At 58.3% G+C, this 55,084-nt stretch carries 53 protein-coding genes; 28 read left to right on the top strand and 25 right to left on the bottom strand.

Annotated elements, in window-relative coordinates; translation table 11 throughout:
- Positions 1 to 419: 419 nt before the first annotated feature.
- From MHK05_RS10140 to MHK05_RS10125, 5 genes are read right to left on the bottom strand one after another with little or no spacing between them, the layout of a single operon-like run.
- Complete coding sequence (locus MHK05_RS10140) at positions 420 to 947, bottom strand: hypothetical protein (RefSeq protein WP_239206506.1); 528 nt, start codon at positions 945 to 947, stop codon at positions 420 to 422.
- Positions 910 to 1,392, bottom strand: coding sequence for a hypothetical protein (locus MHK05_RS10135; protein WP_239206504.1), 483 nt, complete (start codon positions 1,390 to 1,392; stop codon positions 910 to 912). Before MHK05_RS10135 ends, MHK05_RS10140 begins: the two co-directional genes overlap by 38 nt.
- Positions 1,389 to 1,511, bottom strand: coding sequence for a hypothetical protein (locus MHK05_RS11885; RefSeq protein WP_275436632.1), 123 nt, complete (start codon positions 1,509 to 1,511; stop codon positions 1,389 to 1,391). Before MHK05_RS11885 ends, MHK05_RS10135 begins: the two co-directional genes overlap by 4 nt.
- A gap of 34 nt (positions 1,512 to 1,545) precedes the next feature.
- The gene (locus tag MHK05_RS10130; protein ID WP_239206502.1) at positions 1,546 to 2,202 is read right to left on the bottom strand and encodes an ATP-binding cassette domain-containing protein; all 657 of its coding nucleotides are present in this window, start codon (positions 2,200 to 2,202) and stop codon (positions 1,546 to 1,548) included.
- Positions 2,199 to 2,573: a GntR family transcriptional regulator gene (locus tag MHK05_RS10125; protein WP_023020124.1), complete on the bottom strand. Its 375-nt coding sequence runs from the start codon at positions 2,571 to 2,573 to the stop codon at positions 2,199 to 2,201. The genes MHK05_RS10130 and MHK05_RS10125 overlap by 4 nt, the downstream gene beginning before the upstream one ends.
- Positions 2,574 to 2,776: 203 nt before the next feature.
- On the opposite strand from MHK05_RS10125, the gene MHK05_RS10120 reads away from it, so the two are divergent.
- Positions 2,777 to 3,874 (top strand): NYN domain-containing protein, encoded by a 1,098-nt coding sequence (locus tag MHK05_RS10120; RefSeq protein ID WP_239206500.1) that lies wholly within the window; start codon positions 2,777 to 2,779, stop codon positions 3,872 to 3,874.
- Here the strand turns inward: MHK05_RS10120 and MHK05_RS10115 are convergent.
- Both MHK05_RS10115 and trxA read right to left on the bottom strand, forming a co-directional pair.
- The gene (locus tag MHK05_RS10115) at positions 3,871 to 4,608 is read right to left on the bottom strand and encodes a PspA/IM30 family protein (RefSeq protein ID WP_086588336.1); all 738 of its coding nucleotides are present in this window, start codon (positions 4,606 to 4,608) and stop codon (positions 3,871 to 3,873) included. The genes MHK05_RS10120 and MHK05_RS10115 overlap by 4 nt on opposite strands.
- Positions 4,609 to 4,692: 84 nt before the next feature.
- Positions 4,693 to 5,061, bottom strand: coding sequence for a thioredoxin (gene trxA / locus MHK05_RS10110; RefSeq protein ID WP_005325956.1), 369 nt, complete (start codon positions 5,059 to 5,061; stop codon positions 4,693 to 4,695).
- Positions 5,062 to 5,179: 118 nt separating this feature from the next.
- On the opposite strand from trxA, the gene MHK05_RS10105 reads away from it, so the two are divergent.
- Genes MHK05_RS10105 through MHK05_RS10090 form a run of 4 tightly spaced genes read left to right on the top strand, consistent with a single transcriptional unit; the run spans position 5,180 to position 9,346 of the window.
- The gene (locus MHK05_RS10105; RefSeq protein WP_239206498.1) at positions 5,180 to 5,380 is read left to right on the top strand and encodes a heavy-metal-associated domain-containing protein; all 201 of its coding nucleotides are present in this window, start codon (positions 5,180 to 5,182) and stop codon (positions 5,378 to 5,380) included.
- 8 nt (positions 5,381 to 5,388) lie between these two features.
- A complete protein-coding gene (locus MHK05_RS10100) occupies positions 5,389 to 7,542 on the top strand; it encodes a heavy metal translocating P-type ATPase (RefSeq protein ID WP_239206496.1) in 2,154 nt (717 codons plus the stop codon).
- Between the two features lie 9 nt (positions 7,543 to 7,551).
- A complete protein-coding gene (locus MHK05_RS10095; RefSeq protein ID WP_239206494.1) occupies positions 7,552 to 8,853 on the top strand; it encodes an MFS transporter in 1,302 nt (433 codons plus the stop codon).
- A 28-nt stretch (positions 8,854 to 8,881) separates the two neighbouring features.
- Entirely contained in the window at positions 8,882 to 9,346 is a 465-nt protein-coding gene (locus MHK05_RS10090; protein WP_239206510.1) for a VanZ family protein, read from the top strand.
- Between the two features lies 1 nt (position 9,347).
- Here MHK05_RS10090 and dnaB read toward each other — a convergent pair whose 3' ends face one another.
- From dnaB to MHK05_RS10050, 8 genes are all read right to left on the bottom strand, one after another.
- Positions 9,348 to 10,778 carry a replicative DNA helicase gene (dnaB, locus tag MHK05_RS10085; protein ID WP_023020131.1) on the bottom strand — a complete coding sequence of 477 codons (1,431 nt, stop codon included), beginning with the start codon at positions 10,776 to 10,778 and terminating at the stop codon, positions 9,348 to 9,350.
- Between the two features lie 467 nt (positions 10,779 to 11,245).
- On the bottom strand, positions 11,246 to 11,698 hold the full coding sequence (gene rplI, locus MHK05_RS10080; RefSeq protein ID WP_023020132.1) for a 50S ribosomal protein L9: 453 nt from the start codon (positions 11,696 to 11,698) through the stop codon (positions 11,246 to 11,248).
- A gap of 48 nt (positions 11,699 to 11,746) precedes the next feature.
- On the bottom strand, positions 11,747 to 12,295 hold the full coding sequence (locus tag MHK05_RS10075; RefSeq protein ID WP_239206492.1) for a single-stranded DNA-binding protein: 549 nt from the start codon (positions 12,293 to 12,295) through the stop codon (positions 11,747 to 11,749).
- Positions 12,296 to 12,344: 49 nt separating this feature from the next.
- On the bottom strand, positions 12,345 to 12,635 hold the full coding sequence (gene rpsF / locus MHK05_RS10070; RefSeq protein WP_023020134.1) for a 30S ribosomal protein S6: 291 nt from the start codon (positions 12,633 to 12,635) through the stop codon (positions 12,345 to 12,347).
- A gap of 122 nt (positions 12,636 to 12,757) precedes the next feature.
- Positions 12,758 to 12,946 (bottom strand): hypothetical protein, encoded by a 189-nt coding sequence (locus tag MHK05_RS10065; RefSeq protein ID WP_023020135.1) that lies wholly within the window; start codon positions 12,944 to 12,946, stop codon positions 12,758 to 12,760.
- The gene (locus MHK05_RS10060; protein ID WP_239206490.1) at positions 12,943 to 14,340 is read right to left on the bottom strand and encodes a glycosyltransferase family 87 protein; all 1,398 of its coding nucleotides are present in this window, start codon (positions 14,338 to 14,340) and stop codon (positions 12,943 to 12,945) included. The genes MHK05_RS10065 and MHK05_RS10060 overlap by 4 nt, the downstream gene beginning before the upstream one ends.
- A 6-nt stretch (positions 14,341 to 14,346) precedes the next feature.
- Positions 14,347 to 16,599, bottom strand: a complete 2,253-nt coding sequence (locus tag MHK05_RS10055; RefSeq protein WP_239206488.1) for a transglycosylase domain-containing protein — start codon at positions 16,597 to 16,599, stop codon at positions 14,347 to 14,349.
- A gap of 75 nt (positions 16,600 to 16,674) precedes the next feature.
- Positions 16,675 to 17,052 (bottom strand): DUF5318 family protein, encoded by a 378-nt coding sequence (locus MHK05_RS10050; RefSeq protein WP_239206508.1) that lies wholly within the window; start codon positions 17,050 to 17,052, stop codon positions 16,675 to 16,677.
- A 118-nt stretch (positions 17,053 to 17,170) separates the two neighbouring features.
- Between MHK05_RS10050 and MHK05_RS10045 the strand changes: the two genes are divergently transcribed.
- The 6 genes from MHK05_RS10045 (at position 17,171) to MHK05_RS10020 (ending at position 22,986) form a co-directional block, all read left to right on the top strand.
- Entirely contained in the window at positions 17,171 to 18,259 is a 1,089-nt protein-coding gene (locus tag MHK05_RS10045) for an inositol-3-phosphate synthase (RefSeq protein WP_023020139.1), read from the top strand.
- Positions 18,260 to 18,313: 54 nt separating this feature from the next.
- Positions 18,314 to 18,814, top strand: a complete 501-nt coding sequence (locus tag MHK05_RS10040) for a MarR family winged helix-turn-helix transcriptional regulator (protein WP_049359192.1) — start codon at positions 18,314 to 18,316, stop codon at positions 18,812 to 18,814.
- 87 nt (positions 18,815 to 18,901) lie between these two features.
- A complete protein-coding gene (locus tag MHK05_RS10035; RefSeq protein ID WP_239206486.1) occupies positions 18,902 to 19,873 on the top strand; it encodes a universal stress protein in 972 nt (323 codons plus the stop codon).
- Between the two features lie 9 nt (positions 19,874 to 19,882).
- Positions 19,883 to 20,365 carry a hypothetical protein gene (locus MHK05_RS10030; protein ID WP_239206484.1) on the top strand — a complete coding sequence of 161 codons (483 nt, stop codon included), beginning with the start codon at positions 19,883 to 19,885 and terminating at the stop codon, positions 20,363 to 20,365.
- 18 nt (positions 20,366 to 20,383) lie between these two features.
- Entirely contained in the window at positions 20,384 to 22,243 is a 1,860-nt protein-coding gene (locus tag MHK05_RS10025) for a chorismate-binding protein (protein WP_239206482.1), read from the top strand.
- Positions 22,234 to 22,986: an aminotransferase class IV gene (locus MHK05_RS10020; RefSeq protein WP_239206480.1), complete on the top strand. Its 753-nt coding sequence runs from the start codon at positions 22,234 to 22,236 to the stop codon at positions 22,984 to 22,986. Before MHK05_RS10025 ends, MHK05_RS10020 begins: the two co-directional genes overlap by 10 nt.
- Here MHK05_RS10020 and trhO read toward each other — a convergent pair.
- Both trhO and MHK05_RS10010 read right to left on the bottom strand, forming a co-directional pair.
- Positions 22,983 to 23,918, bottom strand: a complete 936-nt coding sequence (gene trhO, locus MHK05_RS10015; RefSeq protein WP_005326978.1) for an oxygen-dependent tRNA uridine(34) hydroxylase TrhO — start codon at positions 23,916 to 23,918, stop codon at positions 22,983 to 22,985. The genes MHK05_RS10020 and trhO overlap by 4 nt on opposite strands.
- 109 nt (positions 23,919 to 24,027) lie before the next feature.
- Entirely contained in the window at positions 24,028 to 25,524 is a 1,497-nt protein-coding gene (locus tag MHK05_RS10010) for a DUF1846 domain-containing protein (RefSeq protein ID WP_023020147.1), read from the bottom strand.
- 127 nt (positions 25,525 to 25,651) lie between these two features.
- On the opposite strand from MHK05_RS10010, the gene MHK05_RS10005 reads away from it, so the two are divergent.
- Positions 25,652 to 26,467, top strand: coding sequence for an Fpg/Nei family DNA glycosylase (locus MHK05_RS10005; protein ID WP_239206478.1), 816 nt, complete (start codon positions 25,652 to 25,654; stop codon positions 26,465 to 26,467).
- Positions 26,468 to 26,485: 18 nt separating this feature from the next.
- Positions 26,486 to 28,063 (top strand): bifunctional ADP-dependent NAD(P)H-hydrate dehydratase/NAD(P)H-hydrate epimerase, encoded by a 1,578-nt coding sequence (locus MHK05_RS10000; protein ID WP_239206476.1) that lies wholly within the window; start codon positions 26,486 to 26,488, stop codon positions 28,061 to 28,063.
- Here MHK05_RS10000 and MHK05_RS09995 read toward each other — a convergent pair.
- Positions 28,060 to 28,701: an ABC transporter ATP-binding protein gene (locus tag MHK05_RS09995; protein WP_239206474.1), complete on the bottom strand. Its 642-nt coding sequence runs from the start codon at positions 28,699 to 28,701 to the stop codon at positions 28,060 to 28,062. The two genes, MHK05_RS10000 and MHK05_RS09995, sit on opposite strands and share 4 nt — an antisense overlap.
- Position 28,702: 1 nt before the next feature.
- Positions 28,703 to 29,686 carry an ABC transporter permease gene (locus MHK05_RS09990; RefSeq protein WP_239206472.1) on the bottom strand — a complete coding sequence of 328 codons (984 nt, stop codon included), beginning with the start codon at positions 29,684 to 29,686 and terminating at the stop codon, positions 28,703 to 28,705.
- 153 nt (positions 29,687 to 29,839) lie between these two features.
- On the opposite strand from MHK05_RS09990, the gene MHK05_RS09985 reads away from it, so the two are divergent.
- The 4 genes from MHK05_RS09985 (at position 29,840) to MHK05_RS09970 (ending at position 33,356) form a co-directional block, all read left to right on the top strand.
- Complete coding sequence (locus MHK05_RS09985; RefSeq protein WP_239206470.1) at positions 29,840 to 30,940, top strand: sensor histidine kinase; 1,101 nt, start codon at positions 29,840 to 29,842, stop codon at positions 30,938 to 30,940.
- The gene (locus tag MHK05_RS09980; RefSeq protein ID WP_239206468.1) at positions 30,933 to 31,550 is read left to right on the top strand and encodes a response regulator; all 618 of its coding nucleotides are present in this window, start codon (positions 30,933 to 30,935) and stop codon (positions 31,548 to 31,550) included. The genes MHK05_RS09985 and MHK05_RS09980 overlap by 8 nt, the downstream gene beginning before the upstream one ends.
- Positions 31,550 to 32,524 (top strand): NAD(P)-binding domain-containing protein, encoded by a 975-nt coding sequence (locus MHK05_RS09975; RefSeq protein ID WP_239206466.1) that lies wholly within the window; start codon positions 31,550 to 31,552, stop codon positions 32,522 to 32,524. Before MHK05_RS09980 ends, MHK05_RS09975 begins: the two co-directional genes overlap by 1 nt.
- Before the next feature lie 82 nt (positions 32,525 to 32,606).
- Positions 32,607 to 33,356: a DUF364 domain-containing protein gene (locus tag MHK05_RS09970; RefSeq protein ID WP_239206464.1), complete on the top strand. Its 750-nt coding sequence runs from the start codon at positions 32,607 to 32,609 to the stop codon at positions 33,354 to 33,356.
- On the opposite strand, the gene MHK05_RS09965 is transcribed toward MHK05_RS09970, so the two are convergent.
- A complete protein-coding gene (locus MHK05_RS09965) occupies positions 33,353 to 33,943 on the bottom strand; it encodes a VanZ family protein (protein ID WP_239206462.1) in 591 nt (196 codons plus the stop codon). The two genes, MHK05_RS09970 and MHK05_RS09965, sit on opposite strands and share 4 nt — an antisense overlap.
- Before the next feature lie 78 nt (positions 33,944 to 34,021).
- On the opposite strand from MHK05_RS09965, the gene MHK05_RS09960 reads away from it, so the two are divergent.
- Positions 34,022 to 34,996: an MDR family oxidoreductase gene (locus MHK05_RS09960; RefSeq protein WP_239206460.1), complete on the top strand. Its 975-nt coding sequence runs from the start codon at positions 34,022 to 34,024 to the stop codon at positions 34,994 to 34,996.
- Positions 34,997 to 35,059: 63 nt separating this feature from the next.
- Here the strand turns inward: MHK05_RS09960 and MHK05_RS09955 are convergent, their stop codons facing one another.
- A complete protein-coding gene (locus tag MHK05_RS09955) occupies positions 35,060 to 35,530 on the bottom strand; it encodes a MarR family winged helix-turn-helix transcriptional regulator (RefSeq protein WP_239206458.1) in 471 nt (156 codons plus the stop codon).
- A gap of 352 nt (positions 35,531 to 35,882) precedes the next feature.
- Here MHK05_RS09955 and MHK05_RS09950 point away from each other — a divergent pair, with 352 nt between their 5' ends.
- Complete coding sequence (locus tag MHK05_RS09950; protein WP_239206456.1) at positions 35,883 to 36,503, top strand: hypothetical protein; 621 nt, start codon at positions 35,883 to 35,885, stop codon at positions 36,501 to 36,503.
- Here the strand turns inward: MHK05_RS09950 and leuS are convergent, their stop codons facing one another.
- Positions 36,504 to 39,350 (bottom strand): leucine--tRNA ligase, encoded by a 2,847-nt coding sequence (gene leuS, locus MHK05_RS09945; protein ID WP_239206454.1) that lies wholly within the window; start codon positions 39,348 to 39,350, stop codon positions 36,504 to 36,506.
- Positions 39,351 to 39,523: 173 nt separating this feature from the next.
- On the opposite strand from leuS, the gene MHK05_RS09940 reads away from it, so the two are divergent.
- Together MHK05_RS09940 and MHK05_RS09935 are read left to right on the top strand one after the other, a co-directional pair.
- The gene (locus tag MHK05_RS09940) at positions 39,524 to 42,097 is read left to right on the top strand and encodes a hypothetical protein (protein WP_239206452.1); all 2,574 of its coding nucleotides are present in this window, start codon (positions 39,524 to 39,526) and stop codon (positions 42,095 to 42,097) included.
- A 10-nt stretch (positions 42,098 to 42,107) separates the two neighbouring features.
- Positions 42,108 to 42,740, top strand: coding sequence for an MOSC domain-containing protein (locus MHK05_RS09935; protein ID WP_049359239.1), 633 nt, complete (start codon positions 42,108 to 42,110; stop codon positions 42,738 to 42,740).
- A gap of 168 nt (positions 42,741 to 42,908) precedes the next feature.
- Here the strand turns inward: MHK05_RS09935 and MHK05_RS09930 are convergent, their stop codons facing one another.
- Both MHK05_RS09930 and MHK05_RS09925 read right to left on the bottom strand, forming a co-directional pair.
- Positions 42,909 to 44,117, bottom strand: a complete 1,209-nt coding sequence (locus MHK05_RS09930) for an MFS transporter (RefSeq protein ID WP_239206451.1) — start codon at positions 44,115 to 44,117, stop codon at positions 42,909 to 42,911.
- Between the two features lie 328 nt (positions 44,118 to 44,445).
- Positions 44,446 to 45,921: an NAD-dependent succinate-semialdehyde dehydrogenase gene (locus tag MHK05_RS09925; RefSeq protein WP_239206449.1), complete on the bottom strand. Its 1,476-nt coding sequence runs from the start codon at positions 45,919 to 45,921 to the stop codon at positions 44,446 to 44,448.
- 329 nt (positions 45,922 to 46,250) lie between these two features.
- On the opposite strand from MHK05_RS09925, the gene MHK05_RS09920 reads away from it, so the two are divergent.
- The 6 genes from MHK05_RS09920 to trpA are packed head-to-tail and all read left to right on the top strand — an operon-like array spanning position 46,251 to position 52,939.
- Positions 46,251 to 47,768, top strand: coding sequence for an anthranilate synthase component 1 (locus MHK05_RS09920; protein ID WP_239206447.1), 1,518 nt, complete (start codon positions 46,251 to 46,253; stop codon positions 47,766 to 47,768).
- Positions 47,765 to 48,412, top strand: a complete 648-nt coding sequence (locus MHK05_RS09915; RefSeq protein WP_239206445.1) for an anthranilate synthase component II — start codon at positions 47,765 to 47,767, stop codon at positions 48,410 to 48,412. Before MHK05_RS09920 ends, MHK05_RS09915 begins: the two co-directional genes overlap by 4 nt.
- A 1-nt stretch (position 48,413) precedes the next feature.
- Positions 48,414 to 49,451 carry an anthranilate phosphoribosyltransferase gene (gene trpD / locus MHK05_RS09910; protein ID WP_239206443.1) on the top strand — a complete coding sequence of 346 codons (1,038 nt, stop codon included), beginning with the start codon at positions 48,414 to 48,416 and terminating at the stop codon, positions 49,449 to 49,451.
- Positions 49,448 to 50,854 carry a bifunctional indole-3-glycerol-phosphate synthase TrpC/phosphoribosylanthranilate isomerase TrpF gene (trpCF, locus tag MHK05_RS09905; protein ID WP_239206441.1) on the top strand — a complete coding sequence of 469 codons (1,407 nt, stop codon included), beginning with the start codon at positions 49,448 to 49,450 and terminating at the stop codon, positions 50,852 to 50,854. The genes trpD and trpCF overlap by 4 nt, the downstream gene beginning before the upstream one ends.
- A gap of 13 nt (positions 50,855 to 50,867) precedes the next feature.
- Positions 50,868 to 52,073: a tryptophan synthase subunit beta gene (trpB, locus tag MHK05_RS09900; RefSeq protein ID WP_239206439.1), complete on the top strand. Its 1,206-nt coding sequence runs from the start codon at positions 50,868 to 50,870 to the stop codon at positions 52,071 to 52,073.
- The gene (gene trpA / locus MHK05_RS09895) at positions 52,073 to 52,939 is read left to right on the top strand and encodes a tryptophan synthase subunit alpha (RefSeq protein WP_239206437.1); all 867 of its coding nucleotides are present in this window, start codon (positions 52,073 to 52,075) and stop codon (positions 52,937 to 52,939) included. Before trpB ends, trpA begins: the two co-directional genes overlap by 1 nt.
- A gap of 68 nt (positions 52,940 to 53,007) precedes the next feature.
- On the opposite strand, the gene MHK05_RS09890 is transcribed toward trpA, so the two are convergent.
- The gene (locus MHK05_RS09890) at positions 53,008 to 54,219 is read right to left on the bottom strand and encodes a dicarboxylate/amino acid:cation symporter (RefSeq protein ID WP_239206435.1); all 1,212 of its coding nucleotides are present in this window, start codon (positions 54,217 to 54,219) and stop codon (positions 53,008 to 53,010) included.
- A 192-nt stretch (positions 54,220 to 54,411) separates the two neighbouring features.
- Between MHK05_RS09890 and MHK05_RS09885 the strand changes: the two genes are divergently transcribed.
- Positions 54,412 to 54,882 (top strand): SdpI family protein, encoded by a 471-nt coding sequence (locus MHK05_RS09885; RefSeq protein ID WP_023020172.1) that lies wholly within the window; start codon positions 54,412 to 54,414, stop codon positions 54,880 to 54,882.
- The last annotated feature ends 202 nt before the right edge of the window (positions 54,883 to 55,084 follow it).

The raw sequence follows: 55,084 nt of genomic DNA, 5'->3' as shown, positions 1-55,084 counted from the left end.
AAACCAAAAAAGGTAAACACAATCACATGCCAACCAATCCATCTCAATGCAGCCGAAACACCAAACAGCATTCAAAAAGGTACGTGTTCCACATACCCAACCGGCACACACCAACCAACAAGCACACAAGCCTACTGGCAGACAAACCAATCAACACACAACCATGCACACAAAAAATAAAAAGTACATTGGCACACTATTGAGTTCTCAAACATCATCACCACACAACAACCACGCACTTTCGCGTGTAGCTCGTCGTGAGCAAAAAATTTATTTTGTCAGGGCCTGTTTTCCTATCGCCGCTTCAGCCAGGAACTTTAGTGTTCCTGTGGGGCGCTGTCGGTCGCTCTGACTCTTATTAAGTTACACAGCGACTCAAATAAACACAAATCCCCAGGACAATTACTATTTTGGGAGTTTTAAGATACGCCCATCCAGCCACTTATTCCGCCACCGTGGACATTTGCTCGGCGAATGTAGCTTGGGAGGGTCAATGCCCATATTGCATAGAAGGCCACCGCCAAGAAGAACGTGGCAATTGCGGAGATGGGGGTTTGGACGTAAATGACGACTATTCCGGCCATGAGAACCGCATAAAGGATGAATAGGTGCCAGTTCTTCTTTCCCAGAAATTCCAGAGTGACCACAACCGAGGCGCAGGTAGCACTAAGCAATGCGATGGCCGTAACGAGTTCACTGTCATTCGTCAGTACGGCGCTGATACTGATGGCTGCGAAGACAGGTATCAGGCCGAGCACTGAAGTATGCAGGGCCCAATCTCTACGACTTCCTCCCATAACCGTGTATTCACGGAGGGATTTTCTTAAGCTTCCTAAGACCGCCGCGAGTAGTACAGCAGTCATTACCCACATGAAGATGCCGAGGAATTCGAGCACTGAAGCCGCGTCCTCATACTGGTAGAGAACTAAGCCAATCATCTGCGCCAAGCACGCTCCACACCAAGCTTGGGCCTGCGGGCGATAGATCGTTTGCCCGGCCAAGTTGTGGGGGGAACCAACCAAATCCGCTCGAAGGTTGCACGCCAACAGTGGTGTATCCGGAGCGTTTCGGAGTGGCGCTGCGATACATGGCCCATAGCGCCGCGACTGCATAAACAGGCAATGCCCACCACAGCTGCACAGTGAGAGCGCCCACGGCTGCCGCTAGTGCGAGTAGCGCGACGAGAATGCGACGATGTTCGTTCCAGATTTTCGATCCCAAGCCCACTAGTTCATATTTCTGAAAATCAGGCTTTAGGGAGAGCACGAGCCCCAAGGAAGCGATTACGGGGAGCACGCTCCATGTTCCCTCTGCCATGACTGGCATGACCAATAATGCGAACAGGAAAAAGGCCCAGAGCCACCAATCGCCTAGGTACCACAGTAGTTTCATGCTCTCTCCTCTAATGCCAGCACCGCACGCTCTAAAGAGACCTCATTGACACGCAGGCCGTAGGCCTGGGCAATGCGGAAAATGGGATCGGTGGAGGCGGAGCGGGCGTCGATAAGCACGCGATCCCCTAAGGACGTGGTTGTCCTAGTCAGCTCAGGAAGGCCCAGCTCCTCGGCCGCTGCGGTGAGAGACTCGGATGGACTCGGATGGACCAGTGAGCTCCAGAATCCCCTCGATGAAGTCATCGATTGGACCGGAAATTGGATTATCTCCCATGAGAGAAACGGTATCGAGAAGGCCCGCCACCTCATTGAGGTGATGGGTGGAAATGACCATGGTGCGGCCGTGTTCCTCTCGCAGCACCTGATAAAAGAGCTCCCGGCGCTGTGCATCGAGGCCGAGATAGGGTTCGTCGAGAAGCATGACTTCGCAGCCAGATGCAACGGCGAAGATGAAGCCCACCGCAGACTTTTGCCCGCGGGAAAGGGAAGAATAAGCCTTGGCCGGAACATCAAAGCGAACCAGCAGCTCATTAAGCCGCTCATCGTCCCATCGCGGCCACCGTGCCTTTCCTATGACGCCCAGCTTTCCGATGCCCCAGGAATCCGGTAGCGGGTTATCAATCCCCATCAAAATGACTCGGTTGAGAACCGATTGATTATCAAAAGGGTTCTCCCCGAAGACCGTTATCCCGCCTGATTGGATTTGGCCGGCGATCTTGCGCAGGAGCGTGGTTCTGCCTATGCCGTTGGGGCCAACTAGGCCGTGCGTCAGGCCATCGGCAAAGGTGAAATCTCGTGTCTTAATCATGAGTACATTCCTCGGCTTTCTGCAACGCGATCAAATAGGTCATGGAGTTGGGCGCGGTGGTACCCCAGCCGCACAGCTTCATCCACAAGCGGGGCCATGTATTCCGCCGCAAAATCGGCCCTGCGGCGCTCGCGGATTTTCGCCAGGGCACCGTCTGCGACAAACATGCCGATGCCGCGACGCTTATCCAGCACACCAATATCCACTAGGAGGCTTATCCCCTTGCGAGCGGTGGCCGGGTTGATGTTGTGGAAGTCAGCAAGCTCATTAGTGGACGGAGCCCGGTCCCCCTCGCCCAGGGTTCCGTCCACAATGGCGTCTTCCACCAAGGAAGCAATCTGGCGGAAGAGTGGTTGGGTGGAATTATCCATTAACCCTCGGTTCGTTGGTTAGCTACTTGTGTAAGCAACCATATCGGCAACAGTCCACCGCTGCAATACTTCCGAAGAGAAAACTTTTTTGCCCCTACTGCGCTGGGATTTTGTCCAAGGTTATCGACGTTTTGTGACTAATGGGGCACACTGGAAACCACAAAGAATTTTATTTAGAACAATTAGAACGGAACTTAGGAGCCATGCTTGAACGCACACTTGTCTTTGTCGATACCTCATACTTGCTCGCAAGCTTTTATAACTCATGGGACACCGGAGCTCGCGCGCAACTAGAAATCGATCTACCCGAGGTGGTCAGCACCATGGGTGGAATGATCGAGAACCAACTGGGAACCCCGATCCAACGCCAATACTGGTATGACGGCATTCCCGATACCGGCCCGCACCGCTACCAACGGGCGTTGCGCACCTGCGAAGGCGTACAACTACGCACTGGCCAGCTCATCGAGTGGGGTGAGCGCCGCACCCAAAAGGCCGTGGATACCCGGTTGGTGGCGGATATGGTCATCGCCGCCATGAAGGGTCAATTCACTGATTTTGTTCTCGTCAGCGGCGATGCAGACATGATTCCCGGTGCCCAAGCAGCCGTGGACAATGGCATCCGCGTGCATCTTTATGGATTTGGCTGGGACTCCATGTCCTCCGCCCTGCGCCATGCGTGCGATTCCACCACCATTTTGGACCCGCGCGAGGACTTCGCCGATGCTATGGAATTGCAGGTATTGGAAGGCCCGCTTCCGCCAGTGGTGCGCGAAAACGCGCACAAGGACAGCGAGGAAATGCCGGAGCCGGACGAATGCGGCGAGCCCTCAGAGGTGAAAGCAGCCTTCGGTGCTACCGAAAAGTCCACCCCGGCCCCAACGCCCAAGCCGGCTCCGCCCAAGGTGGATGCTGCAGAGGATTCCCCCGCCGAGGAGGACTCTCCCGCGGAGAAACCAGCACCAAAGCCATCCATGATGGCTCCTCGCCGCAAACTGCGCTCTAAATATGTTCCGCTGCCAGAAGAAGTGTGGAGCTCGGCTGGATTCCAGTCCCCCTTCGACGTGGGCCAGCAATACGCCTCCTGGTGGTTTGATAACGCTGCTAGCACCGAACAGCGCGACCAGGCACACCTGCTTTCGGGCGGCGGGCTTCCCCCAGAGATCGACCGCCCATTACTGCAATTTGCCTGCGAAACCCTGCACGAATACACCCTGACCGAAACCCAGCGCGTGAATTTACGCGATGGTTTCCACTCGGGGATTCGTGGGGTTTTAATTAACGTTCGCCGAGAGAATTAATCGCCGGACTCGAGCTCTTTCTTCTTCTTAATATCCGCCCGGATGGCATCAAGGCGCGCAGTCGCCTTCATGTCATTGCCGGCCGCTTTAATCTCACTAATGCGATCACCGCCGGTAGCATGCTGCAATTCTTGCGCGCCCAGGGCATCGGCGTAGCGCTTTTCAATCTTGGCGCGCACAGAATCAAGAGTAGGCACGGAATCATCCGGGTTTAGCTGATTCATGGATTCAATGGCCTGGGCGTTCTTTTCTTGCATCGCTGCTTGATCCGCCTGAGCCTCCAGCTGGCTAACCTGGGCTAGCTGCTCCTTCAAGCGCGCCTCAGACTGCTGCTGCTGGCTCTTGGCCTGCGCGGCAGCTTGCTCTGCGGCAGCGTACTGCTGCTTGACGTCTTCCAGTTCCTGCTCCACTGCAACCAGCTGAGAAGCAACAACTTCCGCAGCCTGGTTATATTCGGCAGCCTTTTGCGGATCCTCCGCCGCATCTGCCAGTTCCAATGCACGCTGGGTTTGAGATTGGTAGTCCTGCTGGGACTTCACCAGGCGGTCCATCTGCATTTCCAGCTGAGACTTATGGCCGATGATTTCTGCGGCGTGCTCAGAAATCTGCTGGTGCTGCTCCTTGGCTGCCTGAACAGCCTGCTGGATCTGCACCTTCGGATCAGCGTTCTCATCAATCTTCTGATCGAAGGAACTCATCATGTACTTCCAACCTTTGCTGAAAGGGTTAGCCATTATCTTCTCCTTTGGAAATAAAAAAGACGCTTTCTAGCGAGTTTAGCGATACTCACCAGAAAGCGCCGAGGAAGCTAGTAGGTATTAGCCCTGCGCATTTTGCTCTTCTACCTGGCGGCGGACCTCTGCCATGTCGAGTTCCTTAACCTGCTTGAGTAGGTCTTCCAATGCTGCAGGGGGCAGCGCGCCAGCCTCACGGAATACCAAGATGCCATCGCGGAAGATCATCAGCGTTGGAATGGACTGAATCTCCAGTGCGGATGCAAGGCCCTGGTTAGCCTCGGTATCCAGCTTGGCAAAGGTAGCATCCGTGTGCTCTTCGGAGGCCTTTTCAAAAACCGGTGCAAAGCGCTTGCACGGTCCGCACCAATCGGCCCAAGCGTCTACGAGCGTAATGCCCTCGCCGGTAACGGTTTCTTCAAAGTTTTCTTCGGTGACGTCGATAGTAGCCATGCTTGATCTAACTCCTTTACGTATCGCTTTATTCCCCCAACGTACCTGAATCATCCTTGTCACATACCCCTAGGGGGTATAAAATCGGTACAGAAATCAACCCAAAGGAAGGATCATAATGCACACCAAGAACTACACCGTAGAGGGCATGACCTGCGGACATTGCGAAATGTCAGTAAAGGAAGAAGTCGGCGAAATCTCCGGCGTTAGCGAAGTCACTGCAGACCACACCACCGGCGCGGTTACGGTTAGTGGCACCGATTTCACCGATGAACAGGTAGCGGCCGCTGTAACTGAGGCCGGCTACACGTTGAAGTAGGCACCGCCATGTCCCACTTGGACCTTGGCGTCACGGGCATGACGTGCACTTCCTGCTCCTCCCGCGTCGAGCGCAAACTCAACAAGCTTGACGGGGTAAGCGCCAGCGTCAACTTTGCCACCGAGGCAGCGGCCATCGAGTATGACTCCCAGACGGTTAGCCCGCAGGAGCTCATTTCGGTGGTTGAGGGCGCAGGTTACGGCGCTTTCGACATGGCCGAGACGAAGGCAGAGGATCCCCAGCCTAAGAAGGATGATGGCGACGCGTTGCTGCGCCGCACCATTGTCGCCGGAGCTTTATCGCTGCCGCTCATGGTGGTATCGATGTCGCCGGCCCTGCAATTTCCCAATTGGCAGTGGGCCTGCGCCATCATCGCTACCATCGTCTACATCTTTGGTGGCGCACCTTTCCACACCGCCACGTGGACGAACCTTAAGCACGGTTCTTTCACCATGGACACGCTCATCACCATGGGAACTTCGGCGGCCTACTTCTGGTCGCTGTGGGCACTGTTTGTCGGCAACGCGGGCGAGCCGGGCATGAAGATGCACATGTCGCTGGATGCAAACGCGGCACAGATGGACCACATCTATTTTGAATCCGTAGGCATGGTCATTACGTTCCTGCTGCTCGGCCGCTGGTTCGAGGCGCGGGCCAAAGGCCAGTCTTCGGAGGCGCTGCGGGAGCTGCTCTCCTTAGGAGCTAAGGAAGCCTCGGTACTTACCGCACAGGGCGAGCGGCGCATCCCTATTGCACAGCTGCAGGTAGGCGATGTCTTCGTAGTCCGCCCAGGCGAAAAGATCGCCACCGATGGCATCGTGAAGGCGGGCAACTCGGCCGTCGATACGTCCATGATTACCGGCGAGCCAGTACCCGTTGAGGTGAGTACCGGCGATGCGGTCACTGGTGCAACCATCAACGCTTCGGGCCGCATTGAGGTGCGAGCCACCAAGGTGGGCGAGGATACGGTACTGGCCCAGATGGCCCAGCTCGTCACAGATGCCCAAACCTCCAAGGCACCAGTGCAGCGCCTCGTGGACCGCATCGCGCAGGTCTTCGTCCCTGTGGTGATTGCGGTAGCTGCGCTTACGCTGATTGTTCACCTCTTCTTCGGCGGGGTAGCCCCGGCCTTTATCGCCGCCGTATCCGTTCTCATTGTGGCCTGCCCATGCGCGATGGGCTTGGCGACGCCCACCGCGATTCTCGTCGGCACCGGCCGCGGCGCACAGCTCGGGCTTGTCATTAAAGGCCCGGAAATCTTGGAGTCTACGCGCCAAATCGACACCATTGTGATGGATAAAACCGGCACGGTCACGGCTGGAGAGATGTCCGTTACCGCCGTCCACGGTGACGTGCTCGAGCTGGCCGCGGCCGTCGAGCACAATTCCGAACACCCCATCGCCCGTGCCATTGCCCAGGAATGCAGCGTGGAACCGGCTACCGAATTCGCAGTAGTTCCGGGCGGCGTGGAAGGAACTGTAGAGGGGGTCCGAGTGGGCGTCGGCAAGCCGCAAGGCCCCTTGGGGGACTTAGAAGCACCATTCCGCGAGGCACAAGACTCTGGTGCCACGCCGGTGGTTGTCTCCGTGGACGGCCAACCTGCCGGAATCATTGAGGTCCGCGATACCATCAAGCCCAGCTCTGCCGCCGCAGTGGCACAGATGAAAGAGCTTGGGCTCACCCCTTACCTGCTAACCGGTGATAACGCTGGAGCCGCCCACGCCGTGGCGGCCGAGGTAGGAATAGAAGGCGTCAGCGCCGAGGTACTGCCGGAGGACAAGGTAGATAGCATCAAGGAACTGCAACGCTCCGGGCATACCGTGGCGATGGTCGGCGACGGCATTAACGACGCCGCCGCCCTTGCCCAGGCGGACCTTGGGCTCGCCATGGGCGCGGGTACCGACGTGGCAATTGAAGCCTCTGATATCACCCTGATGAACGGCGATCTACGCTGCGCTGCTGATGCCATTCGGCTCTCGCGGCGCACGCTAGCAATTATCAAGGGCAACCTTTTCTGGGCCTTTGCCTATAACGTCATACTCATTCCTGTCGCCGCGCTTGGCCTACTTAACCCCTTATTTTCCGGCCTCGCGATGGCACTGAGCTCGGTTTTTGTGGTTACCAACTCACTACGCCTGAAAGGTTTTTCTGTTCAGCGTTAGGATTATCGCATGCTCAGCCGCACCGAACGTCTCGATCGCCTTCCCGTCACCTCTAAGCACAAGCGCCTACTCCTAGGTTCTGGCCTTGGATGGGCGCTTGATGCTATGGATGTCGGGTTAATCTCCTTCATCATGGCCGCCCTTGCGGTTCACTGGGATCTAGGTGCCGGCCAGACCTCCTGGTTGGCATCGGCAGGCTTCCTTGGCATGGCGCTCGGTGCAACCTTTGGCGGGTTGCTGGCAGATAAATTCGGCCGCCGCAATGTCTTTTCTCTCACCTTGCTTATCTACGGCTTGGCAACAGGGGCATCCGCGCTAGCTGGGGGACTAGCGGTTCTCATCTTCTTCCGATTCATCGTTGGGTTGGGCCTCGGAGCCGAGCTACCAGTTGCCTCCACGCTCATATCCGAATTCGCGCCACGACGGGTCCGCGGAAGGATGGTAGTCATTCTCGAGGCATTCTGGGCATTGGGATGGATCCTTGCGGCCATCATCGGCACTTTCGTGGTGAGCACATCTGAATCCGGTTGGCGCTGGGCCCTGGCCATTGGCATGCTGCCAGCCGCGTATTCAATCTATGTGCGTCGCGGTCTACCTGAATCTGTGCGTTTCCTTGAATCCAAGGGCCGCCATGATGAGGCCGAAGCTATCGTTGCCAGTTTCGAAGCCGCGGCGGAAAATCGCCCGGTGGACGATACCCTCCCAGACCCCGCACCTTCCCCCGCAGCGTCTATCTGGAGTCCGCAGCTACGAAGGAGGACCGCAGCGTTGTGGACCATTTGGTTCTGTGTAAACCTCTCCTACTATGGCGCCTTCATCTGGATTCCCTCTCTGCTAGTAGCCGACGGTTTCTCCCTAGTGAAGTCTTTTAGTTTTACCCTCATTATCACCCTTGCCCAGCTGCCTGGCTACGCGGTGGCAGCTTGGCTCATCGTGCTCTGGGGCAGGCGGGTAACCCTCGCGGTATTCCTGCTCGGCTCGGCAGCAGCAGCCGGCCTATATGGAGCAGCAGCTACGGAAGCATTGATCATCCTGGCTGGTTGTCTGCTCTCCTTCTTCAACCTCGGCGCCTGGGGAGCCCTCTATGCCATCGGTCCGGAGCTGTATCCCACTTCATTGCGAGGGCGTGGTACGGGAGCGGCAGCAGGCTTCGGTAGGCTAGCATCTATTGCGGCGCCACTCATTGTCCCGCCACTGCTTGCTGCGGGTGGGACGGCCTGGTTATTTATTGTATTCGCCGCAGCATTTGGCATTGCGGCTGCCGCCGCCTTCAGTCTGCCCGAGCAGAAAGGAATAGCGCTTGCTCAGTAGGCTCTCCCTCGCCGCGTGGACGGCCGTTATGGTCGCATTGACCACGCTCAAGCCTTTCTACCAAATCGGCTATTTGTGGAAACCGGAAAATCAGCGTGCGCGAGAACTGCGCTGGGTGCCGCTGGATGAATTCTCCGGCGGCAGCTGGTTTAGTCCGCTATTTGAGTACGCGGGAAACACGGCCTTCTTTATCCCGTTTGGAATGCTGGTGTTTAGTCTGTGCCGTTCCATTAAAACCACTGTGGCGTGGGGATTTGGCCTGAGCCTAATGCTGGAGGTGTGCCAATATGCGTTTGCCCTTGGGCGAACGGATATTGATGACCTCATATTTAACACCGTGGGCGCACTCATCGGTGCGGCGTTCGCCCGCCTATGTGGCGAACGCTTCTTCCCCGTCTGGCGCTGGTTAGCGCTTGCCGCAGCTGCGGTTTTCCTGGTGTTGGTTATCCTCGGCCCACGATTGGGCGATCCCAATGCGGTGGTCGACCTGTAATTTATCCGTGGGCCATATTGACGAACTTGGAGTAGTGCAGCTGGTGTGCCACCTGCACGGTATCGATTGGACCGCCACGGTGCTTGGCTAGGATAATATCCGCCTCGCCGGCGCGCTCATTATCGCGATCCTGGGAGTCAGGACGGTACAGCAGCATGACCATATCGGCGTCCTGCTCCAAGGAGCCGGACTCACGGAGGTCAGCAAGCTGCGGCTTTTTATCAGTACGCGCCTCGGGTCCACGGTTCAGCTGCGAAATTGCGATGAGAGGAACCTCTAGCTCCTTGGCCAAAAGCTTGAGCTGGCGGGAGAATTCGGAAACCTCTTGCTGGCGGGACTCAACCTTTTTACCCGAAGACATCAGCTGCAGGTAGTCCAAGACGATCAGATCCAGCCCGTGCTGCTGCTTTAGGCGGCGGGCCTTGGAACGAATCTCCATCATCGTCAGGTTTGGAGAGTCATCAATAAACAGCGGGGCGTCTTGCACTCGGTTGAGGGTTTCATCAATTTTCGCCCAGTCCTCGGTGGAGACACGGCCGCCGCGCATATCGGCCAGCTTAACTTCTGACTCCGCCGAGAGCAGGCGCATGACAATCTCCGAGGCTGACATCTCGAGGGAGAAGATTACCGAGGACTTACCATGCTGCAAGGAGCAGGACCGCATGAAATCCATGGCTAGGGTCGATTTACCCACACCGGGACGAGCAGCGACGATGACCATCTGGCCCGCGTGGAGACCGTTAGTCAGCTTATCTAGATCGATAAAACCAGTTGGCACGCCTAGTTCCACACCGCCGGCTTGCTGCAGTGCTGCCAGCTCATCAATGGTGGGGTCAATGAGGTCACCCAAGACTCGGTAATCTTCCGCAGTTTTGCGCTGGGCGACGGCGAAGACTTCCTGCTGGGCGCGGTCCAGGACGGACTCGATCTCTGCATCCTCGGTGCCGGAAAATCCTAGCTGTACTACGCGGGTGCCGGCATCAACCAGCTTGCGCAACACGGCCTTCTCCGCCACGATCTCTGCGTAATAGCGGGCATTTGCCGCCGTCGGCACCGTGGCCAGCAGCGTGTGCAGATAGGGGGCGCCACCAACGCGTTCGAGGTTATTAAAGCGATCCAGCTGAGAGGCCAAAATGACAGCATCGACGTCTTTACCCTCAGAATAAAGGTCCAGCATGGCGCGGTAGATCAGGGTATGGGCCGGATAGTAAAAGTCCTCCGGTTCCAGTTCCTCAATGACTTCCATCACCGTATGGGGACTCAGCAGCATTGCGCCTAGGACGCCCTGCTCCGCCTCCCGGTCTGCGGGGGGCTGGCGGAATTCTCCATAGCGCTTTGGCTCTTCCTGCTGAAAGCGACGGCGTGGGGCCGGTTCCTCCTCGGGCGGCGGCTCCGGCGGCAGGTGTTCATCGTCAAAGCTGGCGTTGGTCATGTCTTCCCCCTTGTAGCTATTCGAGCGAGCGAGCGTAACGGAATTTCAGTTTAGTCTAGCGCCGGGACACTACCCCCTGGGTATAAAGCCGGAAGTTATCCACAGGATGGTGTGGAAATTGCTGGTCGCGGCATACTCGGGCCGCAATTGCCCTGCATATGCTTGTGGATAACTCAAAACCTCCGTGACCTGCACACATCATATCCCCTGCTCACGACGGGTTTTCGCAGATGTGAAAAGTGGCACATTAACAGTGGATAAGGGCCCTGACCTGCGGGTTAATAAAGCAACCGAGGTGTAAACGCAAAGTTAATGAGGTGGAGAGTTATCCACAGATTTCCACAGTTATCCACAAGCCGGTGAAAACGCGCTAAAGGCCCCAAGAACCTGCCACCTCACATAGCAGGAACTTGAGGCCTAAAGCGTTGCTGTTGTCTTTGGGTCTATATGGACCGTCGTGCGCCTAGTTAGGCAGCAACGACCGAGAAGTTCACCTTGCCGATAACATCAGCGTGCAGCTTCAGCTCGACCTGGTAATTGCCGGTCTTCTTGACCAGGCCCTTTGGAAGCACAACAATGCGCTTATCCAGCTTTGGGCCACCGGCCTTGGAGACGGCGTTGACAATGTCTTCTGCTTTAACGGAACCGAAGAGCTTACCGGATTCGGAGGTCTTAACCTCTACCTTGACATCCGTCAGCTGCTCGAGCTGGTTGCGGACCTCACGTGCGTGATCCAGGTCGCGAATCTCGCGAGCTTCCTGGGCGCGCTTGATGCCCTCAATCTGCTTCTCTGCGCCGCGGGTAGCCACGATAGCCAGGCCGCGAGGAAGCAGGTAGTTACGTCCGTAGCCGTCCTTAACCTCAACAATTTCGCCAGCGGCGCCGAGGTTCTCAACGGCAGCGGTGAGGATCAGCTTCATGATCCCTGCCTTTCAATTGAGTTAGTTGAATAGTTGCGGGTGACAGACTTAGAACGGAGGTTCAGAATCAGCGCCTCCGAAACCACCAGCTGGTGGCGCGGAGTTCCACGGATCCTCAGAAGGAGCCTGGTTCTGCTGCTGCGGCTGCTGTTGCTGGCCGCCTCCAAAACCGCCCTGATTATTGTTATTCGAGCGCTGCTGGCCGCCGCTAAAGTTATTGCCGCCCTCACGTGGATTGCGGTTTACCTGTGCGGTGGCGTAGCGCAGAGACGGGCCGACTTCGTCGACGTCAATCTCGAATACGGTGCGGTTTTCACCCTCGCGGGTCTGAAAGGAACGCTGCTTCAAGCGTCCGGTAACGATGACGCGCATGCCCTTAGACAGGGTTTCGGCGACGTTTTCTGCCGCCTGACGCCATACGTTGCAGGTCAGGAACATAGCTACGCCGTCTTCCCACTGGTTCGTCTGCGAGTTATAGCGACGAGGGGTGGAGGCGACGCGGAAGTTAGCTACTGCCGCACCCGCCGGGGTGAAGCGCAGCTCGGGGTCAGCAACGATGTTGCCTACCACCGTGATATTGGTATCTCCCTGTGCCATGTCTTTACTCCTTATCGGTTACGTGGATTGTGCTTGATCCCAGTATCCGTTACTTGCTGTCGGTGCGCAGAACCTTGGTACGCAGGATGGTGTCGTTCAGGTTCAGACGGCGGTCGAGCTCGGCAACCGAAGTGTGCTCGCACTCCAGGTTGACGACGGCATAAATGCCCTCTTCCTTCTTGTTGATGGGGTATGCAAGACGACGCTTGCCCCATACATCAAGGTTCTCAACCTTGCCGCCATCCTGGCGGACGATTTCGAGGAACTTATCCAGGGACGGGGTTACGGTGCGCTCATCCTGATTAGGATCCAGAATGATCATGACTTCGTAGTGACGCACGGACCTCATCACCTCCTATGGTCTAGTAGTTTTCGGCTGCATCACCTTTGCGGATGCAGCAGGAGGGTACGTTGCGTCAAGCAACCCCACTACAGTACCGCAAGTGACCGGCGAAAAGAAATCTAACCGGTGGTAGTTGCGGCGAAAAACACAGCGGCTGTCGCCGGAATGATGGTGAGGAAAAGGATAGCCAAGATCCCTAAAACGATGGGCCCGCGCCGATCCTCGCGGTTATGAAACAGCCAAAAGGCACCCATCACGCAGAGAAAGCCTAAGAAGATGGAGGCCATCCCGATATAGGTAACAATCATGCGAATGCTCCTGCCAAAGGATCACTGCCACCATGCGCATCGCGCACCTTATCCGTGACCTTCCCACACATCTGGCGAATGATAAATACAGCCATGGCGATAATGAGGGCATCGCGGGAAATAACGGCGACGTCGAGAAGCTCGTGCGGAATGCCCTTATTGTCCGTGCCCAGCATGTGCCACATCAATAGCGGCCATACCAGGGCGTCGACAAGCGCCCAGCTAAAGACCAGACGCCAGCGCGGCAACGCCAGAGCTGCGGGGACCACCAGCCACAGCGAATACTGCGGCGACCACACCTTGTTGACCAATAAAAAGGCAGCCACGATGAGGTAGACCAGCTCTGCCATGCGCGGGGTTCGCGCGCTGCGCAGACCCAGCACCGCAATTGCTGCGCAAAGAGCCAAAAAAGCCACCAAGCTGAAGGTATTGAGAAACTCTGGGCTAAAACTCATGCCGGTATTGCGGCTGAGCACTGAGTAGATGGTGGTCCACTCCGCACCGCGCTCTTGGTTGAGGCGGAAAAATTCTCGCCACGCATCCGGGTATTTCATTGCCACCGGCGCGTTGACCGCAATCCAAGCTACGGACGCGCCAAGTAAGGCTAGGAAAAATTGCGACCAACGGCGGTTGCGCACCGCCAAGACCAAGAATGCCCCCAAGATGAAGACCGGCCATAGCTTGAAAGAGGCGCCAAGGCCGATAAGGACACCTGCTACCACCGGCCGCTTGCGCGCGGCGGCCAGAAGCGCGCCTACGGCAAAGGCGATGGAGGGGATATCCCAGTTGCTAAAGGCGTGAATGATGATAAGGGGGCTGGCCGCTACGAGGATGGTGTCCCACGTGCGATTGCCTACCAACAGGTAGACCATATAAAGCACGCCGACCCAGATACAGGACATGACCAGGGCGGTGAGGCCGAAGTACCAACCGGCCTCCGGGATTCCGGCCCACTCCACAAGGGAATAGGTATTGCGGGCGATCCACCCCATCATTCCTTGGAATAAGCCCGCGAGGACCGGGTATTCCATATAGCGGGTCAGGTCGCCCTCCTGCCAAGAATAGGCATAGGGGAAGCCGCCTTCATCGAGGCCACGGCCGCCGTAGAGCGGGATGATGTCGTTATAGCAGAAAGAGGTGTACTGGCGGTTTGCTGCCCAATTCAAGCTAATAACCCCGTCATCACCGCGGGTACCGCCGGCACAATTGGCTTTGGAGAGGAATCCGCAAGCCAGAAATACCCAACCGACGGCGATGATGGCGCGCAGCGGGGTCCACCATTGAGTGGGGCGAACGCCGGCAAAACGGCCCATTGGCCCGCCGAGGAATTCAATTACTCCGCGGGCCAACGGCTCTGAGGAGACGGGAATGCGCTGGTGCGAATTCACTGTCACTGCCGCCTACCCTAGAAGGTCTGCCAGGTCGCTATTCGGACCAATGAGGTCATCTAAGGACGGAGCCTCTTGCTGGGCCGGTGCTTGGTTGTTGTTGCCATTGTTGCCATTGTTGCCATTGTTGCCACGGTTGCCACGCTGTGGACTTGGCGCTGGCTTCGGGCTCTCCGGCTTCTCTTGTGGCTGGACCGGCTTGGTCTCTTCTTCCGGCGCAGCCTGCTGCTCTGGAGCCTCGTAGTTTTGCGTATCGCCAGCGCCGCTATCCCAGCTCGGGTCATAGGCCGGGGCGGCCGTTCCGGCGCCCATATTGCCGAATCCCAGTGGATAGGCGGCCGGGAAGTTTTGGAATTCGGAGTTGGCCAGGGAGTTATCCAGCACGGCCTTCCAAATCTTGGTCGGCGCGCCCGCGCCGTACATGATGCCACCGTACTGATCGAAAATGGCGGAGGTGTTATCTGCGGTACCTACCCACACGGCAGTGGCCAGCTGCGGGGTGGCACCAACCATCCAGGCATCCTTGTTATTTCCGGTATCGCCCATCTGGGTCGTACCGGTCTTAGAGGCAGAAGCGCGGCCGCCCGCAAGGGCGCCATTGGACCACGCGGCTACCGGCTCCATGGCCTCGAGGACGTTATTGGCCACATTGGACGATACGCGGCGCTCGCCTTCATCTTCAGGGTGCTCGTACAGCACTTCGCCGGCGGCGTTTTCTACGCGCTGCACAAAGTGGGGATTATGCCACACACCCTGGTTAGCCAGGGTGGACATCGCGGTAGCCATATCGAGCGGGCGGGACTGGTACTGACCCAGGACGATGCCCTCGAATGGCTGCTTGCCCTTTTCCGTCAGCGTCTTCTCAATGCCCGGCAAGGACTTAGCCACACCCAGGGCATGCGCCATATCCGCGGTGTCCTGCGTACCGTTCTTCAGGTCCGCCTGCAGGCGCAGGAAGGAGGTATTCAGGGACTGCTTGGTAGCCTCGCGCAGGTTGCATACGCCGCAGCCACCGCCCACGTTGGTAACCACATCGGATCCCGGCAGCTGATAAGGAGCAGAAGAGTAATTAGTATCCAGGCTAATTCCCTGCTGCAGGGCAGCTGCTAGGGCCATGATCTTGAAAGTCGAACCGGTCTGCAGCGGGGAGTTGGCGTAATCCCAACCATTGGAATCGTGGCCACCGAAGTACCCGCGGACCGCACCGGTCTTTGGGTCGATGGTGACGGAAGCCGCACGTGCATCTTCCTGCAGGGGAGCCATCTGCTCATCGACTGCCTGGATGGTGTTGTTCTGCACGTTCATATCAATGGTGGTGGTAATGCGCAGACCACCGGTGGACACCTCGTTTTCGGTGATGCCTACCTCTTCCAGCTCACGGATGACCTGATCTTTGATGTGACCGTTGGCGCCCGGGGCCTCGGTATAAGCCGAGTACTCGGTTGGGTCGCGGGTCTCTGGGAAAGTCATCCCATCGCGCTGTTCTTGGGTGAGGTCACCCATGCCCACGAGGCCATCTAGGACGTAGTTCCAGCGGTCCTCGGAGCCCTCTTGGTTCACGCGGGGGTCGAGTCCGGACGGGGACTGGATGAGGCCGGCGAGCATGGCGCCTTCCTCCGGGGTGAGGTCCTTGGCGTCCTTATTAAAGTAGGCGTTGGATGCGGCCTGAATGCCGTAGGCATTGCGTCCGAAGTACACGGTGTTGAGGTAGGCGTTGAGAATATCCTTCTTTTCCCACTCATTGGTCATTTTCACCGAGTAGATAAGCTCGCGAATCTTGCGCACATAGGAGTACTCATTACCCACCAGCGTGTTCTTCACATACTGCTGGGTAATGGTGGAACCGCCACCAGCATCAGCGTTGCCGGTTACCTTACCCACCACGGCGCGGCCGAGGCCGGTGAAGGAGAAGCCGGAGTTATCCCAGAAATCGCGGTCCTCCGCGGCAAGCACGGAGTCCTGCACATAGTCCGGGATCTCATCCAGGTTTACGTGGGTACGGTTGCCTTCCGGCGGCACCAAACGGGCGAGCTGGGTCTGGTTATCGCCCGCGTAAATGGTGGAGACTTGGTTATTGGCCAGGTCCTTGGGCTCCGGAACGGTGTATTGCGAGTACGCATAGGCAAAAAGTCCTGCGGGCAATGCCACAAAGACCAGTAGGAACGCCAAAACGACCCACGGCCAGATGCGGCGTTTCTTTTTCGCCTGCTTTTTGCTGGGGCGAGCCACCTTAGTGGACTTGCCGGTAGATTCCTTCTCGGTCACTGATTCGTGTCCTCATTCATCCCTGATCACAAACTAAATAATTGCAGCTTACTGCCTAAGGCGGTGCGCCGGAAACTAACACGCGTTAAAAGCAGTAGCAGAACGCAACAAGTGGTTCCACCGGCACTGGCGACATACCTCCACCTCGTGCACCGTAAACTCCAAGCCCTCGGCTACAAATTCCGCTATTTCTTTATCACTACGGGCGCTCCCAGCACGCCGGCCGAGGTTCTCTCCATAGACCCAGCGGGTAAGCCGCAAAGGCTCGCCGCACACTGGGCATTCTTTATCCATGGTGTGCCCGTGGTGCTCAGCTGCGGCGCGCAGCAGAAAATCGGCATCGCATACCTCTTCCCGTGTGAGCTGCCCGGCGCGAAATTCGCGCAGATGGTGGGCGCGTTCCCACTCGTGGGAGAGCACATGCTTATAGGCAACGGAATTCACCCGGATCATCCTAATTACCTCTTCTTGATCGATCCACATGGTGTTATGCCACCGCAGGGCATAATTTTCGGCTTAGTCTTGCGCAGTCACTGACAATCACAATTCATGGATATAAAAGGAGTAAACCTTGTCCGAGAAGGTAAAGGTCGCCATCGTGGGCGTCGGCAATTGCGCCACGTCCCTCATTGAAGGCGTGGAGTTTTATCGCAACGCCGCTGCCGATGCAGATATTCCCGGTTTGATGCACACCCAGTTTGGCCCGTATCACGTCGGCGACGTGGAATTTGTTGCCGCTTTCGACGTGGATGCGGACAAAGTGGGCAAGGACCTTGCGGAGGCCACGCGCAGCTCCCGCAATTGCACCATTTCTATTACCGACGTCCCGAACCTGGGCGTTACCGTGCAGCGCGGGCCTACCCTGGATGGCTTGGGCCGTTACTACCAAGAGTCCATTGCGGAATCAGAAGCCCCGCTTGCCGACGTCCCCGCTGTCCTTCGCGAATCCGGCGCCGACGTCGTAGTTTCCTACCTGCCGGTGGGCTCCGAAGATGCGGATAAGTTCTACGCGCAAGCGGCCATCGATGCCGGTTGCGCCTTCGTCAATGCCCTGCCGGTCTTTATTGCCTCTGATCCAGAATGGGCGAAGAAGTTTGAAGACGCCGGGCTGCCCATTGTGGGCGATGATATTAAATCCCAGGTAGGTGCCACCATTACGCACCGCGTCATGGCAAAACTCTTCGAGGACCGCGGCGTGCGCTTGGAGCGCACCATGCAGCTCAATGTGGGCGGCAATATGGACTTTAAGAATATGCTCGAACGCGAGCGCCTCGAATCAAAGAAGATTTCCAAAACGCAGGCCGTCACCTCTAACCTGCACAACTCGCCTATCGCCGGCAAGCGCGAGGACCGCAATGTTCACATCGGCCCTTCGGATTATGTGGAATGGCTCGATGACCGCAAATGGGCCTATGTCCGTTTGGAAGGATCTGCCTTCGGCGAAGTCCCGCTGAACTTGGAGTACAAGCTGGAGGTCTGGGACTCACCTAACTCTGCCGGCATCATCATTGATGCCGTGCGCGCCGCCAAGATTGCCCTCGACCGCGGGGTTGCCGGCCCAGTACTGCCTGCCTCGTCCTACCTGATGAAGTCCCCGCCGGTGCAAAAGGCCGATGACGTGGCACGCGCCGAGCTGGAAGATTTTATTGCCGGAAGCTAACTTTTTGACTTCCAAACTACCGCGCAGAGAAAACGAGCTATACAATCGTTTTCTATGACGCAGCAACATGAGGAGAAGGGCCCCGCTCAATCCCCGTCTACATACGAGGATGCCGTCGAGGTCGCGCGTTCCATCCAACCGGCGCTCAATAAGCTCATCCTTATTTTCCAGCGCACGGCAGAGGGCTCTTCTTTGACCACCTCCCAGGTATCCATCATGAACCAGCTGCGTATGCGGGGCCCATCACGCGTATCCACCATCGCGCAGGCAGAGCTTATCCGCATGCCCACCGCCTCTAATGCGCTCTATCAGCTAGAGCGCCGCGGCTACGTGGAACGCCACCGCGATGAGGAAGACCGCCGCGGTGTCCTGGTAGCGCTGACGCAATTGGGCGAATCTGAACTCGCCATCGTTTCACAGCAGCGCGCCTCGGCCTTGGCAGAAATCATGCGGTGGCTAGAGCCTGAAGATTTGGATACCGCGAATGAAGTAGCCACTGTCATCTCCAAGCTTGCAGATGTCTATCGCCCCACAATGAACGGCGAACAGCGCTAGTTTTGCCCGCGGTGATTTCATTTTTCTCCGGCTTAACGTGATAATTGAGAGAAGCGAAAACCGTAATCTCTCACTAGTTCGTACAGTATGGCAACTGATATTTCCGATGGACATCTCCCAGCCCTGAGCAAGGGCTCGGCTGAAAAGCCACTTCGCATCCTTATTTCTTGGAGCCCCTCTTCCTCCGGCACCGAGGCACTCGAGTGTGCCGCGTGGCTTTCCCGTACCGCTGATATCCAGGTACGCGTCATCTCTACCGTATTCCAGCCGTGGACTACTACTTCCCTCAGCAAACTGGGCGGAAAATATAAAAAATGGTTTAAAGGACAAAAGGAGGCCTGTGCCGCCGCTACCCGTGCCGCCCTCGATAAGGCCGGAGTGCCGCGTAGCTGCTGGGATGAGAAACCCTCCCTATTGGTCGACGGCCCTTCGCGCCCCCATCTGCTGACGGAAATGGCCAAGAAGTTCGAGGCAGACCTCATCATTTTGGGGCCCAACCAGGCCGCACCCAAGGGGCGTTTCTTCGCCGGCTCTACGGCCGATACCTTGCTACATTATTCTCCTCAACCGTTGGGCTTGGTGCCTCGCAAGGTAAAGCTGTCCAAGCACGGCGTCACCCGCTTTAACTTTGCCATTACTGAACGCAGCCCGCGCGAAGATCATGAGATGCTCGCCGCAGCCGAGCTTGCCAATCGCTGGAACCTGCCGCTGCGCCTGCTGGCTTTCTCGGCAAAGGGCTTGCTCAGTACCCCGTCGAAGGATAAGCACGATATGGCGCTCGAGCTGGCGGCGGAGTGGCTCGAGGATTCCCTTGCCATGCTGGATCGCGCCCGCGATTGCATCCAGGAGAAATTCCCAGAGCTGGATGTCACCTCTGAAATTGGTTCCGGTGCCGGCTGGGGCGGCGCAGTGGATTCGCTCAAGTGGAAAAAGGGCGATCTCATGCTTATGGCCTCCACCCCGCAAGGCCCCATCGCCCGCGTATTCTTGGGTTCTACTGCCACGGAGCTGCTGCCGCATATTCGGGTGCCCATCTTGGTCCACCCAGCCTGCGGTTAGGATTGGGGTATGAGCCAGCGACCAGAGCATCCCGAAAACGATCTGACATCCGATGCTGACTATGCTAATCTGCGCCGCCCTGAACCGCAGAGTTTCGATGAGCTGGCCGATGAGCCGGATCCTTTAGAGATTGCCGCTGCTAACCGCCGCTCTACCCGGCAAGCCGTCTGGTACATGCTCGCAGTCCTTGTCATCTCCGCGCTCTATGGCTTCGCGGTCGCGCTCGCCGCTAGGCTTATGGGCGGTCCTTTATGCGAAGATGGCACCGCTACGTGGCTCTGCACCGATGGGCAGCGCACCTTCTTTAGCCTGACCACCCCGATCATTCCCTTCTTCGGCATGATTGGCTGCGCCGTCATCATGGTGCGCAAGCTACACCGCTATCTGCGCTGGCGCAGTTGGATGGCCATTTTCTGGGTGATGGCCTGCAATTTCATGCTCTGGACCATTACCGATATCCAGCTATTTCTCATGGACTCGGCTGCCGCATAGAAAACTTCCCGCCTCCCGATGATCCTCCTGCTTGATAATTACGATTCTTATACCTTCAACCTGGCTCACCTCATTGCAGAGGTAGACGGCCGTCACCCACTCGTTATTGCTGCCGGCGAGGCAGAAGGACTGGCCGAGCGCGTCCGTGCCGGCGAATTTTCTCATGTGGTGATTTCTCCCGGTCCGGGCACGCCTGAGCGGGAGGAGGACTTCGGTGCTGCCCGAGCCATCATCACCGCCGCAGCAGCGGCCGAGATTCCGGTGCTGGGCGTATGCCTTGGCCACCAAGGGCTGGGCCTGTTGGCCGGCGCTCAGGTTTCTCGTGCGCCACAACCGCGCCACGGTTTTGTCTCCTCTATTAGCCACTCGGGCGAGGGCATCTTTGCCGGAATCCCGCAAAATTTCAAGGTAGTGCGCTACCACTCCCTGCAGATTGGCGAGGTCCCCGGTATCACCGTTCATGCCCGTAGCGAGGATGGCGTCATTCAAGCGCTCAAGGTCGATGGTTTGCCGCACTGGGGCGTACAATTCCACCCGGAGTCGGTGCTTACCCAGCACGGCCGGGATATTATGCGCAACTTCCTGAGTGGGTTCCGCCTGCTCCACCGCGAGGTTCCCGGCGCGGTGGACTGCCCGCGGGTCTTTGCTACCCTGCGCGCCGAAGGAAAAGATGCCTTCTTCCTCGACTCCGCGGATCCGCGCGGGCGCTACTCCATCCTCGGAGATACTGCCGGCGCGTTGAGTCGTTCTTTCCGCTATCGGCTTGGTGACGCCCCCGATATCCTTGCCCTCTTGGACCGCGAGCTCGCTACCCGCGTCGCCAACGCTCCAGAACTTCCTTTCGCCGGCGGGGTTATCGGCTACCTAGGCTATGAGTGCGCCCAGCTCACCCTGCCCATTGAGTTAAGCCACCGCTCCCCTTACCCAGATGCTTATTTTGTGCGGCCGCAGTCTTTTATGGTCTATGACCACCAGGAAGAAACAGCGCATCTGTGCTGCCTGGCTGGCGACGGCGCCGAGCAACTGCTGGACCGATTAGAAGCCGCCTTGAGTACGGATGAACCACAGGAGACTGGGGAGGGCCGCGGGGCGTCGCTAAGCGCAGACGCCTGGCGCAGCCCCGGCTACCTGGAGCGGATTAAGCGCGCTCAGGAGTTCCTGCACGCCGGGGAGAGCTACGAAGTCTGCCTGACCGATACCTACTCGGCCGGGGCCGAGGGGGAGCTTTATTCCCAACTGCGCTCACACAATCCCGCTCCCTATGCCGCGCACCTCGTCTTCGATGGCGTGGAAGTCTGCAGCGCCTCGCCTGAGCGCTTCCTCACCGTGCGCGGCCGTGAGGTGGAGGCCAAGCCGATTAAGGGCACTATCTCCGCCGACGAGGATCCCGCATTGCTGACCACGGACCCGAAGACGCGCGCCGAAAACCTCATGATCGTCGACCTGCTGCGCAATGATCTTTCCCGGGTATGCGAGCCCGGCAGCGTGCGCGTACCGAAGTTGATGCAGGTAGAAAGCTATGCCACGGTTCATCAATTGGTGTCCACCATTACCGGAGCGCTGCGCGCCAATGCCACTGCGGTCGATGCCCTCCGCGCCACCTTTCCTCCCGGCTCGATGACGGGCGCGCCAAAGCTGCGCACCTGCGAAATCATCGATCAGCTCGAGACCGGCCCGCGCGGGGTCTACTCCGGCGTGGTGGGCTACTTGGGCTTTGATGGACAAGCCGATCTCAGCGTGGTCATCCGCACGGCCGTACGCGCGGGCGGCGAGGTCACTATCGGGGCCGGCGGGGCCATCGTTTTGGATTCGGATCCGGCCGCCGAGCTAGCAGAGCGCAACCTTAAGGCGCAGTCCGTATTAGGGGCATGGCAGTGAGTACCTATCTCTGGCACGAGGGCGGCTTTATTCCCAGCCAACCCCATCCCGGTCCCTTTGACGTTGCGGATTCTTGGCGGATGCTTGGCGACGCCCACTCAAGCGCCCTTCGCCTTCACCTCCGGCGCTTCGAGTCGGTGGCGGGGCCGCTTCCCGCTGGGTTCGTGCCTGCGATGCTGCAGCGCTTCGCCCCCGGCGATCTTTTTCCCCGCATCTCGCTAGCTGCAGGACAACTGCGCCTTGATATTCGCCCCGCACCCCCAGCACGCCCAGTCACCCGGCTAACCTATGCGCAGGCACCCGACCCGCGCTCGCAGCCTTTGGTCAAGGGCCCCGATTTCCCGGCACTGGCACGCTACCGCGCCGAATACCAGGACGACGGTGCCGATGACACCGTCATTGTGGATTCCTCCAGTGCCATGCTGGAGACCACCACCGGCGCGCTCGTCGCCTGGGACGGGGAGACTCTTGTGCTCCCCACCGGGACGGCGCTGCCCAGCATCACGCTGCACCAGGTCACCCGGCGCGCCGCGGCCCTAGGCATACGGACCGAAACACGCCCGCTCACCCTGGAGCTCGCCACCGAATGCCCCCTGTGGTTCCTCAACTCGCTGCACGGCATCAGCCCGGTGACCGAACTATACACACCTACCGGCATCGTCTATCCGCCCTGCAACCCGCACACCGCCACGTGGCAACAGTGGTGGTGGGACTCCTTCCACAAGGAAACGGCGCGCGACTAGCTCTCCTGCTTGGCTAGCTGCGCTGCCACCTCGGCGCAATCTGGCCGGCCGCAGTGCTGCGTTTCTACATGTTGGATGCAGTCATCACAGATGAGCACCTGCTGGCGACAGGTATCTTCATTGATGCAATTGTGGAAGGTATTCGTCCCTTTGCCACAGTGCACGCAATGGCCCAGCTGGATAAAGCCTGGGTCTTGGAGCCCTTGGCCAAACTCGTGATGCATGCGCTTATCAAAGACATACATTGAGCCTTCCCACAGGCCATCATTGCCGTACTTTTCGCCATAGCGCACGATGCCGCCATCGATCTGGTAGACCTCTTTGAAACCACGATTCTTCATCAACGAAGACAGGATTTCGCAGCGAATACCGCCGGTGCAGTAAGACACCACCGGCTTATCCTTCATCCAGTCATACTTGCCGGACTCGATTTCCTCGATGAAGTCATGCGTGGTTTTCACATCGGGCACGACGGCATTTTTAAACTTGCCAATCTCTGCCTCCATGGCGTTGCGCCCATCAAAGAAGACGACTTCCTCGCCACGTTCTTCTACCAGCTTATTAACCTCTTCTGGCTTTAGGTGCACGCCGCCACCGACGACACCATTTTCATCCACCTTCAGCTCGCCCGGCGCGCCAAAGGCCACGATTTCATCGCGCACCTTGACCGAAAGGCGTGGGAAGTCATCCGCTCCGCCCTCGGACCACTTGAACTGCATGCGCTTAAAGCCTGGGTATTCTTTGGTCTGGCGAACGTAGCGCTTGCAGGCTTCCATATCGCCGCCAACGGTGCCGTTGATGCCATGCTCGCTGATAAGGATGCGCCCCTTGAGCCCCAGGGACTCGCACAGGGTGCGTTGCCACAGCATGATTGCGGTGGGATCTTCGATGGGGGTAAAGCAGTAATACAGGAGAACTTTGCCAATAGTCACGCCCCAATCTTAGGCCTGCAGCTGGGTAGATCCCCAATCTTGTAGTTGTTCTTTATAAGACTGCGGCCCCTCCAGCACGGGCTGAAAGGGCCGACCCTCTACTCAGAACCTAGCGCTTCTGGTACAGCGCTTTCTTGCGAGCAAAGACGGGATCAGAGGTCACGAGCACGCCCAAATTGCGGAAGATTCCCTCATCCACCGAACCCAGGATGGTGGTGGTGTGAACATCGCACCCGGCAAGCTCCTTGATCTGCTCTAGTGCCTTTCGGGCATTATCATCCTTGGCGGCAGACACGGATAGGGCGATGAGCACCTCGTCGGTATGCAGGCGTGGATTCTTGGAACCCAGGTGCTTGGTCTTAAGCGTTTGAATCGGCTCGATGGATTCGGGCGAAAGCAGATGGATATCGTCATCGATGCCGGCCAGGTGCTTCAGGGCGTTGAGCAGCATCGCGGCCGAGCAGCCCAGCAGAGGCGCGGTACGGCCGGTGATCATGGTGCCGTCGTGCAGCTGCATAGCAGAGGCAGGCTCGCCGGTTTCTTCCGCACGTTGGCGCGCGGGCGCCACCACGGGGCGATCTTCTACCTTGATGCCGGCCTTAGCCATGATGACCGCGGCACGCTCAGATTGTTCGGTACCCAAGCCAGCGCGGGCCTCTTCCACCTGAGCCTTAAAGTAGCGGCGGATGATTTCTTGCTGGGCGGCGGCGCGGCACACGGCGTCATCAGTAATGCAGAACCCAGCCATGTTCACGCCCATGTCCGTGGGAGACTCATACGGGGTGGTGCCGGTGAGCTTTTCCAACAAGGTGCGCAGCAGCGGGAATGCTTCCACATCACGGTTATAGTTCACGGTGGATTCACCGTGGGCGGACAGATGGAAGTGGTCAATAATATTGGAATCGTTGAGGTCCACCGTGGCGGCCTCATAGGCCAAGTTCACGGGGTGTTCAAGGGGGAGATTCCAGATAGGGAAAGTTTCAAACTTAGCGTAGCCAGCATTATTGCCGCGCTGGTGCTCGTGGTAAACCTGCGAGAGCGCAGTGGCCAGCTTGCCGGAGCCAGGGCCCGGCGCGGTGACAACGACAAGATCGCGGGAGGTTTCCGCAAACTCATTGCGGCCAAAACCCTCTTCGGACACGATTAGGTCCGTATTGGTGGGGTACCCAGGGATAACGCGGTGTCGGGCCACCTTGAGGCCAAGGCGCTCTGCCTTTTCGATGAAGGCCTCGGCCTGGGAGTTTCCCTCCTCCAGCTGGGTCATGACGATGTTTTCCACCAAGAATCCGCGGCTGCGGAATACATCTACAAGGCGCAGCAGGTCATCTTCGTAGAGGATGCCTAGGTCGGCGCGCACCTTCTGGCGGGAGATGTCCTTGGCATTGATGCAAATGAGGATTTCTACGTCCTCTTTGATGCGCTCCAGCATCGCGATTTTATTGTCCGGGGTGAAACCCGGCAGCACGCGGGAGGCGTGCATATCGTCAAAAAGTTTGCCGCCCATCTCCAAATAGAGTTTGCCGCCGATTTCCTCGCGGCGGGCGTGAATGTGCTTTGACTGCAGCTCGATATATTTCTCGCGGTCAAAGCCGATTTTGTGCGTCATGATTTGAAAGCCTTCCCCTGAGTTAAATCATTCCGCATTTCGAGTTTACGCTATTGTCACCTCCCAAATAAGTGGGCTGGTTAGCGGCAGGTTTGGCCGAAAATTCTTCCCGATTAGACTGGCTTCTATGCCTGAAGGTCACGTCATCCACCGCCTAGCCAATAAATTCAACGCGGATTATCGCGGCATGCCGCTGCGCGTGACCAGCCCGCAGGGGCGCTTCGCGGCGGAGGCAGAGATTCTCGATGGCGAGCGCATCGAGCTGGCCGAGACCTACGGTAAGCATCTTTTTGTACACCTCACCGCTCCGGATCCGCGCCATATCCTCTATATTCACTTAGGGCTCATCGGCAAGCTGCGCTTCGAGCCCCGCGAGGAGACCGGCGGACAGATTCGGGTGCGCATTGATAATGGCACCGAGGCCGCCAACCTGCGCGGACCACAGTTTTGCCGCTTGCTTACAGAAGAGGAGTACCGCGCACAACTGGCCAAGGTAGGCCAGGATCCGCTGCGCCCAGACGCCGATGTGGAGGCCTTATGGGCCAAGGTGCACAAATCGCGACGCAGCATTGGCTCGCTGATGATGGACCAGCACCTCTATGCCGGCGTGGGCAATATTTACCGCGCAGAAACCCTCTTTCGCCATGGCCTCTCCCCTTTCCTGCCTGGCCGCGACGTTTCCCGTGAAACCTTTGACGCCACGTGGGCCGACCTGGTGCAGCTAATGGAGTACGGGGTGGAGCACGGCCGCATCGATACGGTTCGGCCCGAGCATTCTCCCGAAGCCATGGGGCGCGAACCGCGTAAAGACGACCATGGCGGGGAGGTATATGTCTATCGCCGCGCCGGTTTGCCCTGCTATGTGTGCGGCACCCCAGTGGCGGAAAGAGTCATGGAGGGACGCAACCTATTCTGGTGTCCGACCTGCCAGCCGGCTCCTTAAAGGCCTATCCTGGCGGGCATGCGATATGCCTATAGCGTTGCTGCCGTCCGTGCGGCGGAGCATTCCCTTCTAGCCCAGCAAAACTTGGCCGATGAGCTCATGCGCTTGGCCGCGCGCGGCGTAGCAGCCACGGCCGCAGCCATGCTCGGCCCTGGGCGGCGAGTGAGTATCCTCGTCGGCCCAGGCGGCAATGGCGGCGATGGCCTCTACGCTGGCGCTTTCCTGGCGGAGGATGGTTATTCAGTCGAGGCCATCCTCGCGGCGGATAGCGCCCACGAACCCGCACTGCAGGCGTTTACCGCGGCCGGCGGGACCATTGTGCACAGTCTGGAGGTTGCCGATCTGCTTATCGACGCCGTCGCCGGCCTCTCCTCCACCCGCGGCCTTTCCGGTGCCCCGCTCAGCGCCTATGCCGAAGCCAAAAAGCGTGGCGTTCCAGTCCTAGCGGTGGATATTCCCTCCGGGATTAACGCCGATACCGGTGTGGCTGCGACCGATGCGGTGGAAGCGGACGTGACCATTAGCTTTGGCTGGGCCCGCGCCGGACACGTCTGTGCCCCAGAATGCGGCGCGGTGGTGCTCTGCGATCTCCTCTTGCCAAGCGCGCCGCGCTCTTTTGCAGAAGAGCTGTCTGCCACCGCAGAACCGGTGGGCCATATCGCCAATGAACCCACCATCCCCTTGCCCTATCAGTGGCCAACCGAGCCGGTACTCACGGGAGACCAAGGCCAGGTTTCCGCCCCAAAGCCGGTGGGCTGCACGGGGCCAATCCTGGATCCGACGCCCGGGGCGAAAAGCACAAAATACACCGGTGGGGTTACCGCGGTATGCGCCGGCAGCAACGCCTTTCCCGGCGCGGGCATACTCGCCGCCACGGGCGCGGTGCGGGCCACCCCCTCCATGGTCCGCGTCGTAGGAAATGACTCTGTGGTCGCAAGCCTGCCGGAGGTAGTGCCCCATGCAAGCGCTGAAGAAAAGGTCCATGCTCAAGCCTGGGTAGTAGGCCCAGGACGAGGCACCGGGCCGGAAGCGGCAGCGGAATTACGGGCTGTGCTGGCACGCAAGCTGCCTACAGTTATCGACGCGGACGCGCTCACGGTGCTGGCTAGCAATGAGGACCTGCGCAAACTTGTACACGATCATCCTTGCGCGGTTCTTACCCCGCATGCCGGGGAATTTGAGCGGCTCTATACGGCTACGCTTGGCCGCGCACTCGATCTTTCGGAGGGTTTAAGCGTACGCCTGCAGGAGCTTGCCGCGACACTCGACTGCTTTGTCCTGCACAAAGGCCGGATCACCACGGTCACGGCCCCCGGGCAGGAAATTTATGGCATGAACGCGGGGCACTCCTATGCAGCTACCGCCGGATCCGGTGACGTGCTTTCTGGCATCCTCGGCGCCACGCTAGCCCAGCTGAATTTTGCTGAGGTAGATGCGAAGGGGATCATTGCGGAGATTTTGCACGCCGCAGCGATACACCAACACGCTGCCGCTATTGCCGCCCACACCCCAGACGGCTTTGGGATTTGCTCTGCCTCCCAGATTGCCGCGGCGGTGCCCCAAGCAATCGCACGGTTGCTAGTGATGCGGCGCTAGCTGAGCACGGAAACCTTCTCCTGCTCGGAAACGTGACCGTCTTTGACCTCAACCACGCGGTCAGCGAAGGTCAGCAGGGAACGGTCATGGGTCACCAGCACGGTGGCGGTTTTCATCTCTTGGGTGACATCGCGCAAAAGGCGGATGATCTCCTGGGAAAGGTGAGAATCGAGCGCGGAGGTAGGCTCATCCGCCAGCAGCAGGTCTGGCTGCTCCATGAGCGCACGAGCGATATTGACGCGCTGGCGCTGGCCGCCAGACATCTGGCCCATGCGGCGGTTTCCCATACCTGCCAGGCCCACAAAGTCCAATAGCTCATCGGCGCGCTGTGGGCGCAGCTTGCGGCCAGCGATGTGATCCATAATCAATAGTTGGTCGCGCACATTGAGCGAGGACAGCAAGTTGGCCTGCTGAAAGATGATGGACCGGGTGCCATCTACCTGTACGGAACCAGAATCCGGGGTGATAAGCCCAGCGGCTACGGATAACAGAGTGGACTTGCCGGAGCCAGACTCGCCCACGATGGCGGTCAGGGTATTGGATTCGGCCTTGAGGGAGGCGTCGGCAAGCGCGGCAGTGGTTGTCTCACCGTCCTGGTAGGTCACGGTGGCATTGCGAATATCAAGAATGGTGGACATGTTAAGCGTTTCCTCCAAGTGCATCGAGTGGGTTGGCTTTAGCTACGCGGCGGGTAGCGACGAGGGCGCCGGCCATACCGAGGACCCAAATACCAACCGCAGGAACGGCAATGCTGCGCAAAGAGACATCGAAAGGAACGGTGCCGGAGGCGAGCGCGCCGAGCGCCCACCCAACGACAGCGCCCAGGATGGTGCCGGCAGCCAAGATGATGGCGGCTTGTGCCAGGGCATCGCGCAGCAGGTAGCGCACGGTGGCGCCCAGCGCGCGCAAAATAGACAGGTCGCGGGTGCGCTGAATGGTCCATACGGTCAAGAAAGCGACGGTGACTAGCGCGGAGATGCCGTACAAGAAGCCCTGCATGGTAAGCAGCGAGCCGCGTTCAGACTGATAGCCCGCCAGACCGGTGAAGGACTTGGAAACCTTGACGGAGCCGGGAACCTCATGCTTATACAGTGCGGCGGTGCCCACCACGCCCTTCGGGGCGTGGCTAATCTGCTGCCAAGACTCGGTGGAAGCCCATACCACCGCAGAGTGGGAGTACATGGTCTCCGGAACAGTGTCCTCCACCGAGAAATCGGTGCCGCCTAGGGTGACGGTTTCGGCCGCATCGATGGAATCTGGCAGGAGCACGCCCTGCTCTGGGATGGTCTTATCGGTGCCCGGAACCTGGGTGCCGGCTGGCAAGCTGAGGACGGCAACGCCGCCGTGACCCTCCAGCTTGGTCTGCGCTGCGCCGAGGGGAATACCGTCGCTGGCGATATCGCCGGCATGCATCTCGGACTCGCTGAAGGAGGGATCCTCGGTGGAGAAGGAAATATACGGGTACTTCTTTTCTAGGGACTCCAAAGCGGAAGTATTTTGCTTGGAAAGGCCCTCCGTTAGGCCGGAGAGCATCACGAGCAAAAGGGTGATGAGCGCAACCGTGCCGCCAATGAGCGCGAAGCGGCCGCGCGCTGTGGTGATTTCTCTGATTGCTAGGAACATACTTCTATATTCGCTTTATGCAGGTCAGAAGTAATCGGCCAGCTCGCTGAACCTCTAGTCAACCAAGTGGTTGATTCACTGTCCACCCTTGCGCGGATATCCTGGGTGGTTGTGTTTAAAGGACAGAAATTATGGGTCTATGGTTTGCACGCCATGTTCGCGTTTCTGCTGGTCTTCGGCGTAGCGCGTGCCTACGTGGACGGCCGGCTCGATGCCCGCGTTATTAGCCTAGCCATCGCACTCGCCGTGGTGTATGCCGCACAACGCTGGTTGCCCACGTGGCTGTGGCTGGGTGGACTTTGCCTCCTCTGGCTGGGCTTGATGGTCCATGCGCAGGATTTCATGTGGCTGGAATTCCCGCTTATTTTTGTCTTTCTGCGCGCCTTGCCCACCGTTCCTGGGTTGGTCTCCATCGCCATATTGTGGGCGGCTGCCGCTTTCATCCCCGCCTGGCTACATCCTGAGGGCTGGACCATCGCTGCTGCGGTAGGACCGCTTATCGGTACCGCCTTTGCGGCCACGGTCTTTTTCATCCAGCGGCGACTACAGGCGGAGGCGGCGCACCATAGGGACATCGCCAAACAGCTGCGCGAAACCCAGGCCGAGCTAGCCGCAAGCGAGCACCAAGCCGGCCGGCTGGAGGAGCGCGAGCGGCTCTCTCGTGAGATTCACGACACCGTCGCACAAGGTCTCAGTTCTATTCTGCTGCTCTCCCGTGCGGCCCGCGGCACCACTGATCCAGCAACCAAAGAAGAACAGCTGGAAATTATCGAGGAAGTCGCCATCGAGAATCTCGCCGAGGCCCGCCGCTTTGTCCGAGAGCTCGCCGGCCCCGATGAGCGGCTGGAAACCCAGCTCAATTCCCTGCTATCCCAAATGCGCAGCCGCGTGAAAGCCTTGGGCGAAGATACCACCTTTGAACTGGTGGTCTCCGGCAGCGGCAAGGTGCCTGCCCAGATCAAAAAGGTCATTGTGCGGGCCGCGCAGGAGGGTCTCAATAACGTCATCAAACACGCCCACGCCTCGCGCGCAGTGGTCACGCTCGGACTTTTCGAAGATGCTGTCACCCTGGACGTTGTTGATAATGGATGCGGCGTAACCGCCTCCCCTAGCAGGGATAATAAGGATCATGGCTTCGGGCTTACCGGCCTGCGCGACCGCGTGGAGAGCGTGGGCGGCACTATGAACCTAGAATCGGGCGAAGGCACCGCCCTGGCCGTCCGTATCCCGCTGAAGGAGCGAAGCAATGGTTAATGTCATGCTTATTGATGATCACCCAGTGGTCCGCGCCGGCCTGCGCGCCATCCTCAATACCTTCTCCGATGTCGAGGTAGTAATGGAGGGCTCCACCGGCGCGGATGTGGATAAGCTTTTTACTGCAGATGCCCCGCAGGTAGATGCTGTGGTCTGCGATATCCAGATGCCCGGCGTGGATGGCATCGCAGCCACCAAGCGCGTAGTAGACGCCGGCGGCCCGCCCGTGCTCATCTTGACCACCTATGACGCGCAGGCCGATATCCTCGCCGCCGTGGAAGCCGGCGCGATGGGCTACCTGCTCAAAGACTCCCCCGAGCAGGCGTTGCACGAAGCCGTCCTCAATACCGCCGCGCACCGCCGCACCCTAGCGCCGGAGGTTGTGGATCTCCTCGCCCAGCGTGTGGGCCGACCGCAAGAATCACTGTCCACCCGCGAGCTGGAAATCTTGCGGGCGTTATCTAGCGGTTCCTCTAATAAGGAGCTAGCCAAGCAGCTGTTCATTTCCGAGGCCACGGTCAAGACCCACCTCATCCATATTTTCCAAAAGTTGGGCGTGGAAACCCGCACCGCCGCGGTGACCGTGGCACGAGAGAGAAAGCTCATTTGATGCTGGACTGCATAGTCATTGGTGCCGGCCAGGCAGGCCTCGCGGTGGGTTATTACCTGCGCAAGAAGGGCCTAGATTTTGTCCTTCTGGATGCAGAATCCGGTCCTGGCGCAGCCTGGCGCCATACCTGGCCCTCCCTGACGCTTTTTAGCAATGCGGCCTCTTCCAACCTGCCGGGATGGCCCATGCCCCACTACGAGGGCTTTCCACCGGCCAGCCACGTTATTGATTATTTTGCACGCTATGAGCAGCGTTATGAACTGCCCATTCGTCGGCCAGTCACAGTGGATGAGGTGACCCATGACGGCGCGTACTTCCACGTTTATGCGGGGGAAGAGAAACTCACCTCGCGCACGGTCGTAGCGGCAACGGGCACGTGGTCCGCACCTTTTATCCCCTACTACCCCGGCAACTTTGGCGGAAGGCAATGGCATTCCGCCTTCTATCCGGGCCCCGCGGACTTTGCCGAATCTACCGTGGCGGTCGTGGGCGCGGCCAATTCCGGTGCCCAAATCGCGGCCGAGCTCCTACTCTCCGGCGTAGAGACAACCTGGTACACCCGCAGCTCCCCGCGGTGGATGCCCGATGATGTTGATGGTCGAGTCCTGTTTCAGCGCAATCGCGCCCGCCTCAACGCAATGCTGCGCGGCGAACCAGACCCCGGCGCGGATTCGAACCTGGGCGATATCGTGATGGTCCCACCTGTCTTGCGGGCGCGGGATTCCGGGCTCTTGCAGGCCACTCCAATGTTTTCATCCCTCGATGAGGTCAACACAGACCACCTCATCTGGTGTACCGGCTTCCGGCCTGCCCTCCGGCCTATCCGCGGGCTCCTTGATGGTACCTCCCCCACCGTCGACGGTCTCTTCCTCGTAGGCTACGGCACCTGGACCGGACCCGGCTCCGCCACCATTACTGGGGTAAGCCCCTTTGCTAAACAGACTGCGCAAGCCGTTGCGAATATATGTGACTAAAGCTATAGGGTGCTCCCCACCTATTCGACTAAACTGCCTCCTCACAAGCAGTGCCAAACAATAAGGAAAAGCTGGTTTATTCATGTCCGCCTGGGATCTCTACGATGACCTCATCGATGCCATTCCCCGTGACATAGTGGTCTCCCGCGCCGCCCAAAACCCGCGGTGGACCCGCGTTTACACCGAAAGTCCTAGCTGCGGCGTGGCCATGACCATGTCAGCTACCTCCCGCCCCGCCCAGATGAGCGCCGAATACTCCGGCGTTCCCTTGCGCGCCATCGCACAACTGGCCAAGAGTTGGAATTTCTCAGAGGCATCCTTCGGCATGGCTGCGCTCAATTCCTATTACTCCACACCTTCCGTGGCCGATGAACATGGCTTTGCGCTTGCCGATGCCCCCTGGCCCCACATCTTCGATCCCTTCCGCGAAGCCGTCGCGGGTAAGAAGGTCGCCGTCATTGGCCACTTCCCTTTTGCGCCTAAGGCGCTCAACCAGGCGGCGGATTTTTATATGCTAGAGCGTTCGCTCAATGAGGGCGACTACCCCGATTCCGCCGCCGAGTACATACTGCCCGAGTGCGATTATGTCTTCATTACCGGCTCCGCCTTTGTTAATAAGACCGCGCCCCGCCTGCTCGAGCTCTCCCGCGAGTCCTTCAATGTAGTCTTGGGGCCCTCAACGCCTCTGGCCCCTATTCTCCTTCAGGACTACGGGGTATCCCAGGTCACCGGCATAGTTCCCACCGACGCCGCCGGTATGTTTGAGTGCCTCGAAGAGGGAGATTCCCTCGATATGTTTAATTTCGGGCACCGCGTCAGCCTGGGTACTTAGACAATTACTCCGGCCACAATCGCGGCGGCGAGGGCACCCAAGCCCAAAGCCGCCATCCAGCCGATAGCGCGGACGGCTCGCAGCTGCGCCTGTGCGCTCTTGCGGCTAACTAGGAACGCGCCCAAGGCCGCTCCAAGGGTATTGAAAACCACATCGTCGACATCGCTAAAGCCCAGTGAGAATAGATATTGGGTAGTTTCGATGCCCAAGCTGAGCGCCATGGCTAGAAGGATGGTTCCGCCACGGCCAAAGCGGACGTGGCGCGAATGTTGCCCCATCACTACCAAGCACGCGCCAAGTGGGAAAAAGAGCGCTATATTGCCCAAGGTATTGGTCCACGGGCCCCACCACGGATGAGGGTTATTAAAGCCGTTGAACATTTGCAGATCCAAGCTGCGGCGGGCATGTGCAGAGGCATCGAGCACGCCGGGAATATCAATAAACGGCTTGCCCACTGTAGCTACGGCAATAGCCACCACAACGACCACGCAGGCAACGCCAGCACTGCGCCACAACGTGCGCTTGGCAGGCGCGCCTTGCGCCCTTACCTGGTGCGAAGTGCGGGTGGATCCAGTGGTCGTCATCATAATGCCCAAGTTAACAAGCCTGTCTGAAAAATCCCAGGGAGATTCACTGTCGAATCCCTGCATCACATTTAACGTACGATGGTGAGCATGAGCACGCTACTAGTAACTCGCAACGAAGACAAAACCGTCACGACCTCCTTTGAAGAGGGAGAGTTCCTCGGCGAGGGTGACATTACCGTTGATGTTTCTTATTCTTCCCTGAATTACAAGGACGCCATGGCAATCGCGGGCGACCGCGGTGTCATGCGCACCAGCCCACTTGTCCCAGGCATCGACGTGGTCGGCACCGTTGCCGAGTCCAGCGTAGAGCGCCTACCGGTAGGCACCCTGGTTGCCTCCTTCGGTGATGGCCTTGGCGAATTCCGCCACGGCGGCTACACCCCGAAGCAGCGCGTTAACTCCCAGGCCACGGTCGCGCTCCCCGCAGACTTCACCGCTGAGCAGGCAGCCGCTGTCGGTACCGCAGGCTATACCGCTGCCCTGTGCGTCAACTCCTTGCGCGGGCTTCCCGACGGCCCCGTTTTGGTCACCGGCGCAACTGGCGGTGTCGGCTCCATCGCCGTGAACCTCCTGTCCAATGCCGGGTACGAGGTCCACGCCATGACCGGCCGTCCCGATGACTATTCCCAGTACCTTCACGAGCTCGGTGCCCACACCATTGTGGACCGCGCCGAGTTCGCCGAGACCGGAAAACCCTTGCAGAAGGCAACCTATGCCGGTGCTGTCGATACCTCCGGCTCCCACGTTTTGGCCAATGTATTGGCTCGCACGGTTTGGGGCGGCACCGTCGCCTCCACCGGTATGGCCGCCGGCCCGGATCTTCCCACCACCGTGCTGCCGTTCATTCTGCGCAACGTACACCTTGCCGGCGTCAATTCCGTAGACGCCCCACTGCACTACCGCCAGAACGCTTGGCAGCTCTTGGCTCGGAAGCTAGACCGTTCCATTCTTGAGTCCCTGACCACAACGATTCCACTTTCGGACGTGGTCGAGGAATCCAAGTCTCTTCTAGAGGGCACCCACCACGGACGCACCGTCCTCAAGATTTCCTAGGCCGCGCCCTAGCTAAAATTCCCCGGCACCCGCCGTCATGGCGGGTGCCTTTTGCATACGCGGTTAGGCTTCAGAAGCGAACTCTCCAGCGCCCTGCTCATCAATCCCACGCAACAACTTCCGAGAAATTTCCCCCAAAGTTTGTAGGTCTTCGTCACTAAGGGTGCTCACCACGATTTCATCAACTGCGGCGGTATGGCGCGCTATTGCCGCACTGAAGGCAGCAGTCCCCTTTTCCGTCACAGTGACTTCAATGGCTCGAGGCCCAAGTTCCGGCGCTTCCCGCCTGGAGACCAATTTTCGTGACTCCATGCGCACCAGCTGTCGATGCAGGCGCGATTTTTCCCATCGTAGTTCCGTCCCCAATTCGTGCGGACGGGTATGAATTTTGCGACGACGATGCAACACCGCCAAGACCGCATAGTCCGCCTCGCTTAGACTAGAGTCTCTCTGCAACTGTGCAGAAAGTCGCGCATGCAGCACCTCTTGCATAGTGACAAAATCTCCCCATGCCGCACTCTGCTCCACACGCATGGCTATTCTCCTTCGGTTGCCGTTATTTAACAGCTTATACAGCGCAGTTGATCTAGCAACCCGTTAGGCGATCGGGAGTTGATACAACAACTCCTACTACTTTAATATGGCGGGCGTATAGCACGTCAACAATTTAATGCCCCTACATCTTTAGGGCCAAAATCATAATTGCTTTGCTTTTGGAACACTATTGGCGGGGTTATCCAAATGCTCAATCCGTTATGTTATTGGCGTAAAAATTAAATAGTTAAACAAAAAGTTTTGGTAGCGATCCGTCCGCTGGAACAAACGGCGTCTCGGGAGAAGCGACTGAAGTGTTTAAAATGGCGAGCATGGATAAGCTATTTAGCACATGTGGTTCGATCTAATGGATATAGAAGAGCTCATCGCAGAGCTACCCACAAGCCGCGAAATATGGGATGCACCTGGATTTGATCGAGTCCTTTTTCACGCTGATCCGTCCGACATGGCGGTCACCGCGATGGAGTACGAAGGGGAATGGGCCGCAGTTCCTTCGTATCGGGGAGGGGAACAGGCCCTGGGAACGATTTATCGCGCAACGCCCTATATCGGCATTGTGGAAACGGGGGATTTACGCTTCGCAGCACTGGCGGATGCGCCCTTTGCCCTGCCAGCGGGAAACCCCGTCGGAGGCGAAAAGCTAGAGGGACAGGTCCAGCCGGCGGTTGTGGCCTTGCGGTACGAGGTGGGGGAGCCGGAGGAATTTTCTTTGAATTCTCCTGCTACCGAGCGCTTTTATCGGAACTTAAAGCCCAGCATGCTCAACCCGCAGGTAGAGGTGGCGGGGACTATCGGGGGCATCGCCAAGCACAGCAATGAGCTGGGCATGGGGGAGTTTTGGGTATGCGACCTCGACGGCCTGCCGCTCATTGTGAACGAGAAACTGGAGGTCGGCCATGGAATCCGGGCACACGGCATAGCGCTGTGCGCCACGGAGTTTTGGGAGGAGTAACTACTTGACGACGAGGTTGACCATGCGGCCCGGCACGTAGATCTTCTTCACTACGTTCTTACCGCTGGTCAGTTCGGCAATCTTGGCATCGGCCAGAGCCACCTCGAAGACCGCCTCCTGGTCGGCATCGGCAGCTACGTTGATGCGGGCCTTTACCTTGCCGTTAATCTGTACCGGCACCTCGATCTCATCATCTACCAGGTACTTTTCCTCAAAGGTGGGGAAGGGCTGATAGGTGATGGTCTCGTCGTGGCCAAAGCGCTGCCACAGTTCTTCCGCGATATGCGGGGCGATGGGGGAGACCAACTGTGCGATCGGCTCCACGGCGGCGCGCGGGGCCTCGGTGCGGTAGGTCTTGGTCAGGTAGTTGACGTACTCGATGAGCTTGGCCACCACGGTATTGAGCCGCAGGTTCTCATAATCATCGCGCACGCCCGCGATGGTGCGGTGCAGCTGCTTGAGATCATCCTCGCTCAAATTGGCGTCGGTAGTGGCCAGCTCTCCGGTGTCCTCATTGACGGCAAGGCGCCACAGGCGCTGCAGGAAGCGCTGGGAGCCGACGACGTCCTTGGTAGCCCACGGGCGGGAGGTGTCCAACGGACCCATGGACATTTCATACACACGCAGGGTATCGGCACCAAAGTCGCGGCAGATATCGTCCGGAGCTACAGCATTCTTCAGGGACTTGCCCATCTTGCCGTATTCCTGATTGACCTCTTCTCCGTTGTAGTAGAACTTGCCGTCCTTTTCTTCTACCTCAGCAGCTGGCACGTACACGCCGCGGAAATCGGTGTAGGCATAGGCCTGGATATACCCCTGGTTGTACAGGCGACGGTAGGGCTCTTGAGAGCTGACAAATCCCAGGTCAAAGAGCACCTTATGCCAGAAGCGGGAGTAAAGCAGGTGCAATACGGCGTGCTCGACACCGCCGACATAAAGGTCGACACCGCCCGGATCCTGTGGACCATGCTGGTCCGGTCGCGGGCCCGTCCAATAACGCTCGTTTTCGATATCGCAGAATGCCTCATCGTTGCGGGGATCGATGTAGCGCAGTTGGTACCAGGAAGAACCTGCCCACTGCGGCATTACGTTGGTATCGCGGAAGTAGGTCTGCGGGCCGTCACCCAAGTCAAGTTCTACCTCGACCCAGTCGCGCACCTTAGCTAGCGGGGGTTGTGGTTCGGAATCCTTATCCTCTGGATCAAAAGAAACCGGCTTATAATCTTCTACCTCTGGAAGCTCCACTGGCAGCATGGATTCTGGCAGGGCGTGGGCAAAGCCATCCTTGTCATAGACGATGGGGAAGGGCTCGCCCCAGTAGCGCTGGCGGGCGAAGAGCCAATCCCGCAGCTTATACTGCACCTTTTCCCGGCCAGAGCCGTCCTTTTCCAGCCATTCAATGGCCTTGGCAATAGCCTCGGCCTTATTCAGGCCGTTGAGATCTAGGCCCTTGCCATTGGCAGAATTAACCAGGGCACCGTCCTCGGTCCAGGCTTCTTCGTCTACGTTGCCGCCAGAAACAACCTCCGTAATGGGCAGGCCGAAGGCCTTAGCAAACTCGTAGTCACGGGTATCGTGCGCTGGAACTGCCATGATGGCGCCAGTGCCGTAGCCGGTCAGCACGTAGTCCGCGATAAAGATCGGGACCTTTTTGCCAGAGACCGGGTTGGTGGCATAGGTGCCAAGGAAGACGCCGGTCTTTTCTTTGTTTTCCTGCCGCTCTAGATCAGACTTGGCGGCAATATCGGTGCGGTAGGACTCCACGGCCTCCTTGGGATCATCGTGACCGTAGGTCCAACGCTCGTCTACGTCATCGTCATAAGGGATGGGGGAGAGGAGGGCGTCGACAAGCTCATGCTCTGGGGCCAGCACCACGTACTCGGCGCCGAAAAGCGTATCCGGGCGGGTGGTAAAGACCTCGATCTCATAGCCCTCAGCGGGGAAGGAGACCTCCGCGCCGCGGGAACGCCCAATCCAATTGCGCTGCATGGCCTTGACCTTCTCCGGCCAATCCAAAAGCTCTAAATCATCGAGCAGACGATCGGAATAGGCGGTAATGCGCATCATCCACTGGGACAAATTCTTGCGAAATACGGGGAAGTTGCCGCGCTCGGACTTACCTTCAGCGGTGACCTCCTCGTTTGCCAGCACAGTACCCAAGCCTGGGCACCAATTCACCGTGGAATTAGACAGGTAGACCAAGCGGAATTCATCGATAGCCGCGACCTTTTCCTCTTCGGTGAGGTCCTCGTAGTAGCGGCCGTCCTTGGTGGTGCGCTTATTGGCCTCTAGTTCCTTGATGAGCTCTGCAATCGGGCGCGCCTTCTGCTGCTCCTCATCGAACCAAGAGTTATAAATCTGCAGGAAGATCCACTGCGTCCACTTGAAGAACTCCGGATCCGTAGATTCTACGGAGCGGCGCGGATCGTGGCCGAGTCCCAACATGCCCAACTGGCGGCGCATGTTTTCAATATTCGCCTCGGTGGTGGTGCGCGGGTGGGTACCGGTCTGGATGGCGTACTGCTCGGCCGGCAGGCCGAAGGCATCGTAGCCCAAGGTGTGCAGCACGTTCTTGCCCAACATGCGGTTATAGCGAGCATAGGTATCGGTAGCGATATAACCCAGTGGGTGTCCCACGTGCAGGCCCGCACCGGAGGGGTAAGGGAACATATCCTGCACATTGAGCTTTTCCTTAGGCAGCTCACCCGCATCGGTGGCGAGCTCGCCTACCGGGTTCGGCGCGTTGAAGGTGCCATCGTCTTTCCAGTACTGCTGCCAGGTCTTCTCGATCTGGTTCGCCAGCTCCGGGGTATAGCGGTACGAGGTGGAATCGCTCTGGGTATTCATAATCAAACAGTGTAATAGCCGCGTGCCGGTGCGGTGTAGTTCGCTGCACGTTGCGCGTTCTTCTCGGCACGTGCACCCAAAATCTCCGCCAGACTCGCCCCCGACTTTCGGGTCATTTCCCCCGCTCGCAGCCAAAATGCAGATCTGCATGAAAATGATCTAGGCTGGGGTAAATGAGCCAGGAGAAGTTTCGCAGCCAGCTTTCAACTTTTGCAGACGCAGCGGTATTTCAGGGGATTCCGCACCTGCGCCTCTCCCCAGCTACCCACACTTTGGAACTATACCTACCGGCCGTAACCGCAGGCTATGAGCCAGAGGATCCCCAGTGGACCGTGTCCGCTCAGCTGCTCGATGACAGCGAGGACACTCGTAAGTTCTACTACGTGGAGGGCGAGGAGCCCGGCTTGTGGATCAGCATGCCCCACCCCTTTAGCCACCTGAGCGTCTCCTTTGAAGAGCACACCTTAGAATTCGCTGGCGTGGCCAATGGCGGCTTAGTGCTGGATTCCACCCATCGGCCGCTCGATACCACCGCAACGATACCTAAGGGCTCATATACCTTCATCGCCCCTGCTGGCACGGAATTCACCAAGGCTAAGGCCGGCGAAGCCCGCCTTCACGGCACCTGGGAAGGTTGGTCCGTCTTCCCGCTTGAGGTGAGCCAATCTTTTACGGTGGAGGCACCGCGCCAGGAGCCCGCCACCGTCAAGGTGTCTGGCAGCCCTGACTTTGCCTGGGATATGGCCGTGAAGTCGTTGCCCAATGCCCACGGGCTAGATGGCGAGCTGGTCTATACTCAGTCTCCTCGCGTCATCGCGAACACAGAGCTCAGCATGGAGTTGACCTACGTCCCCATCGGTGGGGAAGAGGAAGCGGTGCTGGAGGATGAGCTACCGGAGGGCATCCATGAGGTGCTCCCGGCAGATGCCTTCGAAGATCCCTGGGTAGGCCGTTACCGCTTTAGCTTGTACAAGGACGAGGAACTGGTGGATATCCAGTACCTTAACTTCGCGGAAACGCTGCACATGCGCGCCAAGAACGAGGGTCCGCGTGGCACTAATTTCCGCTTCATCGACGCCCTAGGCAATCTTTCACCGTTTAGCTATGCCTTGGCCTCTGCGCCGAGCAAGCCCATCCAGATGGAAAAAGGCCAGCGCGTCTTTGGCGAGGACGAGAGCGTGCGCGAGGAAACCATCGGCAGCGAGGCCGGCTATGAGCTGACCTTCCAGGTGGAACCGGCAACGATTCGTACCCGCGTCAAACGCACCGCGGCCGAACCAGTGGATTACCTAGATAAGCAAATTATCCTGGCAGATCAGCTCGATGCCGATGCCCTCTTTACCATCCACTCGCCGGAGCCACTGCCGCTAGCGAAGTTCGTGGTCATTGATAAAAACCAAAAGATCAGGGACCTCGTCACCGCCAATGGCTCTACGGAGGCGGCTACCAGCCTATCCGTGCCGAATCGCGCGCTGAAGTCTGCGCTGACGAAAAAGACCTCGCTGGAGCTTTATCTCTTGTGGTCCACGCTCTCCTATGAGGAGTACCTCGAGGGTCTGCCGGAAAAGGAGCGCGCAGCGCACCAAAAGCGCAGCTTTGACCGGCGCGTTATGGAATATGAAGCCACGGCGGCCAGCGACCTCATCTATGCCGCCATCGCCACCGTACGCAAAGCTCCGTTGGTCTCCCGCGCCACCATCGAGGATGGCATCCTCGTCCCCGACCAGCCACACGAGGAAGAGGTGGAGCTGCTGGCATGGGCTTGGCCACTGGGCAATCCCGCAGGCGAGCCGCTGCCACTCGAACCCACCGAGGAAGGCTTCGAGCTGCCCGAGGAGCTGCTCGATGCCGGCCACCTCATCGTGGATTTCCGTGAGGACGAGCCGGCCAGCGACTTGGCCGCGCCGCAGTACCCGCCGGCGAGCGCGCTCATCATCTTCCAGGATGGTGAAACCGCAAACACCGAGGGTATGTGGCCCACCTACGCGGCTATGCGCCGCCTAGCGCCCAAGGCCAAGGAAACTTTCGAGGCGATTATCAAGGACATTGAGGCCGATCCGCGTGCCAGCATGGATGCCCTCATGGCGGCGGATTTTGAGCCGGGTCAGCGCATGCGCGCTTTTGTCCGCACCGGCTTGGTCTCCCGCAATTTCCGCCGCGAGGAACCGGCCGAAAAGCCTTCCTCACTGCTGGCCGCGCTTGCCGACGCCGCCCATGACTACATCGAAGCCCACGGCTCCGCCGCGCTCGCGCGCGTGCCGTCCACCGGCGTCGACGATGTCACCCGCCCAATGCTGCTGATGAGCGCCACGGGAGAGGCGCCCACACCATCGACGGCCAGCGATCAGCTCTGCGACGATGCTCACCGCATCGCTGCGCTACGCGAATGCTTTGCCAACGACCTCGCGCTCACCCGCCTGGGCACCATCTCCAACCTGCGGAGCACCGCCATGCAGCTGCGGGTAACGCTGCAGCAGCTAGGTGTGGATAAGTCCGTACTGCACACCTTGCTCGCGCTCGATGCCTTTGGTGATGGCAATTCGGAGCTCGGCGATTCCGCCTGGATGCCGTTTATCTCCTACGTCTTTGCCATCACGGCGCGCGGCGTGGCCAATGGCAAGCTGGCTGATCCCGCTTTCGCCGCCGCGCTTGACGGCGCCCTCCCGCAGCTAGCTGAGGCCGTCTCCCTCGCTCCGCAGCTGTTTTACCGCGATATTCTCACCGCGGAGGCGCTCACGCTCAGCTAGTGTGGCAGGCATGCAGGTCATTTCCACCAATGTCGCCGTCCGCCGGCCAGACCCGAGCGGGCGGCACGAGTTTTCGGGCATCGACAAGCAGCCGCAATCCTTCATCGATGTGGCCGCGCCAGGCCCCCATTATGGCGATGGTTCCGGCGTGCGCGGCGATATAATTGGTGACACCCAACATCATGGCGGCAATGATAAAGCCATCTACGCCTACGCCCGCGAAGAGTTGGACTACTGGCAATCCGAGCTTTCCCGCCCGCTGGCGTCTGGCTGCTTTGGTGAAAACCTCACCACCCAAGGCGTCGACCTGTCCGCTCTACTCATTAACCAACGCCTAAGAATCGGCACCGCTGTACTTGAGGTATCCGTTCCCCGCCAGCCCTGTTCCACCTTTGCCGGCTGGCTAGGGGAGCGCGGGTGGCTCAAGCGTTGGACCGCCCGTGGCGATTGCGGTACTTATCTGCGCATTATTTCCCCCGGCCGCATCCAACCCGGCGACAGCATCACAATGGATACGCCACCCAACCATGACATCACTATGCGCATCGCCTTTGCCGCCAAAATGGGCAACCGTACTCTTGCCCAGCGCGTTATCGAGGCCGGCTGCCTGCCCGCGCACCAGCACAACAATCTTCGCACCTAGCCCTATAACGTAAGCCCCCTGGGGCTAGTTTTCAGTCCCTACGCTACGCACCGCACCCTACATCCATATCCTCAAGCGACGATCCCCAGGTGCGCCTAAAGTAAAAGCACACCAGCCTCGATGGCTGGTGTGCTTTTAATGCTTCAGGCAAACAGGGGAGTAACTGTATTACTTACTCTCGTCAAAGTGTAGATGGTGCCCCTTGGCCTTGGGGAAGCGACCGTGCACAAAGAAGTAGTAGATGGCTGCGATGACTACGAGGGCCGCAAGGATGAGGTACATGGTGTCAAAGCCGGTTGCCCCAACAATGGGGCCTAGGCCGAACGGAGCCAGGCCAATGCCTAGGTCCATCAGGAGGAACATGGTGGAGATACCCGCGCCCATCTGTGCGGTGGGTACCGAGCGCACAGAGATGGCCTGGCAGGCGGGGCTGAGGGTGCCGAAACCCAGACCGGTGCAGGCGCCTGCAACCACCAGCATGACGTCGTTGGTGGGGAAGCCCATGAGGAGCAGAGCGATAATAAAGGCTGCAAGGCCGAGGTACATCACGGCGTTATCGCCCTTGTGGTCTTGGATGCGGCCCAAAACAAAGCGCATGATAAGCATGGTTACTGCGTAACCAATAAAGAACAGACCTGCACCGGTAACAAGGTCTTCCTTGCGCGCATAAGCGTTGAGATAAGTAACCACACCGGAGTAGGCGATTCCGACCAACAACATAAACAGGCCGATGGGAACCACGTTGGGGTGCACGGCATTGCGCAAAGTAAAGGCCGGCTTCTCGGCGGAAACTTCAGCTGGGTAGCGCAGCACCAAGGCCAGGACCAAAGACACGACATTAGCGCCTAGCGCTACAGCAAAGAGCGTGTTGTAGCCAATGTTATTAGCCAAGAAGAGGCCGAGTGCTGGGCCGAAGGCCGTTGCCAAGGTAGTACCGAGGGCGAAGTAGCCAGTACCCTCCGCGCGGCGCTCGTGCGGAATGACGGACTGTGCCACTGCCATAAGCGCGGTGGAGGTCAAAGCGTAACCCGTGCCGTGCAGGAAACGGACGATGATAAGAACGGCGACGTTCTGTGCAAAAAAATACGCCACAGCAACGACTGTGACGAAGACTAGGGAGGTCAGGGCGGCCTTCTTGTGGCCTACGCGGTCCACGAGCCAGCCGGAGAATACGCGCATACACGTCGCGCCCAGAACAAAGGCGCTGGAGGCAAAACCACCCACGGTATCCGATGCCCCGAAGCTCTCTACCGCGTAGAGGGCCATGGTGGTCACGGACAGGTAGAAGACCAAAAACTGACAGAAATTAGCCACCCACGCGAGAACGAACGTGGGCGTAATCAGCTGCGGCTTAGCCGCAGATTCAGTAGACGTCATATATTCACTCCAAATAACAAAAAGAAAATTCCCTCCCCACGAACAGGCCATAAGGCCACGTTTCGCAGATGAAGGAAATACAAATCAAATCATACGGAGAGGAACTATACGCCCCGCAAGCTTCAATGGTTAATCAAAAAGCCCTCTTGGTCTTGTTCGGCCTCACTTTTTGCAGCCCAATGCAAACAATATTGACGACTTGAACAGGATAAATGCTTTAGGTCGGGAAGGCGGGCTCATTTTTAATGAATGTTTACATTATTAAGCCGCAGCCGGGCCCCGAAAGGGAGCCCGGCTGGCCTGTGTGTCTTTTCAAACGCTTGCGTTTCTAAACATTGGCATAAGGGTCACGGATACCCAGGTATTGAACTGAGGTATATTCCTCAATACCTTCGGCGCCACCTTCGCGACCCAAACCGGATTGCTTGACGCCGCCGAATGGGGCAGCGGCATTGGAGATGACGCCGGCATTGAATCCCATCAGGCCAAATTCGAGACCATCGGCCACGCGCCACAGGCGGTCTGAGTTTTCCGTAAAAACATAGGACGCAAGACCATATTCCGTCTCGTTTGCTGACTCTAGGGCTTCCGCCTCCTCGCTGAAGATAAAGATAGGTGCAACTGGGCCGAAGATTTCCTCCTGGGCCACGCGGGCTTCACGTGAAACATTGCTCAAGATCGTGGGGGCATAAAAGTGACCCTCACCTTCGCCACGCTTGCCACCGGTAACAACGGTGGCACCCTTTTCCACTGCGTCATCCACTAAGGCAGCAATATTGTCGAGCGCCTTGGCCTCAATGAGGGGACCGCAGGTAACGCCTTCGTCCAGGCCATTACCCACGACGAGCTTGTTAAACTCCGCCGCCAACTTCTGCGTAAACTCTTCCGCCACGGACTCGTGCACTATGAAACGGTTGGCCGCAGTGCAGGCCTCACCAATATTGCGCATCTTCGCACCCATGGCCCCTGCTACGGCCTGATCGATATCCGCATCCTCAAAGACGATGAACGGAGCATTGCCGCCCAGCTCCATGGAGGTGCGCAGCACATTATCCGCGGCACCCTTCAGTAGAGTCTTGCCCACTGGGGTGGAGCCGGTGAAGGAAAGCTTGCGCAGGCGATCGTCGGCAAGCAAAGGCTCCGAAATGGCTGAGGCAGAGCTTCCGGAAACCACATTGAGCACACCCTTGGGCAGGCCGGCATCGAGCATGGTTTGCGCAAAGTACTGCGTAGTCAGTGGGGTGAGCTTGGCCGGTTTCAGAACCATGGTGCAGCCTGCCGCAACAGCAGGCGCAACCTTGCGCGTGGCCATCGCGAGGGGAAAGTTCCATGGGGTAATTAGCAGGCATGGCCCGACCGGCTTGCGGCGTGTGACCATACGCAAAGTGCCCTCCGGAACGGGGGAGTAGCGGCCATAATCGCGCGTTGCCTCTTCGCTAAACCAGCGCAGGTACTCAGCACCATAGGTGACCTCACCTTGAGACTCGGCAAAAGGCTTTCCCATTTCAAGTGTCATCAGCGTCGCGAACTCATCGGCGCGCTCGTGTACCAGCTCGAAGGCCCGGCGGAGGATATTCGCCCGCTCGCGCGGGGTGGTTCGTGCCCACTCATCTTGCACCGCACAAGCAGCATCTAGAGCGGCTACCGCGTCAGCGGAATTAGCAGAATCGAGCGTAGCAATGGTCTCTCCGGTGGCGGGATTTTCCACCGTGAAAGTCTCGCCGGAAGATGCCTTTCGCCACTCGCCTCCTATCAAAAGTTGGGTAGGAACTTTTGCCACTACCTCATTAGGGCTCATAGTCATTTACATCACCTTTCTTCCCTTTGTTAATGCACCCAACAGTACCCCACTCGTTTCTTTAAAGTCCCGAATACGGCTTCTGCTGCGAGAAAGCCAGCTCGGGCTGTGAGAATATTTATCGGCAATATCTTCCGCGGTATAGAAATTTAGGTTAAAGTAGCTGCCATGAAGAACATGACTACTGCTTGGTGGTGGCGCGCGTAACCCGCGGGCCATCTTTCGCAACCTATTTTCAGGCTCGCATTCTGCGGGCCTTTTGGCGTTTTTGTGCCTGTGCTCGTGGAAGCTTAATTTTCGTTTCCCATACCCACCCTCTCCGAAAGGGCACTGCAATGCCATACACCGCTACCCGCGACATACCCTACGACAGCGATGCGGCCGCCACATTTGACGCGCTCGCGCAACCGCACGACTCCATGTTGCTCGAAAGCGCAGACATCGAGACTAAGAAAAACCTCAACTGTCTCGCCATCCTCAAGGCAGCACTCAGAGTCACGTGCCATGGCCACAGGGTGGAGGTGCGGGCCTTCACCAACGCGGGGGAGGTGCTCCTTCCTCCTCTCCGAGACCGGTTCCGCCACCGCCTAGTTTCACGTGAAACTACTACCGCTGTATTCGAATTCCCGCCTTCTGCCGAACCCGACGAGCGGCAGCGACTCCTTGCTGAATCAACCGCTGACATTCTGCGATTCTTCCAATTAGAGGCCACCTATTCCTCTCCGCTACTACCATTTCTAGGGGGCGGGTTCGCTTATGACTACCTGGCCACCTTCGAAGACCTCCCCGAGGTTAAACCGGGGCCGAATTCCTACCCAGACTATGAGTTCTTGGTGGCTCAAACGGTCCTGGAGGTAGACCACCTGCAAAGAACTGCGCGCCTAGAGGGCTGGGATATCGACGAAGACCACCTTAAAGCGGAACTTGATTCCCTAGCCACGCGGCCGGAGACCCCACGCCCCACGGCACCACAGAGAAGCAAGATCCGTGCGGTGGCTGACGCGGATGACGCAACGTTTCGCGCAGACGTGGAAAAGCTACAACGCAATATCCACGCCGGCGATATCTACCAAGTAGTGCCCGCGCGTTCCTTCACGCTGGAATGCCCTAGCGCCCTCGCGGCCTACCGGACGTTACGAGACACTAACCCTTCGCCCTATATGTTTTACGTTCGTGGCGACGGCTATGAGCTATTTGGCGCGTCGCCAGAATCCAATCTCAGGTTCACGCCGGAAGATAGGGGAGTGCAGCTCTATCCCATCGCTGGCACTCGGCCGCGCGGGCTGCGCCCGGATGGGAGCATCAGCCATGAGCTTGATATCCGCAATGAATTAGAGATGCGTACTGACCACAAAGAGATTGCGGAACACACGATGCTAGTAGACCTAGCACGCAATGATCTCGCGCGGGTGGCCGTTCCTCGTAGCCGCCAGGTGGCAGAGCTATTGCAGGTGGACCGCTACTCCCGTGTGATGCACTTGGTCTCCCGAGTCACGGCGAAGCTCCACTCAGATTTCGATGCGCTCGATGCCTATCGAGCCTGTATGAACATGGGCACCCTGACGGGTGCGCCCAAGCTTCGTGCCACCGAGCTGGTGCGGCAAACGGAAGGGACACGCCGCGGATCCTACGGCGGGGCAGTAGGTTACTTGCGCGGCGATGGCGCCATGGATAACTGCATTGTCATCCGCTCCGCCTACGTCCAAGACGGCACCGCAGTAGTGCAAGCCGGTGCCGGTGTTGTCAAAGATTCCGTCCCACAGGCCGAGGCCGATGAAACGGTGCATAAGGCCTACGCCGTGCTCAATGCCATTGCCGTAGCACACGGTGCCGAGTTGGAGGTGCAGCGATGAGTTCGCCACACATTGTCCTTCTGGATAACCACGATTCTTTTGTTTATAACCTCGTCGATGCCCTAGCTGGGTTCGATACCACAGTATTTCGTAACACCGTTGCGGTCGATGAGGTATTGGCGGCGCGGCCCGACATAATTGTGCTTTCCCCCGGACCCGGCCATCCACGGTCGGCCGGCTGCATGATGGAGCTTATCGACGCCACCCTTGACACCACTCCCATCCTCGGCGTCTGCCTCGGCTTCCAAGCGCTTCTTGAATACCACGGTGGGGCAGTTGCGCCCTGCGGCCCGGTACACGGGAAATCCGTTCCGATGACTCTCACGCCAGCCGGGGTTCAGCATCCCGTACTCCAAGGGCTTGCCACCGATACCGAACCTGATCAACCAAATAGTCTCGGCACACAGATTCCGGTGGCACGCTACCACTCGCTCGGCTGTACGGATATCCCGCACGAGATGCGCTGCCTAGCACACACTTCCTCAGATATCGGCGAAGTAGTGATGGCCGCGGAGACAAAAGACGGTATGGGGCTAGGTCTGCAATTCCACCCAGAATCCGTCCTCACACCCACTGGACCCGTAATGCTCCAACGCTGCATTCACCAACTATCTACCCACACCACTATGGAGAAGGAAAACTAAAATGAGCCGAACACCACTGCGGACCTTTCAGGCCTATCTAAGCAATCCACAACCCACCATCGAAGAAGCCACGGAGGTATTTACCCCCTTGGCCGTGGGCGCCTACGACGATATCCATATCGCGGCATTGCTCGCTCATATCCGGGCTCGGGGCGAGACTTTCGCGGACGTTGCCGGCGCCGCCAAGGCTTTCTTAAAGGTGGGCTATCCCTTCCCCATCACCGGAAAAGGCCTTATGGATTCGGCCGGCACTGGGGGCGATGGCGCAAATACCATCAATATCACGACGGGGGCCTCGCTCGTCGCCGCTGCCGGGGGAGTGAAGATGATCAAGCACGGCAACCACTCGGTCTCTTCCAAGTCCGGATCTGCGGATGTACTCGAGGCTCTTAATATCCCGCTCGACTTAGACGCCGCCCGAGCGGTCCGCCAATTTGAGGCCTCGAACTTTACGTTTCTATTCGCCCCCGCCTACAACCCAGCCATCGCCCACGTCCAACCGGTGCGCAAGGCACTGGGCATCTCAACCATATTTAATACCCTCGGCCCGCTCTTGTCCCCAGGACACCCATCACTCCAAATCATGGGCATTGCAAACCCAGATCAAGGCCAGCTCATTGCAGAGGTCTTTCGAGAACTTGGCCGCGAGCGCGCCTTAGTCGTCCATGGAGCCGGCACGGATGAGATTGCCACTCATGGCACCACGCAGGCTTGGGAGCTCAGGAACGGCGACATTATCACCTACCAGCTCACCCCTGAAGAGCTCGGTATCGAGCGCCACGAGCTCGCGGAGCTTGCCGGTGGGGATGGCGCTGCAAATGCCTTAGCCCTCCGCGCGGTATTTGCCGGCCGAGGTAAACCCGCACACGTGGACGCCATCGCTGCCACCGCCGGAGCCATGTTTTACCTCAACGGGACCACGAGGAGTATCGCAGCAGGAGTCTCTCACGCTAAGGATCTTATTAATAGCGGCGCTGTCGAAAAGTGGCTCCATATCCACGAAAGCGCCAACTATGCGGTAGGGGAGAAGAACCAATGACGGCGAAGGAATTGCCAACCGTGCTACAAGAGATCGTCGCCCAGCGCCGCACTCATCTGCCGGCCATTCGCGACAGGTTGTCCTACGTGGACCTCGCTAGCGTACCGCCTTCGGAGCGTTCGCTTGTCGAAGCCCTCGATGGCACCAATCGCTTCATCATGGAATGTAAGTCTGCCTCGCCATCCCTGGGGTTGATTCGCGCGGACTACCGTCCGGGCGATATCGCTCGCATCTACTCACGCTATGCCTCCGCCATTTCGGTGCTGTGCGAGCCTGCGCGCTTTGGCGGCGACTATGACCATCTGCAAACCGTCGCCCAATCTACCCACCTGCCGGTGCTGTGCAAAGACTTCATTGTTGACCCCATTCAGGTTTACGCCGCGCGACACTACGGAGCCGATGCCATCTTGCTCATGATGTCCATCGTGGATGATGACACCTACGTTAAACTCAAGGCGCTGGCTGATGAACTGGGGTTAGACGTCCTGACTGAAGCCATCACCGAGGAAGAGGTGGAACGAGCGCTGCAATTAGGTGGCGACATCATCGGTATCAATAACCGCAACCTCCACGATCTCAGCATCGACCTAGAACGAACCGAGCGCCTCGCTAGCCATATCCCTGAAGGAAAAACGATCGTCTCGGAATCCGGAATCCGCGACAATGCCATTGTCCGCCGGCTGGGCTCTCACGTGCACGCATTCCTTGTAGGCTCACAACTCAGCCGCCAAGAGGATATCGATCGCGCCGCTCGCGATCTTGTCTACGGTGGCAATAAAGTATGCGGGCTTAACTCTGCCTCCGCTGCGCAAGCGGCGCGTGCTGCAGGGGCCCGCTACGGAGGACTTATCTTCGTACGGGAATCGCCGCGCAGTGTTTCACGTGAAACCGCGCGTGACATCATCTCCGCAGAGCCGGGTCTGGACTACGTGGCCGTGACACGTTCTTCGGATATCGAAGAGCTACAGAGACTTTCTGAGCTCCCAGGACTCAAGGCACTTCAGCTCCACACCCCATTCCAAGGAAGTGGGGAAGCGGAAAGAGAATTCCTACGCCAGGTACGCAGCGTCGCGGGCGGATTATCCGTCTGGCGTGCCGTCGATATGCTCAGCCCCGATTTCGCAGGACTGGCAACTGACCTTGTCCCAGAAGTAGAAGCGCTAGTCCTGGACTCCGGAAGCGGCGGGTCAGGAAGCTCATTCGAGTGGAGCACTATCCCCCCTGAAGTTAAGGATAAATCCTTCCTCGCCGGTGGCCTCCGGTTAGACAACCTCGAAGAGGCTCTGTCGATCGGCACGATGGGGCTCGATCTCAATTCGGGTCTAGAGTACGCACTCGGCCGCAAGGATTCCTCGCTTGTGTCCCAAGCCTTCCACATCATCCGACGCTATACACACCCATAGAAAGGACACGATCATGACCGTTTCACGTGAAACACTCCTTCCAGCATACTTTGGTGAATTCGGTGGACAGTTCGTCCCAGAATCCCTTATCCCCGCCCTCGACCAACTTGAGAAGGCTTTTGTAGAAGCACAGAATGACCCGTCCTATCGCGAAGAGCTCAGCGGCCTTCTGCGTGACTACCTTGGCCGGCCCACGCCACTGACAGAGGCAAAAAATTTAGGCGGTAAGGCGAGGATCTTCCTCAAACGTGAGGACCTCGTACACGGTGGCGCGCACAAGACGAACCAAGTCCTCGGACAGGCCCTCCTCGCCAAACGTATGGGAAAGACTCGCATCATTGCAGAAACGGGAGCGGGCCAGCACGGCACCGCCACCGCACTGGCTTGCGCACTCTTAGGGCTCGAGTGTGTGGTCTATATGGGGGTAAAAGACGTCGCGCGGCAGCAGCCCAATGTCTTCCGTATGGAGCTAATGAACGCGAAAGTCGTAGCCGTTGATACCGGGTCCGGAACGCTTAAGGACGCGGTGAATGAAGCGCTCCGCGATTGGACCGCTACGTTCCATGAATCCCACTATCTCCTCGGCACTGCGGCTGGGCCACACCCTTTCCCGACTATCGTCCGGGAGTTCCATAAGGTCATTTCCGAAGAAGCTAAGCAGCAGATGCTTGAGTGCACTGGCGGCCTGCCGGATGTAGTCGTCGCCTGTGTCGGAGGCGGTTCCAATGCAATCGGCATGTTCGCAGACTTCATTGCGGAGGAAAAAGTGGAACTCGTCGGCACTGAACCGGGCGGTGAAGGACTGGACTCCGGCAAGCACGGTGCCACCATCAACAACGGGACCGTAGGAATACTCCACGGCGCACGCAGCTACCTCATGCGGAACGCAGACGGCCAAGTGGAAGAGTCATACTCCATTTCCGCCGGACTCGACTACCCGGGAGTCGGTCCACAGCATGCTTACCTTCACTCCAGCGGCCGAGCACAATACGTTGGCATTACAGACGCCGAGGCATTGGAAGCGTTCCAACTGCTATCCCAGCGGGAAGGGATCCTTCCCGCCCTTGAGTCTTCCCATGCTCTTGCTTATGCCTTGAAACGGAAGGATGAGGACATCACCATTGTGGTCTCTTTGTCTGGTCGCGGCGATAAAGATATCGACCATGTTCGCCGCACACTTGAGGCCCACCCAGAATTTAAACAGCAGGAGAAGCACTAATGAGCAATCGATACGAGAACCTATTCCGATCACTGCGCGAAAGGGGAGAGGGCGCGTTCGTCCCCTTCCTCATGTTGGGCGATCCCACCCCGGAGGACACGCTGGACATTGTACGAACCGTTGTCGCGGCCGGTGCTGATGCACTAGAACTTGGCGTCCCATTTTCTGATCCCGTGGCCGATGGACCGACCATTCAGGCGTCTCACCTTAGGGCGCTAGCGGCTGGCGCCACCGTAGATTCCGCCCTAGAACAGGTGCGGACGATTCGCTCAGAATTCCCTGAGCTTCCCATTGGCATGTTGATCTACGGCAATGTGGCTTTCACGCGCGGCTTCGAGCACTTCTATTCCGAATTCGCTAAGGCAGGCGCGGATAGCACCTTGCTTCCCGACGTCCCCGTACGCGAAGGCGCTCCATTCATCGCTGCAGCAGAAAAGGCCGGCATAGATCCGATCCTCATCGCCCCGGCTCGTGCCACCGCGAGCACCCTCGAAGGCGTCGCTCACAGCTCGCGGGGTTATATCTATGCCATTTCCCGCGACGGCGTGACAGGTACCGAAAGAGAATCTAAAACCATCGGGCTTGAAGAAGTCGTAGCAAACATCAAAAGATTCGATGGCCCGCCGGTACTGCTCGGCTTCGGCATTTCAGCACCCGAGCATGTGCGCGATGCCGTGGCAGCCGGAGCGGAGGGGGCTATTACTGGCTCGGCCATTACTAAAATCATTGATCGCCACGTTTCACGTGAAACCGCTGCAGAGCGGACTCAGATCGAAGGGACCTCAGGCCGCGCTCGCGTGGACCCCGCGCTGCACAAAGAACTCGCTGAATTTGTCACCCGCATGAAGGCGGCGACCCGAAAATAGCCCCACAACGCATTAAACCCCTCGTCAGCTCTCGACAGCTGAACGAGGGGTGTGGTTTTGGTGAGCCTCTACGCGGTTGCTTCTGCAGATTCCTCTTCGGAGGGGTCTTTCTTGTCGCCTGCGAATTTGTCCACGATCATCGCAATAGCACCGTCGCCGGTGACATTGGCGGCAGTGCCGACCGAGTCGATGGCGATGTAGGCGGCGATCATGAGCGCCACCATGCCATCATCAAAGCCCATCATGTCTGCCAGAAGGCCGGCCGCCACCATGACGGCACCGCCCGGAACGCCCGGAGCAGCAATCATCATGATTCCCAACAAGAAGATGAAGCCAAGTCCGGTACCGGTACTAATATCAAGGTTTGCCATATACACGATCGCAAAGGCATAGAGCGTCAGCTTAATCATCGAACCGGACAAGTGGATGGTCGCGCACAGCGGGATAACAAAGCTTGCCACCGGCTTTGAAATGCCATTCTTAAGCGTAGACTCCAAGGACACCGGGATAGTCGCGGCAGAAGAGGAGGTTCCCAAAGCCGTGAAATAAGCCGGCAGCATATTGCGAAGCGCCTTGAAGGGATTCTTCCCGGTAATCGCACCAGCAATGATGTATTGCAAGACTAGGTAGACTAGGGTCATAACAACTGCCAAAACCAAAACCTTGGCAAAGGCCGAAAGTACCGAGCCCAGATTGCCATTCATGCCCAATCCCAAGAACATGCCAAAGATATAGAAGGGCAAAATCGGCACAACAAACCCCCAGATTACCTTGACTACTACGTTCTCCAATTCCTTGGTGACAGCGTACAAAGTATCGGACTTCACGGTAGTCATAGCTACACCAATGCAGAACGACAATAAGAGGGCAGTCATAACCTCAAAAGGCGGCGCCATCTCCACCTCGAAGTAGGGAGAGAGTGCACCCTCATCAATATCGGAGACATTAGTAATCAGATTCTGACCACTAAGCATGGTGGGGTAGAGCCAGTGGGCAAGCACATAGGCAAGAAGACCGGCGACAATAGTGGAGCCATAGGAAATCCCCGCTGTAACCCCCAGCCACTTACCGGCACCACGCCCGAGACCCGCAATGGACGGAGCGATCAGCGCGAAAATAAGGACCGGGATAAAGAAGTTGAGGAAGTTGCTAAATAGTCCATTGAAGGTGGCGAATACGCGACCAAACCATTCTGGCGCGAATCGGCTGACCACCACGCCAAGGATGATGGCAACGATAATGCGGAACAACAAAGATTCCGAGAGTTTCTTGAGATTCATATACTTACAATCAGATCGGGTGCTCTACCTCTAGGACTAAACGACCGAGGCGAAACAGCGCAGTGCGGAGGCCAAGGTCGATTCAATATCTATCAATCGACCTTAAATGCATACTACCTGAGCACACACAGCGACAGAGCACTCGGCCTAGGCGCAATTTTTATCTCAGCACTACAAGGCTAAACTGAATACATGATCGCAGTGGGAATCATCTTCTTCATCCTCGCCGTCTTCCTCATCGTTGTAGGTACCATGGCCTCAACCAAGCGCCTACCCGGAAATAACTACATTGGCTTGCGACTGCAAGAAATCCGCAAGTCTCGCGAAGCGTGGGATAACGCCCATCGCATCGCTGGTCCATTCTGGATCCTCAGCGGTGTCTGCCTAATTTTCGGTGGAATCGTCGCGCTTAGCGCTGAGGGCTGGATGTGGCTCCTTCCGGTTCTTACCTTTGTGGCGGCAGTTCTCGCCCTATCTGTAGGTTCCAACCTCGGCTCGCGTGCCGCGTTCCTCTACGAACAGGCACACGCTAGTGAAGAAGGTTGTGGGGATTCCTGCAATTGTGGCTCCGACGGTTGCGGTGGGGAAGAGGCTGCCGCGGCTTCTGCACCGCAGGTCGATGTCGACGCACTCCGTCACGCCGCACGAGAATCTGACAGATAGCAGCGCCTGCTGCACAACCGCCCCCCCTCTGGATAAGAATTACGCCTCATCCAGAGGGGGAATTTTTGTAGCTATTTCCTCCTTGATTTCTAGTGGTCGTGGAAACACCTGACATGGGTTAGGTGATTGTGTGGAGTCGAAATGGGTTCCGGATTCTGTTGTTGTGGCGCGGTTTGCGTCGTTGGTTCGGGCTGGTAGTTCA

Origin of the sequence: Corynebacterium nasorum (assembly GCF_022347325.1) — a bacterium.
Classification (GTDB): domain Bacteria; phylum Actinomycetota; class Actinomycetes; order Mycobacteriales; family Mycobacteriaceae; genus Corynebacterium; species Corynebacterium kefirresidentii.
This window is presented reverse-complemented; position numbering and strand designations above follow the sequence as displayed.

Bases quoted from the DNA above. Each gene is read 5' to 3' on its own strand.
- MHK05_RS10135 (WP_239206504.1), bottom strand. From the start codon at position 1,392: ATGAAACTACTGTGGTACCTAGGCGATTGGTGGCTCTGGGCCTTTTTC.
- MHK05_RS10130 (WP_239206502.1), bottom strand. From the start codon at position 2,202: ATGATTAAGACACGAGATTTCACCTTTGCCGATGGCCTGACGCACGGC.
- MHK05_RS10125 (WP_023020124.1), bottom strand. From the start codon at position 2,573: ATGGATAATTCCACCCAACCACTCTTCCGCCAGATTGCTTCCTTGGTG.
- MHK05_RS10120 (WP_239206500.1), top strand. From the start codon at position 2,777: ATGCTTGAACGCACACTTGTCTTTGTCGATACCTCATACTTGCTCGCA.
- MHK05_RS10115 (WP_086588336.1), bottom strand. From the start codon at position 4,608: ATGGCTAACCCTTTCAGCAAAGGTTGGAAGTACATGATGAGTTCCTTC.
- trxA (WP_005325956.1), bottom strand. From the start codon at position 5,061: ATGGCTACTATCGACGTCACCGAAGAAAACTTTGAAGAAACCGTTACC.
- MHK05_RS10105 (WP_239206498.1), top strand. From the start codon at position 5,180: ATGCACACCAAGAACTACACCGTAGAGGGCATGACCTGCGGACATTGC.
- MHK05_RS10100 (WP_239206496.1), top strand. From the start codon at position 5,389: ATGTCCCACTTGGACCTTGGCGTCACGGGCATGACGTGCACTTCCTGC.
- MHK05_RS10095 (WP_239206494.1), top strand. From the start codon at position 7,552: ATGCTCAGCCGCACCGAACGTCTCGATCGCCTTCCCGTCACCTCTAAG.
- MHK05_RS10090 (WP_239206510.1), top strand. From the start codon at position 8,882: ATGGTCGCATTGACCACGCTCAAGCCTTTCTACCAAATCGGCTATTTG.
- dnaB (WP_023020131.1), bottom strand. From the start codon at position 10,778: ATGACCAACGCCAGCTTTGACGATGAACACCTGCCGCCGGAGCCGCCG.
- rplI (WP_023020132.1), bottom strand. From the start codon at position 11,698: ATGAAGCTGATCCTCACCGCTGCCGTTGAGAACCTCGGCGCCGCTGGC.
- MHK05_RS10075 (WP_239206492.1), bottom strand. From the start codon at position 12,295: ATGGCACAGGGAGATACCAATATCACGGTGGTAGGCAACATCGTTGCT.
- MHK05_RS10065 (WP_023020135.1), bottom strand. From the start codon at position 12,946: ATGATTGTTACCTATATCGGGATGGCCTCCATCTTCTTAGGCTTTCTC.
- MHK05_RS10050 (WP_239206508.1), bottom strand. From the start codon at position 17,052: ATGATCCGGGTGAATTCCGTTGCCTATAAGCATGTGCTCTCCCACGAG.
- MHK05_RS10040 (WP_049359192.1), top strand. From the start codon at position 18,314: ATGACGCAGCAACATGAGGAGAAGGGCCCCGCTCAATCCCCGTCTACA.
- MHK05_RS10035 (WP_239206486.1), top strand. From the start codon at position 18,902: ATGGCAACTGATATTTCCGATGGACATCTCCCAGCCCTGAGCAAGGGC.
- MHK05_RS10030 (WP_239206484.1), top strand. From the start codon at position 19,883: ATGAGCCAGCGACCAGAGCATCCCGAAAACGATCTGACATCCGATGCT.
- MHK05_RS10025 (WP_239206482.1), top strand. From the start codon at position 20,384: ATGATCCTCCTGCTTGATAATTACGATTCTTATACCTTCAACCTGGCT.
- MHK05_RS10020 (WP_239206480.1), top strand. From the start codon at position 22,234: ATGGCAGTGAGTACCTATCTCTGGCACGAGGGCGGCTTTATTCCCAGC.
- MHK05_RS10010 (WP_023020147.1), bottom strand. From the start codon at position 25,524: ATGACGCACAAAATCGGCTTTGACCGCGAGAAATATATCGAGCTGCAG.
- MHK05_RS10005 (WP_239206478.1), top strand. From the start codon at position 25,652: ATGCCTGAAGGTCACGTCATCCACCGCCTAGCCAATAAATTCAACGCG.
- MHK05_RS10000 (WP_239206476.1), top strand. From the start codon at position 26,486: ATGCGATATGCCTATAGCGTTGCTGCCGTCCGTGCGGCGGAGCATTCC.
- MHK05_RS09995 (WP_239206474.1), bottom strand. From the start codon at position 28,701: ATGTCCACCATTCTTGATATTCGCAATGCCACCGTGACCTACCAGGAC.
- MHK05_RS09990 (WP_239206472.1), bottom strand. From the start codon at position 29,686: ATGTTCCTAGCAATCAGAGAAATCACCACAGCGCGCGGCCGCTTCGCG.
- MHK05_RS09985 (WP_239206470.1), top strand. From the start codon at position 29,840: ATGTTCGCGTTTCTGCTGGTCTTCGGCGTAGCGCGTGCCTACGTGGAC.
- MHK05_RS09980 (WP_239206468.1), top strand. From the start codon at position 30,933: ATGGTTAATGTCATGCTTATTGATGATCACCCAGTGGTCCGCGCCGGC.
- MHK05_RS09975 (WP_239206466.1), top strand. From the start codon at position 31,550: ATGCTGGACTGCATAGTCATTGGTGCCGGCCAGGCAGGCCTCGCGGTG.
- MHK05_RS09970 (WP_239206464.1), top strand. From the start codon at position 32,607: ATGTCCGCCTGGGATCTCTACGATGACCTCATCGATGCCATTCCCCGT.
- MHK05_RS09965 (WP_239206462.1), bottom strand. From the start codon at position 33,943: ATGATGACGACCACTGGATCCACCCGCACTTCGCACCAGGTAAGGGCG.
- MHK05_RS09960 (WP_239206460.1), top strand. From the start codon at position 34,022: ATGGTGAGCATGAGCACGCTACTAGTAACTCGCAACGAAGACAAAACC.
- MHK05_RS09955 (WP_239206458.1), bottom strand. From the start codon at position 35,530: ATGCGTGTGGAGCAGAGTGCGGCATGGGGAGATTTTGTCACTATGCAA.
- MHK05_RS09950 (WP_239206456.1), top strand. From the start codon at position 35,883: ATGTGGTTCGATCTAATGGATATAGAAGAGCTCATCGCAGAGCTACCC.
- leuS (WP_239206454.1), bottom strand. From the start codon at position 39,350: ATGAATACCCAGAGCGATTCCACCTCGTACCGCTATACCCCGGAGCTG.
- MHK05_RS09940 (WP_239206452.1), top strand. From the start codon at position 39,524: ATGAGCCAGGAGAAGTTTCGCAGCCAGCTTTCAACTTTTGCAGACGCA.
- MHK05_RS09935 (WP_049359239.1), top strand. From the start codon at position 42,108: ATGCAGGTCATTTCCACCAATGTCGCCGTCCGCCGGCCAGACCCGAGC.
- MHK05_RS09930 (WP_239206451.1), bottom strand. From the start codon at position 44,117: ATGACGTCTACTGAATCTGCGGCTAAGCCGCAGCTGATTACGCCCACG.
- MHK05_RS09925 (WP_239206449.1), bottom strand. From the start codon at position 45,921: ATGACTATGAGCCCTAATGAGGTAGTGGCAAAAGTTCCTACCCAACTT.
- MHK05_RS09920 (WP_239206447.1), top strand. From the start codon at position 46,251: ATGCCATACACCGCTACCCGCGACATACCCTACGACAGCGATGCGGCC.
- MHK05_RS09915 (WP_239206445.1), top strand. From the start codon at position 47,765: ATGAGTTCGCCACACATTGTCCTTCTGGATAACCACGATTCTTTTGTT.
- trpD (WP_239206443.1), top strand. From the start codon at position 48,414: ATGAGCCGAACACCACTGCGGACCTTTCAGGCCTATCTAAGCAATCCA.
- trpCF (WP_239206441.1), top strand. From the start codon at position 49,448: ATGACGGCGAAGGAATTGCCAACCGTGCTACAAGAGATCGTCGCCCAG.
- trpB (WP_239206439.1), top strand. From the start codon at position 50,868: ATGACCGTTTCACGTGAAACACTCCTTCCAGCATACTTTGGTGAATTC.
- trpA (WP_239206437.1), top strand. From the start codon at position 52,073: ATGAGCAATCGATACGAGAACCTATTCCGATCACTGCGCGAAAGGGGA.
- MHK05_RS09890 (WP_239206435.1), bottom strand. From the start codon at position 54,219: ATGAATCTCAAGAAACTCTCGGAATCTTTGTTGTTCCGCATTATCGTT.
- MHK05_RS09885 (WP_023020172.1), top strand. From the start codon at position 54,412: ATGATCGCAGTGGGAATCATCTTCTTCATCCTCGCCGTCTTCCTCATC.